The sequence below is a fragment of the Corynebacterium sp. BD556 genome (assembly GCF_038452275.1).
Lineage (GTDB): Bacteria > Actinomycetota > Actinomycetes > Mycobacteriales > Mycobacteriaceae > Corynebacterium > Corynebacterium mayonis.
In genome coordinates this window covers 285,722-343,134 of sequence record NZ_CP141643.1, presented here as the reverse complement: position 1 = coordinate 343,134, position 57,413 = coordinate 285,722, and the positions used below count along the sequence as shown (strand labels likewise).

Here is a 57,413-nt window from a genome sequence, read left to right as displayed (position 1 = left end):
CGACCTGGCCGAATTCGATGGTGCAGACCTGCATCGTGCACCTGATCCGGGCGGCGAACCGGTGGGTGTCCTATCAGGACCGAAAAGCTGTCTCCAGCGCGTTACGTGCGATCTACACGGCCGCAAACGAAGATACCGCCCGTGCCAGCTTAGATGCGTTCGAAACCTCTGAGCTTGGCCAGAAATACCCGCAGTCGGTGAAGGTGTGGCGTGATGCGTGGGAACGGTTCGTGCCGTTTTTGCAGTTCCCGCCAGCAGCGCGCAAGGTGTTATACACCACAAATTCGATCGAGTCACTTAACGCTGAGCTGCGCAAAGCTACCCGGAATCGGGGCCAGTTCCCGAACGATACAGCGGCTGTGAAGACGCTTTGGCTGATGATTTGCAACATCGAAGACAAACGCGCTGCCAAACGCGCGAAGCAAGCCAAGCGCGCCGTTGAGTGCAACGGGTATGTTGAAGGAGCAAAGGCCAATGGCTGGAAGCAAGCCATCAACCAACTAGCTGTGGCATACCCCAACCGATTCGCGGAGTACTTGTAAACCAAACCCCCGCACACAAACTATCGGACACTCTCCACGTCCGTCTTCAAAAGCCGCGAATCAAAAGCACCACCCCCTGCCTCAAAGTAGCCAGACTCATGCTGCTTATCGACGCCTCCCAGCCCGACAACCAACCCCATCTGGCACCATCAACCACACCAAAGGGATACTGGGTTTCGTCACATCGTTCCGCCGGACTTCTGGCTGCCCCACCCTTAAAACGCGGGTGTCCCACACCCGTGGAAACTGATGTCTCGCGACATTGTTCCTCCATACTGAACGAATCGAGAAACCAGCGCCGATAGTCATCATTGAAACCATGCTCGCCACCGGCATGCCCCAAGCCGAAACAGCCAAACACTGCTGCGTCACAACACGCTACGCACACGGCGGGCTGCAAACACTGACCCCCACACAAACCCACGCGCCACCAGTGCACACGTCGTCGAGCGCATACTCCAGCTACGCCGAAAACTCACCAACCACCCACACGATCCGCTGGCACTTCGAACAAGAACACAGCGATCCGCTCCCTGCGCCAGCAACAATTCACCGCATCCTCACAAACTACGGCCACGTCACCTCCCTGCCACACAAGCGTCCCCGCAGCTCATGGATCTGATTCCAAGCTGACTTACTCAACGAAACATGCCAAAAGAATTACAGCAACTGGATCATCGCCGGCCACCGACGCGGAGCCCTCCTCACTATTTTCGACGACCACTCACGCGACGTCCTGGCATGCACAGCGTTTTGCAACGCAACCGTCACCACAAAAGCCTTCAAAACCACACTGCGGGGCACCGCATCGCCCGCTACACAACGACCCCCGACAAGATCTCCTACAACCAAAAAGACAACAAACTCAACCCAACCCCGGGCAACAAAAACAAAAGAAGCCCCGAGACATAACCGGAACTACGTCTCGAGACTTCACACCGTGCCCCCAGTGGGACTCGAACCCACACTGGGTCGATTTTAAGTCGACTGCCTCTGCCGATTGGGCTATAGGGGCGTTCCCAGATAGTTTAAGGCCATCCGGGTGCTGTGAGGTAATCGGGTTGCTACTCGCTGAGGCTGAACACTTTTTTCTTTTCTTCGCCTGGTGCCACCCCGGTTACGGAAGTTTTCTCCACGTCGAACATGTCGGAAAGGAAGTCGGCGACCCATTGAAGCAGGTCGACGTCACGAAGCGTGGGCTGGTTGACACCTTTGTCCACCCGCGGGAAAGGAATTTGCACAGCCTTGGCGGCGGCGCGGAAGTTCGCCCCCGGGTAAAGGCGTTTGAGGCGGACCTGTTTGGAGTCGGGAAGCTCAACAGGCTGAAACTTGATGCGGGTTCCCTGAACCAAAATGTTCGCCACCCCGGCTTTGCGGGCCTGGTGGCGCAGGCGAGCCACCGCCATGAGGTAGTCCACTGGGGTGGGAAGCGGTCCGAAACGGTCGGTCATTTCCTCCTTGACTTTGCTGAGGGCAGCGTCGTCACGCGCCTCGGCGAGTTTGCGGTAGACCTCGAGGCGGAGACGTTCTGAGTTGATGTAGGTTTCGGGAATGTGGGCGTCGACAGGCAAATCGATGCGGATTTCCTTCGGTCCTTTGTCGGTGGCGTCGAGGGGCTGCCCTGTCATCATCGATTTGAAGGTCTCTACAGCCTCACCTACCAAGCGAACATACATGTCGAAACCGACTCCGGCGATGTGGCCGGACTGTTGTGCACCGAGCACGTTTCCGGCGCCGCGCATCTCCAGGTCTTTTTGTGCCACGGCGATGCCTGAGCCCAGCTCGTTGTTTTGGGCGATGGTGGCCAGGCGGTCGTAGGAGGTCTCGGTGAGCGTTTTGTCCTTTGGGTAGAGAAAGTACGCGTAGGCGCGTTCTCGGGAGCGTCCCACGCGGCCGCGTAGCTGGTGCAACTGACTCAAGCCCATGTTCTGGGCGTTTTCCACAATTAGGGTATTGGCGTTGGCGATATCGAGGCCAGTTTCCACGATCGTGGTGCACACCAACACGTCGTATTCACGGTTCCAGAAACCCTGTACGGTCTGTTCGAGGACCTGCTCCGACATTTGGCCGTGGGCGACCACCACCCGCGCCTCCGCCACGAGTTCGCGCAGTTGGCGAGCGGTTTTTTCGATGTCGGAGACTCTGTTGTGGATGTAGAAAATTTGGCCGTCGCGAAGCAGCTCGCGGCGAATCGCTGCCGCGATTTGTTTGTCCTCCTGCGGGCCCACGTAGGTAAGAACTGGGTGGCGGTCCTCCGGCGGGGTGGTAATTGAGGTCATCTCGCGGATACCGGTCAGTGACATCTCAAGGGTGCGCGGGATGGGAGTGGCGGTCATCGTGAGAACATCGACATGCGATTTCAACGCCTTGATGTGCTCTTTGTGCTCCACGCCGAAGCGCTGCTCCTCATCTACTACGATCAACCCGAGGTTTTTCCAATGCACACCGGTTTGCAGCAAGCGGTGGGTGCCGATGACGACGTCAACGGAGCCGTCGGCAAGCCCGGCGAAGATCTCCTTCGACTCTTTCGTGCTGCTAAAACGCGACAACTCCCGCACGGTGACTCCGAAGCCTTCCATGCGTTGGTTGAAGGTGGAGAAGTGCTGTTGGGCAAGCAGCGTAGTGGGTACGAGCACCGCCACCTGTTTGCCATCCTGTACCGCCTTGAACGCGGCGCGGACCGCCACCTCGGTTTTGCCGAAGCCCACATCGCCGACGATTACGCGGTCCATGGGCGTGGGCTTTTCCATGTCCTCCTTGACGGCCTCAATGGCTGTGAGCTGGTCTTCCGTCTCGACGAAAGGGAAAGCGTCCTCCATTTCTTGCTGCCAGGCAGTATCGGGGGCGAAAGCGTGGCCGGGCGCGGCTTGGCGTTTGGCGTAGAGCTCGATCAGCTCGCCTGCGATCTCGCGGACGGCGGCGCGCGCTTTGCTTTTCGTTTTCTTCCAGTCTGATCCGCCCATTTTGCTTAACGACGGCTGTTCCCCGCCCGAATATCTACTCAAAAGATCAAGCGACTCCATGGGCACCCACAGTTGGTCGTTCGGTTGTCCACGCTTGGCCGGCTGGTATTCCAACACGATGTATTCTCGGCGCGAGTCCTCGTCACCAGCTTTAACGGTGCGCTCCGCCATTTTCACGAACTTGCCGATGCCGTGCGTGTCATGCACCACGAAATCACCTGGTTTCAGAGCAAGTGGATCCACACGATTGCGGCGGCGCGGGGCGCGGCGTTTCGCGTTGGACAGGTCACCTACTCGGTTGCCGGTTATATCCGTCTCTGTGACCACAACCAGGTTCGGATGCGGAAAAACCACCCCCGCGTGCGACAGCGCCTGATAAAGAGTCACCGCCCCTTCAACTGGCTCCATCCCTGCGGAGGCGAGACGCGCCGAGATGCCGTGCTCGCGCAGACGCTCCGCCATGCGCTCAACGGTGCCCTTGCCTGGGGCGATAAACGCCGCCGACGCTCCGTTGGTCATAACATGGAGCTTCAACGTGGCGTAGAGCTGCTCAATCGCTTTCGTGTCGCCCTTCGGTGCCGGCGCGGCCTCAAACTCCAACGGCAAAGTCTCCGAGTCGTCAGCGCTGAACATACCTGGTGGCGCGAAAGTCCACCAAGCATTGCCTGCTTGACGGGCGGAGGCCTGCAAGGACTCGTACGAACGGTAGGAACTTGCCGAGACATCAAGTCCTTCCACCGCCACCGGGCCTGCCGCGCCCATTGCGGCGGCTTCCCATCCCGCCTCCAAAAACTCCCGGTCGGTGTTTTCCAGATCCTTGATGCGTGAGCGCACCTTTTCCGGGGAAGTCACCAGCACAATCGAACCTTTGTCAAGTAGCTCCGGCACCGCCGCGAAAGGCTGATCTGTCAGCGCTGGGATGAGCGCCTCCATCCCATCAACGTAGGTCTTTTCCGAAATGCGGGTAAGCATCTGCACCAGTGTCGGATTCGCTGGGTAATTCTCAAGCAGTTGCTTGGCTCGGGCTGCGACGGCGTCGTCGATAAGCAACTGCCGAGCCGGATACAAATCGACGCGTTCAATATCAGCGATGGTGCGCTGGTCAGCCACCGCGAACGTGCGCATGTCGGTGACCTCATCGCCCCAAAACTCGAGGCGGACAGGGTGAGCGAAAGTCGTCGGAAAGATGTCGATGATCCCGCCGCGCGTAGCGAACTCACCACGCTGCGCAACCATATCCACATGCTTGTAAGCTAAATCGACCGCGCTGCGACTCAACTCCTCAAAGTCGTACTCCCCATCAACCTTAATGCTCACCGGCTTCACCGGCGGCAACACCGGCTGGCACGCCGCACGAGCCGCAGCAACGATCACGCGCGGCATCTCCCACAAAACCTTCGCACGCTTGCCGACGACATCCGCAGCCGGCGACAACCTTTCATGCGGCAACGTCTCCAGCGAAGGCAACTGGGCCACATTCTCCGACCCAATCAGAGCCTTTAACTCCGCAGTGAGATCCTCAGCCTCATGACTGGTGGCAGTCACCAACAGCACTGACCTCTCGCGGGCAAGCGCCGCCGCAGCCCAACTGCGCACCTGGTCGATACCCGTAATGTGAAGGGATCCCTCCCCCACGTTGTTGACCAGCCCCTGCAGCTTCGGATCCTTAAGCGCAGCAGCCAAAAGACCGCTGAGCATGGGAATGGTCTCAGTCATTCATCCTCCGTTGAATTGGACTGTATGTGTTCACTATCTTCCCGCTGTTGCGTCTCCGCAAAAACATCCGGCACGTGCCACGGGTTCCCAGACGGCTCCGGACGCTCCGGATCAATCTTCGGGGCAGCCTCCATCCCGCTCAACCCGTTCCAAGCAAGGTTAGAAATGTGAGCGGCCACTGCAAACTTGTCCGGTGAACGCTCATCCAACCACCACAGTGCCGTATTGGAGGCGGTACCCACAATCGCCTGCGCATACAACGGAGCAATCGTCGGATCTAACCCACGGTGCTTAAAAGCCACGCCCAAAAAGCGAGACACTTGAGCGATCGACTTATTCAACATCGTCGAAAACGTCCGCTCCTGCCCTGGCACCTGACCGTGAACAAGGAGAATAAAACCGTCGGTGTTTTCCTCCACAAACGTCAGCACCGCAACAATAGCCCCCTCAATGCGCTCGCGCCACCGCCCATGGGCGATCGCTTCGAGGATCATCACCTCAAGCTCGGCGGTGTCCTCCTCAACAATCGCCTTGTATAGCCCATCCTTGCCCCCGAAATGCTCATAAACGACAGGTTTGGACACACCGGCCCGAGCCGCGATCTCCTCCACAGACACACCGTCAAGGCCGCGCTCAGCAAAAGCCGCGCGACCAATTTTAATTAGCTGAGCCCTGCGTTGGGCACCAGTCATACGCTGTCGAGCCATGCCTTCCACCTTACGGAAACACACGCCAGACCTGGCGATTAGGCTTTACGGGCGACTCCGCTACAATGAAACCCGTCTTTCCCCATGGTGTAATTGGCAACACTACGGTTTTTGGTACCGTCATTCTAGGTTCGAGTCCTGGTGGGGAAGCTTTTTCTTGCAGTTGGTGGGAGTTTTGGGCCTGGTAGCTGGGGGTTTCTTCGCACCCCTTTTACATAACTTCCACCTTAGTGTGAGTGCTCACCCGCGAACTTGAGGTTGACTTCGTCGCCGGGTGCAGCCACCACAAACTGCCCCATCATTCCTTGGTCTTCGTGAAAGAGCATGTGGCAGTGGTACATGTATGCCAGTGTCGGGTCAGGATACCAGCCGATGTCTACGAGGAGTTTGACTGTGGAAAGTGGTGGCACGTTGATGGTGTCGTGCCAGCCTTGGGTGAATTCAATGTTGCCGTTGTGGACTTCCATGACTTGGAAGCGGGCGTTGTGGATGTGGAAGTTGTGCGGCCAGTCGGGGTTTTCGTTGGTGATGGACCAGATTTCTGGGGAGTTTCGCTCGACGATGAAGTCAACTCGATCCATGTCCATTGTTTGCTCATTGATCTGGAAGCCGTTGAGTCGGAACTCGCGCTCGACGGCTCCCGCCGGGTCGAGATTATCAACCTCGACGAGTTTTCCTAGTTGAACTGGCTCTTTGACCTCTCCCGCTGGCCCTCGAACTTCAAGCAGGTCGAAGCGCTCACGCAAGCCGAATCCATCAGCGGTTGCGCCCTTTTCTAGTCCGCCGTTGTCGGCCACGCCGATGGAGCGCAGCGTGTAGGTTTTGTCCTTCTCCAGGTTCAGGATGATTTCGGCTCGCTCGCCTGGGCTGAGCAGGATGGCGTCTGCCTCTACGGGTTCTTCCAGTAGTCCTTGGTCGGTGGCAACCACCTGCATCGGAACACCAAAGGAGAGATGGTGAAAGCGCATGGTGGCGCCGTTGACTAGGCGGAAGCGGACTTGGCCTTCTTCTGCCTGGAAGTAAGGTTTGGTGATGCCGTTGATAAGTGGGGTGGTGCCAAGCAGTCCGTAGGTGGGGTCGATTGTTTCGTCGAGTTGGCCGCTGGTGAATTTTGCGTCGGTGATGATGACGGGGATGTCGTTGACGCCGTAGTTTTTTGGCAGCGCGGTGGCGTCGGAGGCTTCGTCGGCGACGATGATGCCTCCGGCGAGTCCCCGGTAGGCGTGGAGCGCGGAAACGCCGTGCGGATGGGGATGGTACCAACAGGTTGCCGCTGCTTGTTCCACCCTCCACGTTGGGTTCCAGCTCTGCCCGGGGTCGAATACGAGGGCGGGGCCGCCGTCGGCGGCGGCCGGCAGATGGAGGCCGTGCCAATGCACTACGGTTGGCTCGTCGAGCTCGTTGTGTACCGTCATGTCGATTTTTTCGCCGCGGCGCATGTAGAGCGTCGGACCAAGCCATGCGCCGTTAAATCCCCAGGTTTTGGTTTTCTGTCCGGGAACAATTTCGAACTGGCCGCTCTGCGCGGTCAGCTTAAAAACTCGGGTATCGCCGCGAAGCTCACCTTCGTAGAGCGGTGGGATTGGCAGTTCGCGGGGTTCTGCGTCAGCACCCGCGGGGGTTGCCTGCCCAGGGATTGGTCCGTGATTTGGTGTGCAGGCCGCCACCGCTGCCGCTGTGGCGATCAGCATCCCTTTGAAAAATGTCCGGCGCGTAAGACTCACGTTCCAACCTCCAGATCCGGCTTAGCCTTGGCTTAGCTGCGGGTACCTTCTTTCTTGACCCTACTATTTTCTCCCATGACGGACGCCAATAAACCTCCACAGCATGAGGAAGCTAACGCCCGCCGCTTTATCTGGTCCAATGGCTTGCAAGGCATCGGCGACCAGATCGTCGCCTCTAAGACGGTTTTGCCGTGGCTTTTCACCTCCGCCGGAGTGCCCCCGGCTTTTACCGCCATGCTCGTTCCTATCCGCGAATCCGGTTCCATGTTGCCGCAGGCTGCTTTGAGCCCGTGGATCAGTTCCAAACCGCAGCGCAAGAAGCTGTGGTTGATTGGTTCGCTCGGTCAGGCTGCCGCTGCGGCGGGGATTGCGGTGGCCGCGATGCTTTTCGACGGCCCCTTGCTCGGCCTCACGGTCATTGTTTTGCTCGCCGTTTTGTCTGTGTTCCGGGCTGTCTGCTCGATCACAGGAAAAGATGTGCAGGGGCGCACGGTGAGCAAAGGTAGGCGCGGGCTCATTACCGGGCGTGCCACCGCATTGTCTGGAGCGTTCACTTTGGCCATCGGCTTGGGGTTGATGGTTTTGCCGAATGATTTGCCGCGGTGGGTTGTAGTTGCCCTGCTCGCGGGCGGCGCGGCGACGTGGGTTGTGGCGGCTGCTACCTTCGCCCGTATTAAGGAGCCTGCGGGTGGCCACAAGGTGGAGGAAAAGGACACGGGTTGGTTCCGCGCCACAGTTGATTTGCTCCGGGGTGATAAACCCCTGCAGAAGTTCCTGGTTGTTCGCTCGCTCATGTTGGTGACCTCCTTGTCTACGCCTTTCATCATTGTGCTGGCACACCAGCAGGGGCAGGACTTGACGGGACTCGGCGCTTTCGTCATCGCTTCTGGCGGTGCGGCGCTTTTGGGGGGCAGAGTTTCCGGTATGTGGTCCGACAGGTCCGCAAAGACAACGATGGCTTTCAGCGCGGCAGCAGCGTCTGTTGTTTTGCTTTTGTTGGTGGTCTGTGCCCGGTGGGCGTCGTCAAGTGTGAACGCGTGGGTGATTCCGCTCGGTTTCTTCCTCGTCAACCTCGCGCATACGACTGTGCGCGTATCGCGCAAAACCTACCTCGTCGACATGGCCGAAGGCACGCGGCGCACCATGATTACGGGCGCTTCAAATACCGTCATGGGCTTGGTGCTTTTGGTCATGGGGGCGGTGACTTCGGCACTGTCTTTCTTTGGCCCCTCAGTGACCTTGGTTTTCTTGGCGGTGATGGGGCTAGTTGGTGTGTGGTGCGCGTCTGATCTTGAGGAGGTCTCCCAGCGTGGAGCCTAGGCGTTATGCTGTTTTTCATTGTCGCTTTAACCACATTGTTGTTGCGAACAGAACCCGGAAATTTATAAGGAGAATCGCCGAGTGTCTCACTGCGAATGCGCCGTAATCGTCCTCGCCGCTGGCGCGGGGACCCGCATGAAGTCGGATAAGCAAAAGACGTTGCACGAGATCGGTGGACGCAGTTTGTTGTCGCACTCTTTGCACGCTGCGGCCTCTGTTAGTCCCTCCCACTTGGTCGCCGTGGTCGGACATCAACGCGATCAGGTTTCACCCGCGGTGGAGAAGATCGCAGAGAAGATCCAAACCCCAATCCTGCAAGCGGTGCAGGAATCTCAAAACGGCACCGGCCATGCGGTTCAGGTCGGCCTTGAGGTGCTGCCGGGTTTCGACGGGACCGTGGTTGTCACCAACGGCGACGTTCCCCTTTTGACCGGTGTAACCATCCAAACCCTCATTGACGCCCACGTCTCCGCCTCCGCGGCTGTGACCGTGTTGTCCCTTGAGCTCGAAGATCCGACTGGCTACGGTCGCATTATCCGCGATGGTGCGGGCGCGGTGCAGGCCATCGTCGAGGAAAAAGACGCCACGGCTCAACAAAGGCGCATTACCGAGGTCAACTCAGGCGTGTTCGCCTTCGACGCTGCTGTACTTCGCGACGCCTTGACACGCATTGACACCAAAAACGCCCAAGGTGAGCTTTACATCACCGACGTTGTCGGAATTGCCCACAGCGACGGCAAAGTTGTTAATGCTTTTACGGCCCCGGATGCCCGTGAGCTTGCGGGTGTCAATGACCGTCTCCAACTCGCGGACGCCGGCAAGGAACTAAACCGCCGCACTGTCGAGCGTGCCATGCGCTCCGGCGCCACCGTCGTTGACCCTGCCACCACTTGGATCGGTGTGGATGTCGAGCTCGGTCGCGATGTGATCATCCACCCGAACACGCAGTTGTGGGGGCTAACAACCGTGGGCGACCGCGCCGAGATTGGCCCTGACACCACCTTGACTGACATGGAAATCCATGAAGACGCCAAGGTTGTGCGCACTCAGGGCGAGCGCTCGATCATCGGCGCCGGCGCCTCCGTCGGCCCTTTTACCTACATCCGTCCCGGCACGGAGCTCGGCGCTGGTGGCAAGCTCGGTGGCTTTGTCGAGTCGAAGAACGCAAAGATCGGCGAGGGCTCCAAAGTGCCTCACCTGACTTATATCGGGGATGCCACTGTCGGACGCGAATCCAACATTGGAGCTTCTAGTGTCTTCGCTAACTACGACGGAGTTCGGAAGCATCACACCACCATCGGCGACTATTGCCGCACCGGCTCCGACACGATGTTCGTCGCCCCGGTCAATGTCGGTGACGGCGCATATACCGGCGCGGGTACAGTAGTGACTAAGGATGTGCCGGCTGGTGCGCTCGCCATCAAGGAGGGCTACCAGCGCAACATTGAGGGCTGGGTGGAGAAGAACCGCCCTGGCACGGACGCGGCAAAGGCCGCTGAAAAAGCACGCGAAAAGTAAGGATGACCATGACCGGATACTCCACCGAAAGCCACAAAGACCTCAAGCTTTTTTCAGGCCGGGCACACCCCGAGTTGGCTGAGTCTGTTGCCAAAGAGCTCGGCATTGAGCTGGTACCCACTACAGCGCGCGACTTCGCCAACGGTGAGATCTTCGTGCGCTTTGAGGAGTCAGTCCGCGGAGCCGACTGCTTCGTTATGCAATCCCATGCCCAGCCGCTGAACAAGTGGCTGATGGAACAGCTCATCATGATCGATGCTCTCAAACGCGGCTCCGCCAAACGCATCACCGCGATCCTGCCGTTTTATCCCTACGCCCGCCAGGACAAGAAGCACCGCGGCCGTGAGCCGATCTCTGCCCGCTTGATCGCTGACCTTTTGACCACTGCCGGCGCGGATCGTATCGTTTCGGTTGATCTGCACACCGACCAGATCCAGGGTTTTTTCGACGGCCCGGTCGACCACATGCACGCCATGCCGATTCTTACGGATTACATCCGCGAGAAGTACCCGATGGACAACCTGTGTGTCGTCTCCCCTGATGCGGGACGTGTAAAGTCCGCCGAGAAGTGGGCCAATGTGCTCGGCGGCGCGCCGATGGCTTTCGTTCACAAGACCCGCGACGTGGATGTGGCGAACAAGGTCGTGTCGAATCGCGTCGTCGGTGAGGTTGAGGGCAAGGACTGCATCCTCATGGACGACATGATTGATACCGGCGGCACGATTGCTGGCGCCGTCGGAGTGCTCAAGGACGCGGGCGCCAAGTCGGTGCTTATCGCCACCACCCACGGTGTCTTTTCCGATCCGGCCCGTGAACGTCTAAATGAGTGTGGCGCGGAGGAAGTCATCACCACTAATACGCTGCCGCAGTCTACTGAGGGCTGGAGCAACCTGACGGTGCTTTCCATTGCTCCGCTGCTCGCCCGCACGATTCGCGAGATTTTCGAAAACGGTTCGGTGACCACCCTGTTCGAGGGCCACGCCTAAGCTTTTCGACGATCACAAAACCCGCACCCCCGAGAAAGGCTAGAGTTTCCCGGGGGTGCGTTTCGTGCGCCAGGCGGCTTCGGTCTAGGTGTGGTGTTCGCGCAGCTCGGCGATAACATCGCGAGCGGTGCTAATGCCTTTTTCAAGGGCGCCGTCGACGCACACTCCGCGCCAACCGAAAGCGTAGTCTGAGCCGGCGAAGTGGAGCGCGGTGTCGCGTTCGGAGAACTTGCTCCAACCTTCGGTGAATTGTCCTTTGCGCAGGGTTCCCCAGGCTTGGCCGGCCCACTTGTCTGCCACCCAGTCATGGCCCGTAGCGTCAAGCACTTCGATGTCATCTCGCCACTGGTTCATGATTTCCTGCGCGTCTTGCACCGAATTCAAGTCGACATTGGAGGCGTCGAAACCGAAGCCAACGAGGATTGTCGTGTCGTCGTCCATGAAGTATTCGGATCGCACGACGGACATTTTGTAGGGCTTCGGCGCGTAACCGAGGAACTTGTGGTGGCCCTTGACCTTAATCCAGATTTTGGCGCCTTCGGAGTTCCAGCGCGCCTTTGCGACTTTTTGCACGGCCTCCGGTAGCGGCGGATCGAAGTGAACATTCGGCAAGGCGCCCACTGGCACGGTGCAGATGACAGCGTCGGCTTGGATGGTCTCGCCGGATTCGGTGGTGACTGTCGCGCCGTCCGCGCGGTGCTCGATCTTTGTGACCGGGGTCTTGAGGCGGATCGGTCCTGTCAGATCTTGCGCAATGGAGTTGTAGAGCGACTCCATGCCGTGGACCAGCTTGTATTTGAGGGTGATGTCCTCCATGGTGCGGTAGCGGTTATCGGACAAAGATCCCCAGTGTTTAGCCATCAGGCTAGAGCCGTTGTCGGGGTCGCCGATGTAGCCCGCGCACCAAAACGCTTCGACGAGGTCGATGGTTTCCTGGCCAAATCCTTTCTCGCGCACTATGTCGACTGCGCTGCGCTGGTCATCTTTCAAAAAACGCTCTCGGATCTCCTTCGGTCCGTCGTAGTTTTCCGACATAATCCACAACGGATCCAACGGGTTGTTGAAGTACTCCTCATTGTCCTCGAAGGTCGCCTCTATCGCCGGGGTTAGTTTCGCGTCGAGCTCGTCTTCGCTGCCGCGGACGACACGCCCCTCGGTGATCCAATGGGCGTCGTTGCCAGAGGGGGAAGGTTCGATGTTCTTGCGTTGGCCGTACCGCATGATCTCGCTCCAGACGTGTGCTTGGAACCAGTGCACCCACGTTGCGCCCAGCTCAAGTTTGCGGCCCATGCGTTTTTCCGTCCAGGCGCGTCCGCCGATGCGGTCCTTCGCTTCGAGGATCTCGTAGTCGATGCCGCAGGTTTGCAACTCACGTGCGGCGACAAGGCCTGCGAATCCAGCGCCGACTACGACTACTTTGGGGGTCTTTTGCGTGGCTGTCATGGTTGTGTCCTTTCTCGGTGTGGGAGGCCGACCTAGCCGCGTCGGCGGCCCGGGGTTTGCCTGCGTTGATCGGAGATCTCGCTTTGCTCGTTCGGTCAGCGAGGAGCGTGCGGAAAATGACTCATCCGCTTGTGTTCCGTTTCACGAAATTGGCGCCGTTTTGGCGCAGATCACTTTTCGCTTGTGCGCCACATTAAACGCCTAGGTTTTTTGCTACAGGGGAAAACTCCGATGCTGCACCTAAAGTCGAAACGCTGTGCACCCATCGACAAAGCCCCACCTAAAGCATGTCTTTCGGCATTAGCCGCCCCAAATCACCGGTACGCATGAGCAGTGCTCCCCAGATCAGACCGATAACTCCAGATCCGACGATGACGGCCGGCATCACCCACACGACCACGGGGTTTTCCGAATCGACCATGAGGTTGAAGTTCACCAAGATCAGCGCTGTGACCGCGAACATCCCCACCCCTGCTAGCACCGGCGCAACGACTCGCGGAAACGCCCCCCATTCGGGATGCACTCTGCGCGCCCACCCACACACAGCGAAACTGGTCACGCCAACTAAGAAAGTTAGGCCGAGAGCGGCCGCGTTAGTAAACCAGGTAAACAGCGTCATCACCGGAAATAGCTCACCGAGCTCAGAACCACGGCCCGCCAAAGCAAAGATTGCGACTACGACCGCGGATAAAACGGATTGGCAGGCGGATCCCACTACTGGGGCTTGGGCTTTGTTGATGCGGGAAAACGCCGCCGGCAACACCCCGGCGCGTCCGGTGGAGAAGAAGTAGCGCGCGGCTGCATTGTGAAAGGCGATGAGAGCTGCGATGAGGCTTGTAATGAAAAGAAGATTGGTCACAAGAGCGAGTGCCGGGCTGTACCGACCTATCCAGTCGAAGACTAGGTCCGGGCCGAGTTGCTGGGCATTCTCAACGATCGACGAGTGCCCCACCGCTACCTGCAACGCCCATGAGCTGAAAGCGTAGAACAAAGCGACAATGCTGACCGCTATGTAGGTGGCACGAGCAACGGTGCGCTCGGGATCGCGGGTTTCTTCGGAATAGATTGCGCCGGATTCAAATCCCATGAAGGCGGCCATCGTAAATGCCAGCAGCACTCCGACCCCGGGCGTGAGAAATTCACTTGCCCGCCAACCGTGGGTGGTGATTCCCTCTGGAGCGACTATCAGACCCGCAACTGCGAAGGCTCCAACCACAAGGAATTCCAAGGCGACGATGACCCCGAGGACTTTCGCGGAGAAGTCGATGTTGTTGACGCCCAGGACGGCGACGACTACCCAGCCGATGCCTCCCATCACCCACCACGGCAGGTCTATGCCGGTGAGTTCAAGGAGGGCGATTTGCGAGGTGAACCCGAACAAGCCGTAGAGACCGATTTGCATGAGGTTGTAGGAAACCAGTGCCAGAATCGCGGCGGCTATACCTTGCCGCAAACCCAAGCCATGGGAAATATAGACGTAGAAGGCGCCGGAATTTTGGATCTCGCTGGACATGCGGGCGTACCCGACAGAGAAAAGGATGAGGACCAATCCGATTGCGACGTAGCCCAACGGAATCCCGAGTAAACCTGACACCGCGTAGCTCGTTGGTGCGCCGCCCGCAAGTACGGTCAGCGGCGCTGAAGCCGCGATGATCATAAATACCAGGCCAGCCGTGGACAGCGTTGCTCCCGGCCGGGCGACGTCAGCTTCTCCCACTGCGTGTTTGCTAAGTTTGTGCGTTGACATCAGACACCTCCAAAGTTGTGTTATTGCCACACTTGTTGAGAAAAATTGACCCAGATCACATGATCAGTGAGGGCAACACTATGTGGCTTTAGCCCCCGTCCAACACGCTTTTAGCCAAGCGGTGCACCAAATGAGCAGCAGGTTTGCACGGAAGCACAAAAGTGCCCGCATCCTCGAGGCTGGAGGATGCGGGCACAGCGCGGGCGTTTTTATTCGCTCAGGTTGCGCCCCTGGATTCCCTTCGGTACGGCGAGGACGCCGAGCAGGGAAATGAAGCAGACCACTGCGATGTAGACACCGATGTAGATGGCGTTTCCTGTGGACTCGAGAATCAACTGTGAGATCATCGGTGCGAATGCACCGCCGATGATGGAGCCGAGGGCATAGCCGATGTTGACTCCGGACAGGCGCACAGAGGCGGGGAACATCTCGGCGTAGAGGGCGGGCTGTCCGCCGTAGGTGAAGCCGAGCATGCTGCCCAGCACGATCGTGCCCATGGCGAACAGGAAGATCTGCCCGGAATCCACCAGGATCCAGGTCGGAATGGACCAGAGGATCATGGCGATGTATCCCCACATGAAGATGGTTTTCCGGCCGACCACGTCGGAGATTAAACCACCGACGAGGGTGGAGAGGAACCAAGCGCCGCTGGCGATGAGCATGATGGCCAGAACTGTTGGGCGTGCAAATCCCAGGACCTTGGAACCGTAGGAGACGAAGAAGGCGATGACCAGATAGCCTGCTGCGTTGTTTCCGGCGAAGATGAGGGCACAGAGTGCGACGAGTTTGGAATGACCGGAAAACAGGTCCTTGAGGGGTGCCGAGGAGCGCTGGCGCAGGTTTTCCATCTCAGTGAACACTGGAGATTCCTCCACTGAGCGGCGGATGAGGAAGCCGACGAAGATGAGCACGATCGAGGACAAAAATGGGATACGCCAGCCCCATGATTCGAATTGTTCGGGCGTCATCGCTGTGGTCAGTGTCAGCATCATAATTGTCGCCAGGATCATTCCCAGTGGCACGCCGAGCTGAGGGAAGGCACCGAAGTAGCCGCGGCGCAGCACCGGTGCGTGTTCGACCGCGATCAACGCGGCACCTCCCCACTCTCCGCCGGCCGACATGCCTTGGATGATGCGCAGGATCACCAGAAGGATCGGTGCGGCGATGCCCAGGGTGGCGTAGGTCGGCAGGATGCCCATGAGGAAGGTTGCCAATCCCATGCCGATCAGCGTGATCACCAGAACGGGTTTGCGTCCCATGCGGTCGCCGAGGTGTCCGGCGAGGATGGCGCCGAATGGGCGAAAGAGGAAGGAAATGCCCAATGATGCCCAGGAGATGATCTGCGCGAGGCCCGGTGACTCGTTGGAGACGGGGTTGAAGAACTGAGTGGCGAAGATGATGCCGGCGGCTTGGGCGTAGATGAAGAAGTCGAACCATTCGATGGTGGTTCCGACTAACGCCCCTCCAAGTACCCGTTTGTGCTCATTGGTGAGCCGCTCCTGCTTGGTCGGTGGCGGTGGGGTGTATGCGCTGGTTGCTTCGTGTGAGCTTGTCATGACATTTCCTTTGCTGTGGATCGGTTTCACGGGTTGTGCCCTGCGAAAAGCGGTTTCGTGCTGGTTATCAACTTGTGGGTCGGTTGTCAACAAGGCGTTTTGCCTTGCCTTCTCCGGTGTCCACCTGCGGCTTTATCACCACGTCGATGGTGATGCCGATGCGGTCCTTGACCGCTTTTTTCAGGGTGCGTTCGGAGCTTTCGATGTCGTCGCTGGTTGCGTGGGGGGCGTGCTCGACGACGAGTGTGAGGTTGTCCATGCGTCCCTTGCGCTCTAGGACGCATTGGTAGCGGGGGCGCAGGTTGGAGTCTTCGGTGATGATCTCCTCGAACTGGCTCGGGAAGCAGTTGACTCCGCGTAGGATGATCATGTCGTCGTTGCGGGCGGAGATGCGGTCGATGCGCCGCATGGAGCGGGCGGTGCCTGGCAGCAGTCGGGTGATGTCGTGGGTGCGGTAGCGGATGACGGGGAAGGCTTCCTTAGTCAGGGGGGTGACAACGAGTTCGCCGAACTTGCCGTCTTCGACCGGTTCACCGGTTTCCAGGTCGAGGATTTCTGGGTAGAAGTGGTCCTCCCAGAAAGTCAGGCCATCTTTGGTTTCTATGCATTCTTGCGCAACGCCTGGGCCCATAACTTCGGACAGGCCGTAGATGTCGGTGGCGTCGATGCCCCAGCCGTTTTCGAGTTCCTGGCGCATACCTTCGGTCCAGGGTTCGGAGCCGAAGATGCCGACACGCAAGGATGTCTCGCGGGGGTCTTGCCCTTCGGCGCGCATGCGGTCAAGGACGTTGAGCATGTACGACGGCGTGCCGAGGATGACGTCGGGCTTAAAGTCGCGCATGATTTGGAGTTGGCGCTCGGTTTGTCCGCCGGATGTGGGAATGGCGGTCGCGCCGAGCTTTTCGACGCCATAGTGGGCGCCCAGGCCGCCCGTAAACAGGCCGTACCCGAAGGTCACCTGAACTTTGTCGCCTGGGCGAACGCCGCCGGCGCGAAGTGAGCGAGCCATGAGCTCGGCCCAAGTTTCAATGTCGTTTTTGGTGTAGGCGACGACGGTGGGAAGACCGGTTGTGCCGGAGGAGGCGTGGACGCGTGCGATCTGGTGTTGCTGGACCGCGAACATGCCGAAGGGGTAATTCTTGCGTAGGTCAGACTTATCGGTCATCGGGAATTTCGATAGGTCGGACAGCTCTTTGAAGTCGTCGGGGTGCACGCCCGCCTCGGCGAAGGCCGTGCGGTAGTGGTCGACGTGGTAGTAGGCGTGGCGCAGCGTGTTTTTCAGGCGGGCCGTTTGCAAAGCTGTTAGCTCGTCCCTCGAGGCGTATTCAATGGAGGTCGACGGACCTTCATTAGTTGAGGTGATGTCGTAGTTTGCGGTCATAGGGCGAATGCACCTTTCTCACATCAAGCTCTTTCGGTGCTTGACCCGCGGGGTGGGGCCAGCACAGACTTACCGACCAATCGGTCAGTAACTTGTGACATAGGCTACATTCTTGCCATATTGTTTTGCAGGGCAATGAAAGAAAAATTTTGCAAATTTTATAAATTTGCAGGTAGGTGCCCCTTAGTTGGCGGTACCGGAAAGCCCCGTCCACACGAATTTCTGCAACATTTCCCCTACCTGGGTAAGTGAGGAAACCCCGTCGGGACGGTACCAATCCACCATCGAATTGACGGTGCCGAAAATGAGTCGCGCTGCCACACCGGGCGTTATGTCGTCGCGTAGCACCCCCGCCTGCTGGCCCTGCGCAACGAGATCAACCATGGCGACTGTGATCTCACGGCGCCGTTTCAAGGCGCGCTGCTCAACCTCGGAGTTGCCGCGCAGTCGCAGCAAGAGGGCAATTTCGGCCTGTCGCTGCCCGACCACCTCGACGGCGCCGTCGATAAGAAAACGCAACTTCTCATCGATTCCGCCTTCCATCTGCTGCGCATTGACCACAATGTCACTCAAAGCGTCAAGCGCGACCGTCGTCGCCTCCTCCAGCAACTGCTCTTTCGATGAGACATGGTGGTAGATCGCTGATTTCGAAATGCCCAAGCGGGTGGCGAGCCCACCCATCGAAGTCGCCTCGTAGCCGCGAGAGAGAAACTCATCAATCGCCGCCGCTATCACTTCTTCTCGGCTGTAGCCCGGCCTCCCCCTTCCCGAACTTGGCTGCTGTTTCCCCGCATGCGGCTTCACGGTGCGGCTCACGTCAACTCCTTAGCTTTTACAGCTTCAAAATCAGTCTCTTTGCCATTGATTATCACCTGAAGCATGACACAGGTTGGCATCGCTGGACTAGGTGAACTTCCACGCTGTGAGCAAGGTGAATATATGCTTACGCAACCAAGCAGTAATCCACGACACAAAGGAGGTTGTTCTGTGAGCGAAATCTTTGGGCCGAATGTCACTTTCACCCCAGACCTTGAAGGGGTCAAGGCCATGTACGAGCAAGACCGTTCTCTCAGACTGTTGGGCATCACGATCACGAGGGTGGAACAGGACCTTATCGAAGGCGAGATGACCGTCACCGCGGAAATGTGTAATGGTTTTAATACCGCACAGGGGGGGATTTTGTTTACTTTCGCGGATGCCTTGTTCGCCGGGGCGTGCAATGGACGCTCCGAGACTCCGACTGTGGCTTCGCAGGTAAGTATTCACTTCTTGTCTCCTGGCAAGTTGGGGGCAAAGCTGCGTGGGCTCGCGCGCCAGACCCGCACTTGGGGCCGCAACGGCATCACGGATGTAACCATTTTCGACGGCGAACGCGTCGTTGCAGAGTTCCGCGGAATGTCACGCACCACTGCCCGTCTCCCCACAGAGAAGTAGTCAGGACCTGCACCTTTAGGCGAAAGTGTTGACTGGATCACTATATTCACATAAACTTACCGACCGATCGGTTAGTTATTCCCTTCCGAGGAGGAAACCATGACCCCCGCCAATCTCTCCCCCGTCGCGGATACCCAGTCCGCGCAACACGTTGCCGCCGAGGGGCAGGCGTTTTTCGACCAACTCATCGCCGATGATTCGCGCATAGAGCCCACCGACTGGATGCCGGAGGCCTACCGCAAGACCCTGACCCGCCAGATCTCTCAGCACGCCCACTCGGAGATCATCGGCATGCAGCCGGAGGCCAATTGGATCACCCGCGCGCCCTCTTTGAAACGCAAAGCGATCCTGATGGCCAAGGTGCAAGACGAAGCCGGCCACGGCCTGTACCTGTACTCCGCCGCCGAAACCCTCGGCACTTCCCGCGACGAGATGGTCCAGCAGCTGCTCGAAGGCCGCGCGAAATACTCGTCCATCTTTAACTACCCGGCTCGTACCTGGGCCGACATCGGAGCTATCGGCTGGCTTGTCGACGGCGCCGCGATCTGCAATCAGGTCCCCTTGTGCCGCGCCTCTTACGCCCCCTACGGCCGCGCCATGGTGCGCATCTGCAAGGAGGAGTCCTTCCACCAACGCCAGGGCTGGGAAATCCTCTACGAGTTGGCCAACGGCACCCCGGAGCAAAAACAAATGGCACAGGAGGCAATCAACCGCTTCTACGGCCCAGCTTTGCAAATGTTTGGTCCGCCGGACGATGACTCCCCGAACTCGAAGCAGTCCATGGAGTGGAACATCAAACGCTTTTCCAATGACGAGCTGCGCCAGCGCTTCGTCGACATGATCGTGCCCCAAGCCGAGGCCCTCGGCCTGCACTTCGAGGACCCAGACTTGAAGTGGAACGAACAGCGCGGACACTACGACTACGGCGAGCTCGACTGGGACGAGTTCAAGTCCGTCATCAAGGGCAACGGCCCACTTAACTCCCAGCGCATGAAGCGCCGCCGCGAAGCCTTTGACAATGGTGCCTGGGTCCGCGAAGCCGCGGCGGCTTACGCCAAGCGAGAAGCCGAGACGAACCACGCGCTCGTTGTCTAGCTCATTTCCGCCACCCGCACGTATTCCAGAAAGAGGAAAATCCATGAGCACCACACCTGACCGCAACGAATGGGTCCAGTACGAGGTTTTCGTGCGCTCCAACCGGGGTTTGTCGCACGTGCACGCAGGATCGCTACACGCAGCCGACGACACCATGGCCCTTCGCAACGCGCGCGACCTTTACACGCGACGCAACGAAGGCACCTCCGTGTGGGTTGTGCCATCGACTTTCATCTCCGCCTCCGACCCCGATTCCAAGGGCGGGTTCTTCGAGTCCTCCAACGGCAAGGCTTACCGCCATGCCACCTACTTCGAGAAGTCTGAAGGGGTGCCCCACCTATGAGTTTTACTTCCCAAGATTCAGCGACCAAGCAATCGCAGGGCGACGCACTCACCCCTGAAGATGTCGTCGCCTCAGGCCAGGTCGCTGATGAGACCACCGCGCACTACGCCGTGCAGCTTGGCGACGACGCCTTGATCCTCGCCCAGCGCCTGGGCTGGTGGATCTCCCGCGCCCCTGAAATGGAAGAAGACATCGCGCTGGGCAATATCGCGCTCGATCTGGTGGGCCACGCCCGGTTCCTCTACAGCTACGCTGGCACCGCCTTCGGCAAAACCGAAGACGACCTGGCTTATTTCCGGGATGAGGAGGACTTTCGCTCCGCTGCGATCGTGGAGCAAGAAAACGGCGATTTCGGCCAGACCATCGCGCGCCAGCTAATCGTCTCCTATTACATGTACGGCCTCTACACAGCGCTGGAGCACTCCACCGACGACATGATTGCCGCGATCGCAGCGAAAGCGGTCAAGGAACTGCAATACCACGTGGACCACGCCAACCAGTGGGTTTTGCGGCTGGGCCTGGGAACTGAAGAATCCGCCCGCCGTATCACAGCCGGCTTGGAATACATGTGGCCTTACGTCGGTGAGCTGTTCGAGGATCTTCCCATCCACGAAAAGGTCGCAGCCTCCGGTGTCGGCGTTTTGCCGTCCTCGCTGCGTGAGGAGTTCGACGCCCGTATCAAGGCGGTGCTTGACCACGCAAGCCTCGGCGTACCGGACGTAGCCCAGGCGATGAGTGGGAAGCGCACCGGACGCTTCTCCGAGTACCGCAGCTACATCCTCGGCGAGATGCAGTACCTGGCACGCCAGCACCCGGGGGCCACCTGGTAGGGGCGCGCCATCGCTGCCTCCCTCTCCTCCGACCCACCCGCGATGAGCACGATAAGGAAAGACCGATGGATACCGAAGGCCGGGCGTTGCGCCCCTCCGCCGAGAAAGAGGGAAAACTGTGGGACGTTGCAGCGCAAGTCCCGGACCCTGAAATCCCTGTGATTTCCATTGCCGACCTCGGCATTTTGCGCGACGCGCACTTCGAAGGCGACACCGCAGTGGTCACCATCACCCCGACCTATTCCGGTTGTCCCGCCATGGGCCACATCACTGACGACATCGAACTAGCGCTCGTCAAGGCCGGTTACGAGGATTTCCGCATCGACACTGTGCTCAACCCCGCCTGGACCACCGACTGGATCACCGAGACTGGTCGGGAAAACCTGCGCAACTACGGCATCGCCCCGCCGCAGGGCGCAGCCGAGCGGCCAGCCGGCCCCGTCCTGCTCACCTTGGGCAAGCGAGCCAGCATTGTTTGCCCCCAGTGCGGCTCCGAGGACACTAAGGAAATCACGGCTTTCGGCTCCACGGCCTGCAAAGCCTTGTACTCCTGCAACAGATGCTTCGAACCCTTCGACTACTTCAAGGTGCACTAAATGACTTCTGCAACTGACACTTCCGCTGCCCCCGCGCGCAAAAAGGCAAAGTTCAACTCCCTCGAAGTTGTAGCCATAACAAAACTGACCGACAACGCCGTCGAAGTCAGCTTCCGCGTTCCCGATAACTTGCGAGAAGACTACAATTACGTCCCCGGCCAGTACGTCGCCCTCCGCGCCACCGTCGACGGTGAGGAGCTGCGCCGCTCCTACTCGTTGTGCTCGGCGCCCGCCGGCGGGATGATCAGCGTGGGAATCAAAAAGGATTTCGGCGGTAAGTTCTCCACCTGGGCCAACGAGCAGCTTCAACCAGGCGACCGCATTGACGTGATGAACCCGCAGGGCGCTTTTACCTCGAAGATTCGCATGACCGGACTCAATGACCCGGCCGCGGTGGAAAAGGAGCTGCGCGACATTGCCAACCCCCGCGTTGTTGCTATCGCAGCGGGCTCCGGCATCACCCCAATTATGGCGATCACGACGACGGTTTTGCGGGAAGTCCCCGACGCACACCTGGAGCTGATTTACTCCAATCGCGGCGGCGGCGACGTCATGTTCGCCGACAAGATCGGCGATTTGAAAGATAAGTACCCTGCGCGTTTCGCGGTGCACCACATCCTGACCCGCGAGCAGCGCATTAACCCGCTGTTTTCGGGCCGGATCGACGATGAGAAACTGCGCGTCCTTCTCGACCAAGTCATCAACGTCGATCGCATTGACGAGTGGTTCCTTTGCGGCCCGTTTGAGCTGGTGCAGTTGTGCCGCGACACGCTCGCCGAGCGAGGGGTCGACGCCAGCAAGATCCGCTACGAACTTTTCACCACTGGTACCCCCACCGCGGACCAGGGCAACATGGGCCGGCCGGTCAAGGCTGACCCCAAGGGTGACAACATTGACATTGAGTTCATGCTCGACGGGCTCTCCGGCCAGGTCCAGTCGCCGGTGGCCGCGCAGGAAACCATCCTCAACGCGGCGTTGCGCGTGCGCCCGGACGTGCCCTTCGCCTGCGCCGGCGGCGTGTGCGGCACCTGCCGCGCACGGGTTGTCGAAGGCGAATACGAGATGGACGAAAACTTTGCCCTTGAGCCAGATGAGGTGGCAAAGGGTTACGTGCTGACCTGCCAGACCCGCCCGACGGGTAAGTCCATCACCGTCGATTACGACGCCTGATAAGGAGCCAGTGCATGATCGACCTGACCATCCACACCGCCGGTGACGCGCTCTACGCCGAGGTGGTGCTCAACAACCCGAAGGCGATGAATTCGCTGGCGGAGGCGGACCTCGCAGAGCTCGACGCGGCCTACCGCGAAGCCGCTGACAACAACGTGCGTGCATTGTTTTTGCGCGGAGAAGGCAAGGGCTTTTGTGCCGGGCGAAACATCAAGGGGCTCGATCCGCGCGATGACGACGCCACCGACTACCTCGCAAACAAGGTCACTCCAGTGCTGCGGCGCATGAGCCAGTTTCCGGCCCCGACTTTTGCTGCTGTCCACGGTCCCTGCCTCGGCGTCGGGCTGGGTTTGGCGATCGCCACCGACATTGTCTACGTCGCGGAGGACGCGACAATCGGCTCTCCCTTCGCCAATCTCGGGGCCACCCTCGATTCCGGCGGTCACGCCTTGTTCGTCGAGCGTCTCGGGGCGCACCGCACAATGGATCTCATTGTCACTGCGGACATGATGAGCGGTGCCGAAGCTGTCCAGGCGGGGCTGTTTTCCCGCTTTGTGCCAGCTCAGGAGCTTGTCGAATTCACCCGCGCGACAGTCGAGCGCGCCGCGCAGGGCGCGACGCGGGCCTTTATGGCCAGCCGGGCGCTCGTGCACGACATTCGTGACAACGGGACGGGACTGTGGGCGTCGATAAGCGATGAAAACATCGCCCAGGGTCGCCTCTGCTCCTCCCCTGACTATTTGGAAGGCTTCCAGGCCTTTAACGAAAAGCGCGTGCCGAAGTTCACCGGCGAATAGAAAGGACCCCTGCCTGATGAATGCTCTGTTGGTGTCAGGAAAGCGCACCCCCGTTGGTCGCTACGGCGGCGCGCTGTCGTCGGTTCGCCCCGACGACATGGCGGCAACCGTGATCAAGGCCGTCATTGAAGATGCGGGCCTAGCGCCCGAAGCCGTCGACGAGGTCATCTTCGGAAATGCCAATGGCGCTGGCGAGGAAAACCGCAACGTCGCGCGCATGGCGTGGTTACTCGCGGGCTACCCGGACACGGTGCCGGGCATCACCGTTAACCGCCTGTGCGCCTCCGGCATGTCCGCAATTGGGCTGGCTAGCGCCATGGTTGAGTCTGGGCAGGCCGATGTAGTGGTGGCCGGCGGAGTGGAATCGATGTCGCGCGCGCCCTGGGTGATGGCCAAGCCGGACAAAGCCTTCGCCAAACCCGGAGAGGTTTTTGACACCTCGATCGGCTGGCGTTTTGTCAACCCTGTTTTCGCCGCCCACGAGAAAACAACGTTTTCGATGCCGGAAACCGCCGAAGAAGTCGCGCGCGTCGAAGGTGTGAGCAGGCAAGAAGCCGACGAGTTCGCCGTGCGCTCCCAAACCCTAGCCGCCGCGGCAGTCGCGGCTGGCCGTTTCACCAACGAAATCGTCGCCGTTGAAATCACGGACCGCAAGGGCAACGTCACCGTTGTCGATACGGACGAAGGCCCGCGTTCGGGCACCACGATTGAAGTGTTGTCCAAGCTGCGCCCAGTTGTGGCTGGCGGCAGCGTGGTCACCGCAGGCAACGCATCTTCGCTTAACGACGGTGCCTCCGCCGTCATCGTGGTCAGCGAACGCGCCGCCGAAAAATACGGCCTACAACCTCGCGCTTGGGTGCGCGGTTGCGCGTCGGCTGGCTTGGCCCCGGAGATTATGGGGATGGGCCCAGTCCCCGCAAGCCGCAAGGTCTTGGAAGCAATCGGCTGGGACATCGAGGAAGTCGACGCCTGGGAAATCAACGAGGCCTTTGCCACCCAGTCGGTCGCTTCGGCGCGCAAGCTGGGCCTCGACATGGCCAAAGTCAACCGCTGGGGCGGGGCAATCGCACTTGGCCATCCGCTCGGTTCATCCGGCTCGCGCATCACCATCACGTTGCTCAACCGCCTTGAGCAGGAAGGTGGCCACCGGGGGATCGCCACCATGTGCGTCGGGGTGGGGCAGGGAACTGCCCTCGCGATTGAGAGGATCTAGGACTTTAGATGGCAACAAGTTTCAACCATTTCACCGCGCTTGAGACCGAACAGCGCGAGGATCTCTTTGTCATCCGGCTGTCTCGACCTGAGGTAAAAAACGCCATCGATCAGACGATGGTCGATGAGCTCCACGAGGTGTGCTCGCATTTGGAAAACAACCCGCAGGTGGCGCTCATTGTGGGCACGGAGGGCATTTTCGCTTCCGGGGCAGACATTGCCCAACTGCGTCAGCGGCGCCGCGCCGATGCTCTGCGTGGGATCAACAACACGATCTTCCACCGCATCTCCCAGTTACCGATGCCGGTTATCGCCGCGGTTGACGGCTACGCGCTGGGCGGCGGCCTTGAGTTGGCCTTGGCCGCAGACTTCCGCGTCGCCACGGCGCGGGCGAAGTTCGGGCAGCCGGAAACTGGCCTGGGCATCATGGCCGCTGCCGGCGGAACGTGGAGGTTGCGCGCCGCCGTTGGGGAGCCGCTTGCCCGTGAGATTCTTTTGGCTGGCCGCATTTTAAGCGGCGCAGAAGCCTTGGCTTATCAACTTGTCACCGCTGTTGCTGAGCCTGCGGCACTCGAGGATGAAGCACTGGCTTTGGCGGCGCGCATCGCTAAACAAGACCCGCTGGCGGTGCGTATCACCAAGTCGGTGTTGGCCATGCCGGAGGGAGCTCACCCGCAGGTGGATAACTTGGCGCAGGCGATCCTGTTCGAGTCGGAGGCGAAGTTCGACCGCATGCAGGCCTTCCTTGACCGCAAGAAGAAGTAGACGCAAAAGATTTTTCAACTATTTAAGGAGACTCACTGCCATGAGCGTGCCAGCCAACGTCGGAGTTCTTGGGGGCGGTCGCATGGGCGGCGGCATCGCCCATGCTTTCCTGCTTGCGGGTGCGAAAGTCCACGTCGTTGATGTCCATGATGAGGCTGTCAACGCTGCCCGCGAGCGCATCCACAAAGACATTGAGGTCTCAGTTGCCCGCGGTGCGGAGGGGCGTTTCGCGGACTACGCTGGGCGCCTGAGCTTGTCGACGTCACCTGCTGACTTTGCCGGCTGCGAGGTCGTCGTCGAGGCTGTACCGGAGTCCCTTGAGCTCAAGCGAGCTTCGTTTGCGTCGATTAGTCAGCACGCGCCGCAGGCCGTCATCGCCACGAACACCTCCTCGCTGTCGGTTTCGGAGCTGGCGAGAAGCGTGGACAATGACGTCATCGGCCTGCATTTTTTCAACCCGGTACCGGCCTCTAAGCTGGTGGAGATCGTCGTGGCGGACTCCACGCCCGCCCCGCTTGTCCACGCCGCGCGCACCTGGGTTGAAGGCTTGGGCAAAACACCTATCGTGGTCGCAGACGCACCCGGGTTCGCCTCCTCACGTTTGGGAGTAGCGATCGCTTTGGAAGCCATCCGCATGGTCGAAGATGCCGTGGCCTCCCCGGAAGATATCGACAACGCGATGGTGCTGGGCTATAAGTTCCCCATCGGCCCTCTGGCGCTAACAGATATTGTGGGGCTCGATGTGCGCCTCGGCATCGCCGAGTACTTGGAGTCCACCTTGGGGCCGCGCTTTGCTCCCCCGCAACTGATGCGGGACATGGTCGCCCGAGGTGAGCTGGGGCGCAAAACGGGCAAGGGCTTTTATAGCTACGAGGAGAAATAGTTAAGTCTTGTCCACAACCGCGTTGGTGATGCGCGCGGTGCAAAGCCTTTTGCCGCTGTCGTCCTCGATGACAACTTCGTGGCTGGTCAGCGTGCGCCCAAGGCGAATGGCTTGGGCTGTTGCGGTGACGTAGCCTTCGCGCCCGGAGGCGTGGTGTGTGGCGTTGATGTCTACCCCCACTGCGGCTTTGCCCATGGTGGAGGCGTGGATGACGGCCGCCCAGCTTCCGACGGCCTCGGCAAGCGCGACCATGGCGCCGCCGTGCAGGAGTCCGAGTGATTGCCGGTTGCCGTTGATAGGCATTCGCGCGACCACCCGTTGGGCAGATTCTTCGAGCACTTCAACGCCCATTTTCTTGTCTAGTTCACCCAGTGTGATTGTCCAGATTTCCTTCATCTCATCCTCCCCGCCCGAATCTAATCTTCGTTATACTTTCCATGAATTACCGACTGATCGGTCGGTAGGTTACCAGTGTAAGCCGAAAGGACCGCTCATGACCGTTGTTTCCAGCTACCTCCGCGATGAATGGGTCGCCCCCACCAACCCCACCGACGCCCGAGAGGTGCGCGACGCCTCTACCGGAGAGGTGGTAGCCGAGGTTTCCACCCAAGGCCTCGACCTGCTCGGCGCCCTCGACTACGCCCGCACCACGGGACAGCGCAGCTTGCAGGATCTCACCTTCCACGAGCGCGCCTTAAAGCTCAAGGAGCTCGCCCTGTACCTTCACGAGCACAAAGATGAGCTCTACAACGAGGCGCACAAGGCAGGCGCGACCTCACGCGACAACTTCGTTGACGTTGACGGCGGCATCTCCACCTTGTTTACCTTCTCCTCCAAGGGACGGCGCGAGATGCCCAACGCCAATGTGATCGTCGACGGCCCGGCCGAAATTTTTGCCAAGGACTTCTCCTTCCAGGGCCGACACATCTACACCCCGCTGACCGGAGTGGCAGTCCAAATCAACGCCTTTAACTTCCCTGTTTGGGGCATGTTAGAAAAGTTCGCCCCAGCGTTTATCGCCGGCGTGCCAACCATTGTCAAACCCGCCACCGCCTCCGGCTACGTCACCGCCGCCTGCGTGCGCCTCATGGCCGAGTCCGGCGTTTTGCCGGCGGGGAGCCTGCAGCTGATCTCCGGTTCGCTCGGTGAGCTGCTCGACCACCTCGACTACAACGATCATGTCGCTTTCACAGGCTCCGCCGCCACCGCCCACACCCTGCGCAGCCGCCCGTCGGTACAAGAAAGCGGCGTGCGTTTTACCGCGGAGGCCGATTCCTTAAACGCTGCGGTGCTCGGCCCGGACGCCACCCCGGGCACACCCGAGTTTGATGCCTATATCAAGATGCTCTTTGCGGAGCTAACGGCGAAGGCCGGCCAGAAATGCACCGCCATCCGCCGCGCGATTGTGCCGCACAACCTTGTCGACGATGTCGCCGGGGCTCTCCAGGCGCGCGTTGAAGACAAAATTGTTGTGGGCGATCCGCGTGAACAAGGCACCACGATGGGCCCGCTAGTGTCCACGGATCAAGCCGCTGACGTTGCCGAAGCTGTCCGCACGCTGATCGACGCCGGCGGCACCCTCGTCACCGGAGGCCCCGACACTGTCGACGGCGCTTTCATCCAACCAACGATCATCACTTTCGCTAACTCCCGCGCGCAGCGCGTCCACGACACGGAAGCTTTCGGCCCGGTCGTGTCCATCCTCGGTTACTCCGACATTGATGACGCCATCGAGCTCACCGCCCGAGGCAAAGGCTCCCTGGTCGCATCGGCGGTCACCCACGATTCGGAGACTGCCCGCCGCTTGGCCGCTGGCATCGCCGCCCACCACGGCCGCCTGCACTTCCTCGACCGCGAGGACGCAAAGACTTCGACCGGCCACGGCTCTCCCCTGCCGCACTTGATCCACGGTGGCCCCGGGCGCGCCGGCGGCGGCGAGGAGCTCGGCGGGGTGCGCGCGGTCAAGCACTACATGCAACGCACCGCCGTGCAGGGCACGCCGAACCACCTGACCGCAATCACCGGCGAGTGGCACCGTGGCGCCGAGGTAAATCGTGTCACCCGCGCCGATGTGGAGCGCGGCGCGCTCCACCCTTTCCGCAAGGACCTGGCCACCTTAAAGGTCGGCGACCAGTTCGCCTCGGAGCTGCGCGAGGTCACTTTGGAAGAAATCCTCGCTTTCGCCGAAGAAACTGGGGATACCTTCTACGCCCACGTGGATGAAGATGCAGCCACCGCCAACCCCTTCTTCCCGCGCCGTGTCGCACACGGCTACCTGCTTGTCTCCTGGGCCGCAGGCTTGTTCGTCGAGCCGCAACCCGGCCCCGTGCTGGCTAACTACGGCCTCGAAAACTTGCGCTTCATTGAGCCTGTGACCTACGGCGATTCTGTGCGTGTGGAGTTGACCGCCAAGCGCATCAACCCGCGCGTGACCGACGACTACGGCGAGGTCGCCTGGGATACCGTCCTATACAACCAAAACGACGAGATCGTCGCCCAGTACGACGTGCTCACCCTCGTCGAAAAGGTCGACACCACCTACGCGGAGTGGAAGAACTAGCTTTCGCCCTAAGCCTTGCCTTGCAGTGCCGCGTGGAGTTTGAGCGCGGCGTGGAGAGCGGCAGTTTCCCAACCGTCTTGGAGCGGGGCTTGGCCGATAATGTCGCGCGCCTTGTCGAGCCTGTAGTGCAAGGTGGCGCGGTGGATGAAGCACGCGTTGGCTGCCGCGCTGACGTTGCGCCCAACGTCGAGATAGACCAACAGGGTTTCCCAGTAGGAGTTTGCGGGGGCGTCGAGAAGCTGCGCTGCGTGCGGGCTGATGGCACGCACGGTCTGAGCGTTGAGCTCCCAGCCGAACAGCAACCGCCACGCCCCACTGTTGGCCCACTCCAGCGCGGGCTGCGAAGTCAAGGAAGCCACCTGTGCTACGAAGCGAGCCCGCGCTGCCGCTGAGGCCACACTGACGTCCCCCACCGCTTCCGCCGCACCGCAGGCGCGCACCTTGACGTCGCAGGCCTGCGCCGCCTGGGAAACGTGGGCCGATACCGCCGCGGCGTCCGCGGGGTCACGCGGCGACTCGACTACCGTTACTGTGCTGGACTCCGCGCGCACCAGATACGGCCGGTGCAGTATGGGCCGCGCCAGTTCGCGCCCGAAATTTCTCACCTGCCCAGGAGGCGCATCCACCAAAATTTTGCGCACCGTCAAACGCCCATCACCCGGCAGCAGGTCGCGCTGCTTCGCCTCGGCGAGAGCCGGTTCGTCACCGCTGAGGATAAGCCGCAATAATTCGCTGTTTTCGGCGGCGATCTCGGACAAAACGCCGTCTTTGCGAAAGACCAGCTCAGCAATTTTCACCGCGGCGCGGGCGGCTGTGTCGATGCAGGATTGCTCGAGCGGGGGTTCGTCGATAAGCCACAAGTGCCCCACCAGCACCCCGAGGTGCCACAGGGGGATACACACCCGCCCGAGCATGCGGTAGTTATCGTTCGGCGGAATACGCACCGGCTCCTTCGACTGCTGGATACCAAACCCGAGCAACCACGGCAGCGGCTCTAAGGGTGGGGTGCGCTCGAGGATGGAGCGGATGCGGAACTCGTCGATACCTCCGTCGAGGGCCTGGGCGGAGGCGCAGATGATGTGCAGGTTAGGCGAATCAACTTCGACGGCGCGTTGGATCGCGGCGGCAAGTTCGTCCGCCGCCTGCTGAATGAGGCGTATTTGCGACATTTGTCGGAAAAACTTCCTAGATTTGTTCGATGACAGGCACAAGTGTGATGAGCATAATACTTTCCTAACACTAACCTATGTCGCACATCACACTGGAGGGTCTTTATGAGCCAGGTCAACTACGCACCACCCGGACAGGTGCCCGCCTACGACGAAGGGCTCAAGCGACGGGTGAAAAACCGCCACCTCCAAATGATCGCCTTCGGCTCCGCCATCGGCACCGGCCTCTTCCTCGGCTCTGCTGCCTCCATCGCCTACGCCGGGCCCGCAGTTGTGTTGGCCTACGCCCTGGTGGGCTTCATCATCTACTTCCTCATGCGCATGCTGGGCGAAATGGCCGTCGAGCACCCAGTCTCCGGCACCTTCGCAGCCTACTCCCGCGAGTACCTAGGCAGACGCGCCGGGTTCATCACCGGCTGGAACTGGTGGTTTACCTCGGTTGTCGTCGGCATGCTCGAGCTAACCGCAATGGGCACCTTCCTTGACTTCTGGTACCCAACAATCCCCCATTGGTTAACGGCCCTCGTCTCCCTGGTAGCGGTAATCGCCATCAACATGCTTCACGTCGGCGTCTTCGCCGAAGCCGAATACTGGCTATCTTTCATCAAAGTCGCAGCCCTCATCCTCATGATCCTCGGCGGCCTAGCATTAGTCTTTGGTTTGACACCAGAGCCCGCCGTGGGCTTTTCCAATCTGTGGGAACACGGCGGCTTCATGCCCAACGGCGTATCCGGGATCTTATTCTCGCTCGTGGCCGTAGTCTTTACCTTCGGCGGCATCATGTCACTTGGCAGCGCCGCTGGCGAAACAGCAGACCCAGAAAAAGCTATCCCCAAAGCGATTAACTCCGTCATCTGGCGCATCCTGGTGTTCTACATCGGCGGCATCGGCGTCATCGTCATGCTGACCCCATGGAATCAACTGGAAACCAACGAAAGCCCCTTCGTGCGCGTACTTGCCACCGTAGGTATCCAGGCGGGCGCTACCGCCCTCAACGTGGTGATCATGGTGGCTGTGGCCTCCGTCCTCAACACGATGACCTACTCCGGCAGCCGCATGCTGCGCGACCTTGCTGACAACGGCCAGGCACCACCGTTTTTCGCCGCCACCACCTCCAACGGCCTGCCACTGCGCGCCCTGCTTTTCAACGGCGCCCTCATGGGCATAGTGGTTATTCTCAACTACTTCTTCGAGGGAAAAATCTTCATCGTCCTTCTAGCCATCATCACCGGAGCAGAATTAATCACCTGGACTGGTGTGGCCCTGTCTCACCTAAAATTCCGCCAGCGATTCGACAAAGCCGGCACGACCACCCGCTTCAGGGCACCTCTGTACCCCATCGCCAACTACGCGTGCATTGCCTGCTTCGCCGTGGTCATCACCTTGATGGCCTTATTGCCCGAGTTTCGCACGGGCCTCATCGCGTTGATCTGCTGGATTTTCACCCTCGGCCTTATCTGGCAGGGCAAACTCGCCCACGACGCGCGCCGCGCTTCGCACACAACCACCGCCGGAGACGCAACGTAACACCGCGGCAAAAACCTACATAACTAACTGAAGGAGAAAATTATGGCAACCATGACCATCGGCGAGTTCCTCATCAGCCGCCTCAAAGCCCTCGGCATCACGGAAATCCTCGGTGTCCCCGGCGATTTCAACCTGAGCTTTCTCGAGCAGATCAGTGAAGCAGAAAACTTCCGCTTCGTGGGCACCTGCAACGAACTCAACGCCGCTTACGCCGCCGACGGTTATGCCCGACTCCACGGGATCGGGGCTCTTTTGACCACCTACGGAGTCGGTGAATTATCCGCCCTCAACGGCATCGCCGGTGCCCGAGCGGAGCATGTCCCCGTCATCTCCCTTGCCGGCGCCCCGCCGCAATACGCCACCGAGTACCGCTGGAACCTGCACCACTCGCTTGCCGACGGCAACTACGACAACATGCTCGACGCCTTCCGCCCCTTTACCGAAGTAGCCATCCGCGTCTCCCCCATGAACGTCGTCGAAGAAGTCGACCGCGCCCTGCGTAGCTGCGTGCGCGAGAAGCGACCCGTACACATCCAAATCCCCTCTGACATCACCCACCTTGAAGTGGAGGTTCCCGACGAGCCTTTCACGGTAACTTTGCCCAGCAGCGACGGGGAGCGCCGCAAAGCTGCCGTCGAATCTTTCCTCCACGCCTTCGACAAGGCAAAAAAGCCGGTGCTTCTTTTGGACCAAGACACCAACCGCCACGGTTTTACTGAACTGTTTCGCCGCATCATCGACCGGGCCCAGATCCCTTTCGCGCACATGTCCTCGGGCAAGGCGCAGCTCAACGAGCGCCACCCGCTGTGCATTGGCACCTACAACGGCGCAGCCTCCGCCCCGGGGGTCCAAGACGTGGTGGAAGGCTCTGATTTCCTCATCACCACCAACCCGCGCTTTATCGAGGTCAACTCCGGCAACTTCACACACTCCCTGCCCGAAGCCAACGTCATCAACTTCGGTGACCAGCACATGAAAATGGGCGAAGATTTCTACGTGGGCATCAACTCGCTGGAGGTCCTCGAGGACATCGCCGCTTCTCTCCCGGAAAAGAAAGCCACCGACGCACCTGCGCATCCAGCGCCGGAATACAGCGTCACTGCCTCCGCACCTTTAACCCAGGCCCGGCTGTGGCCGCGCATGGCCAACTTCATCCGCGAAGACGACGTGGTCGTTGCAGAAGCGGGCACCTCAAACATCGGGTTGGGTCCCCAGCGCATGCCAAACGGCGTCACCTACATCAACTCCCCCATCTGGGGCTCAATCGGTTTCACCCTGCCAGCACTGATGGGAGCCATGTTCGCCGCACCGCAGCGGCGCCACCTGTTGTTCATCGGCGATGGTTCTTTCCAACTCACCGCCCAGGAACTATCGACGATCCTGCGTGAAGACCTCGCACCGATCATCTTTTTGATCAACAACCGCGGCTACACCATCGAAAGGTTTATCCTAGGCATGGAGCAGGAGTACAACGATATCCAAAACTGGCAATTCGGTGCGCTGCCGCGAGTATTCAAGTCCGACACGTCCATGAAGTCCTACCACGCACGCACCGAAGGCGAACTGGAGGAAGTTCTGGCCGAGCTGGAGGAAGCCGATCACGGCGCTTTCGTCGAGCTGCACCTCGACCCCTTCGACGCGCCGAAAGCGCTCCAGGCCTTCGGTCCCGCCACCGCCACCTTCGACTTCGGCCCGCGCGGCCCCCGCAACCCCGAGAATTAATAAGGAGATAACACCTCACCATGATCCGCCCCGATCTGGACCATCTGCCCGCCTATGTCCCGGGCGCACGCAATGAAACAGCCGTGAAGCTGTCCTCCAATGAAATCGCCGAGGGCCCCTTACCCAGCGTCAAAGAAGCGATGGTGGCCTCGTTGGAAACTGTTAACCGCTACCCCGATATGGGAGCGGTTAAGGTGCGCACCGCCCTCGCCGCACACCTGGGAGTCAATGTGGAGCAGGTTGCCGTTGGAACGGGTTCTTCCGCGCTGTGCCAGCAACTGGTGAGCATCACCTCCCTCCCCGGCGACGACGTTATCTTCCCGTGGCGCTCATTCGAGGCCTACCCTGTTTTTGTGCGCATCGCGGGCGCGAACCCGGTGCCGGTGCCCCTGACTGCGGATCACCGCGTCGACCTACCAGCACTGGCCGGTGCCATCACCGAGAACACGAAGCTAATCTTCGTGTGCAACCCGAACAATCCCACCGCCACCACGATCACCCGCACCGAGTGGAACGAGTTCATGGAGGCTGTGCCGGACAGAGTGCTCGTCGCCCTCGACGAGGCATATTTTGAATACAACCTTGCGGGCACCTCACCGGTGGCCACGGAGGAAATCACCAAATACCCGAATGTGGTGGGGCTTCGCACCTTCTCCAAAGCCTACGGCCTCGCGGGGGCACGCATCGGCTACGCCTTCGGGCCTGAAAGGATCATCGCCGCACTGAACAAGGTCGCCGTTCCCTTCGGCGTAACCTCGCTGGCGCAGGCCGCCGCGCTAGCTTCGCTACCGCTTCACGACGAACTCCACGCCCGCATCCACACCACCGCCGAACAGCGTCAGCGACTGCACAAAGTGCTGGAAGAATTGGGCTGCCCCGAGTCGCAAACCAACTTCCTTTGGCTGCCCGCAGACTCCCTTGGTGCGGACCCAGTTGAGTTCGCAGCAACCCTGGCCCACCACAACGTTTTGGTGCGTGCCTTCCCCGAAGGCCTGCGCGTGACCGTGACCAACGCAGCCGAAACCGATGCTTTCCTGACAGCCTGGGAAGCGGCACGTAGCTAGCCTCACCTGGCTGGACTAGCGACAAGGGGCGCCGGCAGATCTGCCGGCGCCCCTTGTCGCAGGTGTTTAACCGCTAATTACGTGCGGCTGGCCGAGGCCCTTCAGGCCGTCAACGCCGAACTCGACGCCGTAACCGGAGTGACCCGCACCACCGAAGGGGATACGCGGATCAACGGCACCATGGTTATTGATCCACGTGGTTCCCGCCTTGAGACGCTCAGCCACCTGCAGGGCACGCTCGCGGTTAGAAGACCACACCGACGAACCAAGTCCCACGTCCAAAGAATTCGCCATCTCCACTGCCTCATCGATCGTGGAGTAACGCACGATCGGCAAAGCCGGGCCGAACTGTTCCTCGACAACAAGTGCATTGTCCGGGTCGATGTCTGCGACCAGTGTCGTGGGGTAGAAAAAGCCCTTCTGCTCCTGGTCCGGCTCGCCACCGAGAACGACCCGCGCCCCCGCGGCTTTGGCCTTTTCCACCAAGTCGGCAACGATGTCGTATTGTGCCTTGTTCTGCAATGGGCCGAGAACATTGTTTTCATCGAGGCCCTCGCCCATAGGCACGTTCTTCGCAAACTCCGCAAGCGCGTCAACTACCTCATCGTAGATCGAGTCCGGCACGTAAAGGCGCTTCAGCGCAGCACAGGTCTGGCCCGTGTTGATGAAAGCACCCCAGAAAAGTCCTTCGGCGATGGCGGCCGGGTCGACGTCGTCAAGCACGATGCCTGCGTCGTTGCCGCCGAGTTCGAGCGTCAGGCGCTTGTAGGTCGGCGCCGAAGCCTCGATGATCTTCTGGCCGGTGGCAGTGGAACCTGTGAACATGATCTTGTCCACGTCCTCGTGCTCGGACAGCGCCGCACCAATCTCACGATCGCCCGAGACGTAGGTGAGCACGCCTTCCGGCAAAGCGGAGTTAATCACATGCACCAGCGCCTTGACCGACAACGGCGTGTACTCACTGGGCTTGACCACCACAGTGTTGCCCATCCGCAACGCCGGCGCAATCTGCCATACGGTGATCATCATCGGCCAGTTCCACGGCCCGATCGCACCGACGACGCCAAGCGGACGGTAAGTAAGCGTGGAGTAAGTCTGCCCGTCGTCCACCACTACCTCCGGCTCAAGCTCGAAGGAGGCGGTAGCGCGCAGCCACGCGGAGCACGCGCCCACCTCAAAACGGGCGTTCGGGCCATTGAGCGGCTTGCCCTGCTCGCGGGACAAAAGCTCCGCCAAAGGCTCGGCGTTGGCGTCGACGGCATCGGCCGCGGCCATCAGCATGGCGCAGCGCTGTTCATGAGTGGTGGTGCTGAAAGACTCGAAGGCAGCGCGCGCGGTCTCTACCGCCGCGTTTAGGTCAGCGACCGTGTCGGTGTCTGCAAAACCGACACGTTGGCCCGTGGCGGGGTTGAGGATCTCGCGGCCACCCTCACCTGCGTCGACCGCCTGCAGCAGTTCCGCAAACGAAGCGTAGGTGGGGAAAGTGGGGGTGCTCATTAGTGGACTCCTTCTCGTGGATTGATTCGGACCCCCCTATCCTCCCATGAGTTCTTGAACACATATTTCAACCTGGTGTAGTCTACTTCACAATTAGCGCATTAAAAGTATCCTGCGGAAGAAGCACAAAACAGGGAGCCCAGCATGACGGTGAGCACTGGCACCGCATTAAACCTCGCCGCTTGGCAAGACGCCACCTCCGCGTTCGGGGAACTTCGCTTCCGTGTCCCCAACCCCGTCGGTTTCCGTGCCTCCATCCGGCGCATGGACATCGACGAGGTCAGCCTGTTCTACTTGGATACCCCCGCCCACACGGTTTCCCTCGACGAAAACCGCTGCGTTATGGCGCCCGCCTGGTGCAAACTCAGCCTCCAGCTCGCGGGAGAGGTGCGCGTCAGCCAAGACGGCAGGACCGCCCAACTTGGACCCGGCGACCTCGCGCTCTACGTCACCAACCGGCCCTACAGACTCGACTACGTCGGCCCGCAACGCAGCTTAGTCATGCTCTTTCCCGCCAAGCTGGTGCAGCTATCGGAGGCAAGTATTCGCACCATCACCGCCCGCACCGTCTCCTCCTCGCAAGGGTTAGGGACCGTCATCGTTCCCCTGTTGCGGCAGCTTGCCAACAATTTTTCGCTTCTCGACGGCCCCCACGGCAGCGCCTTAATCCATTCCGCCCTCGACATGTTGGTGGCAGTACTCGCCGCCGAGCTAGATCCCGACCACGGCACCAACCGTGCGGACACTTTCATCCGTCGGGCCCACTGCTTCATCGACGCTCATCTCGCCGACCCCCAGCTCAGCCCCCGCCACATTGCTGACGGCCTTTACATCTCGGTGCGACACCTCCACGGATTGTTCTCCGGCACCAATACGACGGTAGCTGCCGTCATCCGCAGCAAGCGGCTGCGGGCCCTGCGCGCCAAACTCGCCGACCCGGCGCGAGCCGATGAATCCATCGTCACTCTCGGCACGGAAGTTGGCCTTCCCGACCCTTCCCACCTGTCGCGGCTATTTAAGGCCGAATACGACATCAGCCCCTCGGCCTACCGGAAGCAGGCACTCGGGGCTGACACTTAAACGCAGTTCACACTAGCGCGCGTAGGGGTCGCGCACACCGATATGTTGGACCTCGGTGTATTCAAACATGCCTTCCTGGGCACCTTCTCGGCCGAGGCCGGAAGCCTTCACCCCGCCGAAGGGAATGGAAGCGTCGGATACAACGCCCGCGTTGAAGCCGACGATGCCGAACTCCAGGTTGTCGGAGGCACGGAACATAACATCAGGGTTTTCGGAGAACACGTAGGAAGCCAAACCGTACTCGGTGTCGTTGGCCATCTCCCACGCCTCCTCCTCATTGGCGAAGGTGAAGATCGGGGCGATGGGGCCGAAGATTTCCTCACGGAACACCTTCGCTTCGCGCGAGGCACCAACAATTACGGTCGGCTCGAAGAAGAAGCCCTTCCCCTCGATACGTTTGCCGCCGTAGATGACGCGGCCACCGTTTTCAACGGCGTCCTCAACAAGCTCCTCCATGCGCTCGACGGCCTTCTTTTCCACCAACGGGCCAAGCTCGACGCCCTCATCCATACCGTTGCCGATCTTCATGGCCTTGACGGCCTTGACAAACTTCTCGGTGAATTCCTCAGCCACCGACTCGTGGACAAGAATGCGGTTGGCGGCGGTGCAAGCCTCACCAATGTTGCGCAGTTTCGCGGCCTTAACCTGCTCCACCGCGGTATCCATGTCCGCATCAGCGAAAACGATCGCCGGGGCGTTTCCACCAAGCTCGAGCGAGACTTTGATGATGTTCTTCGCCGCTAGCTCCATCAAAGAGGAACCGACCGGGGTGGAGCCGGTAAACGACATCTTGCGCAGCCGCGGATCCTCCATGATCGGCTCGGAAACATCCGCAGCCGACTTGGAGGAGACAATGTTGATCACCCCAGCGGGCACACCTGCCTCAATCATCGTCTGCACAAAGTATTGCATGGTCAAAGGCGTCAGCTTGGCCGGTTTAATAATCACGGTGTTGCCCGCCGCCAAGGCCGGGGCAATCTTGCGCGTGGCCATCGACAGCGGAAAGTTCCACGGAGTGATCAACAGGCACGGGCCGACAGGCTTGCGCACCGTGACCATCCGCAGGCCCTTCGCCGGGTATTTATTTGTGTGCCCGTAAAAGTGGTTGGCCTCCTCGGAAAACCACAGCAGGTAATCGGCGCCGTAAGCGACCTCCCCCTTAGCCTCGGTGAAGGATTTGCCCATCTCGAGGGTCATGATGGCGGCGAACTCATCGGCGCGCTCCATGATGAGGTCGTAGCCCCGGCGCAGAATCTCGGCACGGGTGCGAGGGGCAGTGCGCTCCCACTGTTGGCGCGCAGCGTGGGCGGCATCGAGGGCCGCGATGGAGTCCTCACGGGTGCCGGACGCCATCGTGGCGATGACCTCCTCCGTCGCCGGGTTGACAACATCGAAGGTTTCTCCCGACGATCCCTCACGCCACTCACCGTTGATGTAAAGGCGCTTTTCCACTTTGTCCAGCAACTGTGTGATGTTTAGCATCCAACGTCTCCTTTCATCTACTCTCAACCTCAATCAGTCGCCCACGAAATCGGCGGCTAAACTACGCGCCGAGTTGGCAAGCATTTGCACGTCAGCTCCGACAAGTACAAACGCCGCACCCTGATCCAGATACGTGCGCGCCTGATTCAGATCAAATGCGTTGACACCAACTGGTTTACCAGCATCCCGGGCGGCGCGGAAGGTTCGGGCAACAGCCTCCAACACCTCTGGGTGGGTCTGCTTGCCGAGCAATCCCATCGACGCCGCCAGGTCAGAAGGCCCCACAAAGACCTGATCCACACCATCAACTGCAAAGATGGCCTCAGCATTTTCCACGGCCTCCACCGACTCGATCTGCACGGTTAGGCTCACCGTCTCACTGGCTCGATTGAGGTAATCCTCCACGCCATTCCAACGCGAGGACCGAGCCAGTGCGCTTCCGACGCCGCGCACACCGCGCGGCGGATAGTGCATCGCGGCAACTGCCTCCTGCGCTTGCTCAGCGGTGTTGACCATCGGAACCATGAGGTTTTGCGCCCCCAAATCCAGATACTGCTTCATCAAAGCGGTATCTAACTTGGGCAAACGCACGACCGGGGTGGCCGGCGAGGCGGCGATCGCCCGCAAAAGCTCGAGGATCGTTTCCAAACCGTAGGGTGAGTGTTCGGCGTCGATAAGCACCCAGCTAAAACCAGCATTGGAGATGATCTCCGCGTTGGTAGGCGAACCGGAAGTCACCCACGCGCCCACCAGCGGAGACTGCGCCCGCGCGAGCCGCGCGCCGAAAGTTTCCGGGAGTTCTAAACGAAACGACATGTAATCGCCCCCAATTCTGCGTAATCTGCGTGGACCGTGTCGCCCTTTTCTACCCACATGGGTTTGGTGAAGGAGCCAGCGAGAATGATGTCGCCGGCGTTGAGCTTGTCGCCGTGGCCGTGCAGCCGGTTGGCTAACCACGCCACACCCATCGCAGGGTGGTTGAGCACCGCCGCCGCCACACCCGTATCCTCGATCGACTCATTGCGGTACAAAAGCGCGGAAACCCAGCGCAAATCGACCGCGTCCGGGGCAACCGGGTTGCCGCCGTAGACCATCGCGCCCATCGCTGCGTTGTCTGAGATGGTGTCCACAATGGTGCGGCCCTTCATCTCGATGCGACTCGAAAGGATCTCAAGCGCCGGCACAACGTATTTCGTGGCATCTATGACATCGAAGATGCTAGCGTTCGGCCCCGATAAGTCCTTTTCCAGCACGAAAGCCAACTCAACTTCGATGCGCACATTGGAAAACTGGCCGTGCTCGATGACCGCACCATTTTCGAAGACCATGTCGTCGAAGATGGCACCGTAATCGGGCTCAGTGATGCCGGTGGCTTCCTGCATCACCTTCGAGGTCAATCCAATTTTGCGGCCCACTAGCCGACGGCCAGCCTCTTGTCCACGACGCACCCACTCGGCTTGGACCGCGTAGGAATCCTCCACCTTCATCTCCGGGTAGCGCTTGGTCAGAAGCGGGATCATCGTGCGGTTTTTCTCCGCCTCCGCCAACTCGTCGGCGATCGAGGCGAGGATGTCCTTATCCAGCATTGTTCACTCCTGCCCTAGAGGCTGTGCCCCAGCTTGTACTCGCCCTGCTTCCATTCCGGCAACTTTTCGTCGGAGTCCTCACGGGTGTAAGAAAAGCCATCGGCGCCGATCGTCTTTTCCATCTCGGAGGAGTCGGTGCGGCTGACCAAGTCAACAAGATTGCCGTCGAGATCCAAGACGCGGGAGCCGTCACGATACCAGGAAGGCACAACCGGGGTGCCCCACCAGTCGCGGCGCTGATTGTCATGGACATCCCAGGTCACGACCGGATTATCGGGATCGCCTGTGTAGTAGTCCTGAGTGTAGATCTCCACCCGGTGACCATCCGGATCGCGCAGGTACAAGTAGTAGGCGTTGGAAACGCCGTGACGTCCCGGACCACGCTCAATGCGGTCAGACTCGCGCAAAGCGCCAAGCTTGTCGCAGATGGCGATGATGTTGTGCTTTTCGTGCGTGGCGAAGGCGATGTGGTGCATGCGCGGGCCGTCACCGCCGGTCATCGCGGTGTCATGCACGGTCGGCTTGCGGCGCATCCACGCCGCGTAGACGGTGCCCTCCTTATCGCGAATATCCTCTGTGATGCGAAATCCCAGCTCCTCCATGTACTCGACGGCTCGCGGCACGTCCGGGGTGATTTGGTTGAAATGGTCGAGGCGAACCAAAGCGCCGGGAATATGTACGTCATACGCCCAGGCGAGGCGCTCGACATGCTCAACGTCGTAGAAGAACTCGTAGGGAAAGCCCAGCGGATCCTCCACGCGCACCGAGTCGCCGATGCCCTTGACAAAACCCTCCTTGCGGCGCTGAACGCGGCAGCCGCGCTCCTCGTAGAAGGCGACGGCCTTGTCTAGGTCCTCCGGGGAACGCACCCGGTAGGAAAATGCGGCAACAGCCGGAGTCTCACCCTTGCGCAGAACTAAGTTGTGGTGGATGAACTCCTCGAAAGTGCGCAGATAGATCGCATTATCGTCCTCGGCCGTGACAACAAGGCCGAGGGTGTCAACGTAGAAGCGGCGAGACTCAGCGAGATCGGTCACGACGATCTCCATGTAGGCGCAGCGCAAAATATCTGGTGCTTGAGCAGTCATGGTTTTCTCCTTGTGCGAGGGATAGGCAAAGGCTTTACTTGCCTTGTTTGCCGAAGACGGGGTTGTGGACCTCACCGAGGTTGATGTGGACGGCCTGCTGATCGGTGTAGAAGTCGATCGAACGGTAGCCACCCTCATGGCCGAGGCCAGAAGCCTTCACACCACCGAAGGGGGTGCGTAAGTCGCGGACGTTATTGGAGTTGAGCCAAACCATCCCTGAATCGACGTTTTGGGCGAAGTTGTGGGCGCGCTTCAAATCGGCGGTCCAGATGTAGGCGGCCAGGCCGTAGGCGGTGTTGTTGGCCAATTCCAGCGCTTCTTCCTCAGTGTCGAACGGGGTGATCGCGACTACCGGGCCGAAGATCTCCTCCTGGAAAATGCGCGCCTCAGGTGCAACGTCTGCAAACACGGTGGGTTGGACGAAGTTGCCCTCCTCGAAGCCTTCCGGGCGGCCACCGCCAGCGACGAGGCGGCCCTCAGTTTTGCCGATCTCGACGTAGCTCATGACCTTTTCGTAGTGCTCCGGGTGCACCAGCGCACCGACCTCCGTGGTCGGATCTGCGGGCAGGCCAACCTTCACGTTGGCTGCCTGCGCCGCGTAGCGCTCGACGAACTCGTCGTAGATCGAGCGCTGAACCAAGATGCGCGAGCCGGCCGTGCAGCGCTCACCATTTAGGGAGAACACGCCGAAGATGGTGGCGTCGATAGCCGCCTCAAGATCCGCATCAGAAAAGACGACGGCTGGGGACTTGCCACCGAGCTCCATCGACAGGCCTTTGAGGTAGGGCGCGGCGTTGCCGAAGATGATTTGGCCGGTGCGGGACTCGCCGGTGAAAGAAATCAACGCAACATCCGGGTGCTTGACCAAAGGATCCCCGGCGAAGCCTTCCTCACCGAAGCCATTGACAAGATTGAACACGCCCTTCGGCAGCCCAGCCTCCTCAAAGATGCCGCCCCACAGGGTCGCCGACAGCGGGGTGAACTCAGCCGGCTTGAGCACAACTGAGTTGCCGGTGGCGATCGCCGGGGCCAGCTTCCAAGACTCCAACATGAAAGGTGTGTTCCACGGGGTGATCAGGCCAGCTACGCCGATCGGCTTGCGGTTGACGTAGTTGATTTGGCGGCCGGGAACTTTAAAGGCGTCGTCGGTCTGGGCGACGATCAAGTCCGCGAAGAAACGGAAGTTCTCCGCCGCGCGATGGGCCTGACCTTTAGCCTGGGTTATCGGCAGGCCGGAATCGAAAGACTCCCAGGCGGCGAGCGTCTCGGCGCGGGACTCGACGATGTCCGCGATTTTGTGCAGGACACGGGAACGCTCGCGCGGCAACGCCTTCGCCCACGGGCCGTTGTCAAAGGCATCCTTTGCCGAAGCAACGGCGCGGTCAATGTCTTCCGGTTTGCCGGAGGCGGCCTTGATATAGGGTTTGTTGGTCACTGGGTCGATCACGTCGAACTCGTCGCCGTCGATCGACTCGACGTACTCGCCGTTGATGTAGTGCAGGATTTTCTCGGGCAGGTTGTCGGGCTTTGCTGCGCTGTTGTCGTAGCTCATCTCTGGTTTCTCCTTGTAGGGTAGGGGGCCGTGTGAGGAATTAGGGTCAGGGGTGGTTTAGGTCGTTTCGGTGGCCGGAGTTTCCGCGAGGTGATCGAGGTAGGTTTTCAGGGTGGCCAGGCGGTGTCGCCGGGCCACCGACTCGATGTAGTCCGGCGACGCTTCCGCCCGAATCAGGTCGATGATCTGGGTGTGCTCGCGCACAGACTCCGCGGCGCGGCCGGGTACGTAGCGGAAGGTGGACACACGGTAGCGGTCTAGTTCCTCCCATTCGCGCTGCACCAGCGCCACCAGGCGCTGGTTCGGGCACGCCCTGAAAATGCACGTGTGGAACTGTTGGTTGAGCGCGGTGAAGGCCACCGCGTCGAAGCTGCCTTCCGTGTTGGTCAAATACTCCATCTCCGCGTTGATCGACGCGGCCTCGTCTAAGTCCTCCTGCGTGACGAAGGGCACGGCCAAAGCCGTGGCAGAAGCCTCCAGCACAGCGACTGTTTCCATGATCTGTGCGTACTCCTGCCGGTTGAGGGTGGACACCTTCGCACCGACGTTGTGCTCGTAGGTAACCATGCCCTCGGCTTCCAAAATGCGGATCGCCTCTCGCACGGGAACGACACTGACATCGAGTTCCTCCGCGATGGTGGAGAGCACTAGCCGGTGCCCGGGTTCGTATTCGCGGGTGCGGATCCGCTCCCGGATCCAGTCGTAGGCCCTGGCCGATTTCGATTGCTGCTTGATGCCTACTGCGGTTTCAGCCACTTCTTACACACCTCCTTTGCGGTAGTTAGCGCTGGGGCTACTGCTTGCCGTGCTCCGCGGCGTACTTTTCATAGGCTTGTCTCATCTCGCCTGTGGGTGGGAACATGCCATCAAGTTTGTGGCCGTTTTTGACTTGCTCGGCGACCCACTCGTCCTCGCGTTCCTTGGCCAGTGCCGCATCGACTACTTCTTCTGCCATCTCGCGAGGGATAACCACCACGCCGTCGTCGTCGCCGACGATGATGTCGCCCGGGACAATAGCGACGTTGCCGCAGGCGATGGCGAGGTCGAAGTCCCACGGGACGTGGCGGCGCCCCAGCACTGCCGGGTGGGCGCCCTGGGTGAAAACAGGAAGCCCGATCTCCTTGACGGCGGCGTAATCCCGCACTTTTCCGTCGGTGACCACACCCGCGGCGCCGCGGTTGAGCGCGCGCAGAGCCAAAATATCGCCTAATGTTCCGGACTCGGACTGCTGGCGCGCCTCGATGACGATCACCTCGCCTTCTTCCACAGCGTCGAAGGTCCGTTTCTGGGCGTTGAAGCCGCCACCGTGGGTTGCGAAAAGGTCTTCGCGCTCCGGGAGGAAGCGTAAGGTACGTGCGGGCCCGACCATTTTGGTGCCTGGAGTCTGCGGGTACACGCCCTCGATGACTACTTGGTTGAGCCCCCGCGAGCGCAGCTCGGCGGACAGCCCGGCGGTGGGAGCTTCCATGAGCTTGGCACGCAATTGCGCAGAGATGGCGTAGGGGCTGGCGGGAAGGCCGGCTTGATTGCGGGAGCCATAAGCGTCTTCCCGGAGGGTATCGTTTGTGGTTGGCAGTAGACCTAAGGAGGCGTCGAAGTTCCCGGGCCCCTCGACGACGCGGGTAGTTAGCTTGCCGGAGGTCGCGCCGGTGGCTGGATGGTCCACTTCCACCTCGACGACGTCTCCATCTGTGACCACGGTTGAACCCTGCGGGGTGCCGCTTAGAATAATGTCGCCGGGTTCAAGAGTCATGTGTTGGGAAAGGTCCGCGACGAACTGGGCAAGCGGGAAAATCATGTTCTCGGGGGAGGACGTGTCTTCTTGGGCGATCTCCCCGTTGACCCAGGTGCGCAGGCGCAGGCCGGCGGGGTCGATTTGGGCGGCTTCGATGTAGTTCGGGCCGATCGGGGTGTAGCCGTCGCGGGACTTCGAGCGCGTGTTGGAACCTTTGTCTTGTGGTTTGTAGTCGTAGATGCCGAAATCGTTGGAGGCGGTGACCCAGCCGACGTAAGACCAGGCGTCCTCCAGCGTGACCCGGCGGGCCTTGCGGCCGATGATGAGGGCGATTTCGCCTTCGAAAGCTAGCAGGTCGCACCCAGCGGGCCTTTCAATGTCGCCGGAGGGGGCGAGGGAACTGGCCGCTTTAAGGAAGTAGGACGGCGCCTTGGGGCGGCGGCCGCGTTGGGCCGCACGAGATTCAAAGGCCACGTGGACGGCGATGACTTTGCCGGGTTCAACGGGAAGTTGTGCGGGGTTGGTCATAACAAGGTTCTCCAGATCTTTAGGGGCGTCTTCCGTGTTTTCCGTGTTTTCCGGCCGCTCATCTGGCCGGAAATCCTTAGCTACGGGGAACTTTTGGCAATGCCTTGCGTTTGACCGTGAATCGTATATGATTTCCTCCACACCCGCAAGTGCTTCACGTCACAGTTGAAGCACTGTAGAGACACTCCACACAACTAGACGAGGGTTCGAGATGAGCACTACACAGATGACTAAGGAGCGAGGCAGAGTCGTCGCCGCCACGACCATCGGCACCGCGATCGAGTGGTACGACTACTTCCTCTACGCCGCGACGGCTGGGCTCGTGTTCAACCAACTAATGTTCGCTGGCCTCGGCACGAGCACCGCGACGATCGTCAGCTTTCTCACCGTGGGGCTGTCTTTTCTCTTTCGCCCCTTAGGTGCGTTTCTCGCCGGGCACTATGCGGACAAACTGGGCCGACGCATCGTTTTGATGGTCACGCTTTTCGCCATGGGCGGCGCCACCACCCTCATCGGCCTGCTACCCACCTACGCGACCATCGGCATCTGGTCACCCATCCTGCTGATCGTTTTGCGCATCATCCAGGGTATTTCCGCCGGCGGCGAGTGGGGCTCCGCGGTCCTGCTCACTGTCGAGCACGCTCCCGACAACAAACGCGGCCTCTTTGGCGCCGGACCCCAAGTCGGAGTGCCAGCAGGCCTTTTGCTCTCCTCCGGTGCCTTGGCCGCCGTCAACGCCGTTGCCCCAGGTGACGCCTTCCTCGACTGGGGTTGGCGCATCCCCTTTATCTTCTCCGCAGCCTTGGTGGTCATCGGCTTGTTTATTCGCATGGGCGTCGACGAATCCCCCGTCTTTGACGAGATGGCCGAAATCAAACAGGTGGAGGTGACAAACCCGATTGGCACCCTGCTGCGCAAATTCTTCCCGCTCGTTTTCATGGGCTCACTACTTTTCGCGGCGAACGGCACCGTCGGATACATGACCACCGGCGGCTATATCCAGAACTACACCACCAAAACCCTCGGCATGGATCGCGGCGAAATTCTCCTCGCCGTGACAGTCTCCGGCTTTAGCTGGATGATCTTCACGGCCTTCGCCGGCTTCATCTCCGACCGCATCGGCCGACGCACCACCTTCATCGTGGGATTTATCATCCAGGCAGTCGGCGCCTTCTTCCTTTTCCCGCTGGTCAATTCCGGCGACCTCGGCCGCGTTTACATGGCACTGATCTTCCTCACCATTGGGCTTGGCCTTACCTACGGGCAGACCGGCGCAACCTACGCGGAGTTCTTCCCGGCGTCTGTGCGCGCCTCCGGCGCGTCTATCACATACGCACTCGGATCCATTTTGGGTGGTGCCTTCGCCCCGACAATCGCCGCGGCCCTCTACGCAGGTACGGGTTCAACCTGGGCAATTACCGGCTACCTTGTCACCGCCTCCCTCGTTGGCCTGGCCGCCGCAGTCTGCCTCCGCGAACGCAACGGCATCCCACTCGGCCACGACTATGAGCCGGTGCAGTCCTCGGGCCACTTCATCTGGCAGGAGCCGTGGCAAGAGCACTTGCAGCGCTTCAACGTCACCTCCCAGGGCATCGGAGTCCAGGAGGTTCCTGCACCCACCCCTGATTCGACACACACCTAAATCGTATATCTTCTCGCCACTTCCCCCTCCCCGCGTGAAAGGACAAGGATCATGCACTTCCACAACAGCGGCTACGTCTCGCGCAATCCGCTCATCCACGACCCGAAGGGCACGGGCATCGACCGGCCTGCGCACCTGCCCGACACGATGGATGTGCTGATTGTCGGCAGCGGCCCCGCCGGCGCCATCGCCGCCGCGCAACTATCAATGTTTCCCCATGTTCACACCCGCATTGTCGAACGCCGCGACGGCCGCCTTGAACTCGGCCAGGCTGATGGCATCCAAGCGCGCTCCGTCGAAACTTTCCAGGCCTTCCGCTTTGCCAACGAGATCACGGAGGAAGCCTACCGAATCACCGAAATGAGCTTCTGGGGCCCAGACAAGAACAACCCAGACAACATTGTCCGCGGCGCACGCCCAATCGACGACGAGGGGGGAATCTCGGAGTTTCCGCACCTGATTGTCAACCAGGCCCGGGTGCTCGACTACTTCCTGCGTTTTGCCAAGCGCGGCCCGGCGCGCATCGAACCCGACTACGGCTTTGAGGTCACGGGCCTGCGAATTGAACAGGGGCAGGAGTATCCAGTCGTTGCTCAGCTTGTGCACTCCGACGGAACCCAGCGCGAGGTCCGCGCGAAGTACGTTATCGGCTGCGATGGTGCGCGTTCGACGGTACGCAAATCTATCGGTCGCAGCCTCAAGGGCGATCAGGCTAACCAGGCGTGGGGCGTGATGGACGTGGTGGTGGACACCGACTTCCCGGACTGGCGCACGAAGTGTTCCATCCACTCGAAAAATGGCTCCATCCTTCACATTCCGCGCGAAGGGGGTTTCCTCGCTCGCGTCTACGTCGATCTCGGAATCGTCTCCGCTGATGACAACCGCAAGATCCGCGAGACTCCAGTTGAGAAGGTCATTGAGAAAGCCAACGCGATCCTTCACCCTTATTCCATCGACGTTAAGGACGTGGCGTGGAGCTCGATCTATGAGGTCGGCCACAGGCTTGTCGACGGCTTCGACGAGTGCGACCACGACGACGAAGATGCCCAGCCGCGCGTTTTCCTCACCGGTGATGCCTGCCATACCCACTCCGCGAAGGCTGGTCAGGGCATGAACGTCTCCATGCAAGACGGTTTCAACATTGCGTGGAAGCTCGGCCAGGTTCTCTCCGGCACTGCCCCGGCCAGGTTGCTGCGCACGTATCACAACGAGAGGCAACCGGCGGCGGCGAACCTAATCAAGTTCGACAAGGAATGGTCTACCCTCATGGCCACCCCAGTTGAGGAGTTGGAAAACCCGACGGCTGTTGAGGATTACTACGTCGCAGCCGAGGAATTCGCCGCGGGCTTTCTCACAGAGTACGAGGAAAACCTCATCACCGGCGACGCCACCCACCAAGCATTGGCGGCGGGCTTTCCCGTCGGCCGTCGCTTCAAGTCCTACCCAGCGATGCGCCGCGCGGACGCGAATCTGCGCCACCTTGGCCACGCGCACTTGGCCGACGGCCGCTACCGCATCTACGTTTTTGCCGACCGCGCGCACCCCGCCGACGCGGACTCGAAGGTGGCGAAGCTCGCCGAGCACATGCATAAGGAGGATTCCTTCTTCAAAAAGTACACCCCCGCCGACGGCCCGGGCGACGCCACCTTTGCCATCCAGGTCATTTACCAGCAGTACTACCGCGACTTTGAAATCACCGACGTCTCCCCCGTCTTCCGGCCCCGCACCGGCTCGCTGATGGTGGAACTGTGGGACAATGTTTGGGCAGCTCACCAGGACGGCGGCCAGGACATTTTCGACGCCCGCAACATCAGCCGCGATGGCGTGGTCGTGGTGGTTCGCCCTGATCAGTACGTCGGTGCGGTTGTGCCCCTCGAAAATCCGGAGGCCTTGGATGCGTACTTCTCGCAGGCCCTTCTGCCGCAGCGCTAGAAAGTTTTGCCGCGAGACGCTCGCCCCGCTAAGATAGTCCTGTCTCGGCGAGGGCTCGTGTACGAGCCGTTATCGACGCGATATGAATGCAGACTTTTTGCTGGGCCTGCGATCACTCGACGAGATGTCACGATAAGTGGTCGCAGGTTTTTTCTGTGGCCCGGATTTTCCACACACGTCTTGCAAGGAGTACAACATGGCTATTGAACCGCAAAGCATCCCGGCGAAAAAGCGCGAGGAGTTCGGCAAGGGCGCGTCCCGTCGTTTGCGCCGCGCAGGCCGGATCCCGGGTGTCCTCTACGAGTCCGGCGTTGAGAACTACCACTTCTCCGTCGACCGCATCGAGTTCACCGCGTTGGTGCGCAGCGAGGGCACCAACGCTGTTCTCGAGCTAGACCTTGAGGGCGAGAAGCTGCTGTGCATGGTCAAGCATGTCGACCAGAACATGCTGACCCTCGACATCGACCACGTTGACCTGCTGGGCATCAAGCGCGGCGAGAAGGTCGTCGTTGAGGTCCCGGTCGTCACTGAGGGCGAAGCCCACCCGGACGCTGTCGTCTTGCAGGAAGCGGACGTCATCGAAATCGAGGTGGATGCTCTGGCGATCCCGGACGAGCTCACCGTGTCCATCGAAGGCAAGCAGATCGGCGACCAGATCCTGGCCAGCGACATCGTACTGCCGGCCGGGGCAGAGCTCACCGCCGATCCGGAGTCGCTCATCGTCAACATAACCTACTTCGAGGAAGACGCCGAGCTTGAGGCCGCCGCCGCTGAAAATGAGGAGGGTGGCGCCGAGGGAGGGGCGACGCCGGATAGCGCTGAGTCCGATCAGAAGGACGACTCCGCGGAGTAACTTTTCTTCCCCAGGCGCTGACCCTACATCCCGTCTCACCCTGCTCATGCAGGGAGACGGGATTTCGTAGTATTGGGGAGTGTCTGATTCTCCCGTGTTGATTGTTGGGCTGGGAAATCCCGGCCCCCGGTATGCCGCTACCCGCCACAACGCCGGCGTTTTTGTGCTGGATGAGCTGCTTGAGCTTGCCACCCCGACGGCGGCGACACTGTCAGCCCACAAGCGAACCAACACTGAGATCGCTGAGCTGGCGGCTGGGCGCCTGCACCCTTCTCGCCGCATCGTTTTGGCACGCACCCGCTCCTACATGAATGTTTCGGGCGGTGCTGTCAAAGCTTTGGCCGATTATTTCGCTGTGACGCTGGGTGATATATACGCCGTCTACGACGACATGGATCTCAACTTAGGTGAGGTCAAGCTGCGCGTCGGCGGTGGCGACCACGGACACAACGGACTGCGCTCAGTGAGTAAGTCCTTGGGGTCGAAGGAGTACAACAAAATGGCCGTCGGCATCGGCCGACCGCCGGGGCGCATGAACCCCGCAGATTATGTGCTCAAGCCTTTCAGCAAGAAAGAGACGCAGGAGTTGCCCATCGTCGCCGCCGACGCCGCGGAGGAATTGCTGCGCGCGATCTCCGGGTAATTTATTGCTCATGCGACTGATTACTCTGCGTCATCATCTTTCCACCGTTGCGGCGCGCGTTGTCACCGACACCACCGCTGTCGTCATCCCTGGGGCCGCCGATGTCGGTGAGCTTCTCGCCGACCCGAACTGGCGGCAGCGCGCGGCAGCTCCAGGGGCGGAGGTCGCCTTTTCCCACGCGGATTTAGCCCCGCTTATTCCTGCGCCCCGCAAAATTATTTGTGTGGGGCTTAACTATGCGAAGCACATCGAAGAAATGGGACATGATAAGCCCGAGGTTCCCACGCTGTTCATTAAGTTCGCAGAAGCCCTCATCGGCGCCCGGGACGACGTGGAGGTGCCGCGTTTTAACGCCCACACCCTCGACTATGAAGGTGAGTTGGCTGTCATTATTGGCGCGCCTGCGCGTCATGTGCCACGCGCCGAAGCGCATCGCTTCATCGCGGGCTACAGCATCATCAACGATTACACGCAGCGCACTTTCCAAAAGCGCACACAACAGTGGCACCAGGGCAAGTCGCTGGAAAAAACGGCCGGGTTCGGCCCGTGGTTAGACACCCAGTGGCAGCCAGGCCCGCAGCTTTCGACTTACCTCAATGGCAAGCTGGTGCAGCAGGCTCCGACCGATGACCTTGTTTTCGACCCAGCGGCGCTCATCGAGTTTATTTCGCACCTCTATCCGCTTGCCCCAGGCGATGTCATCGCCACTGGAACGCCCGATGGGGTGGGCCACGCGCGCAATCCCCAGCGCTACATCCTCAGCGGCGACACAGTGCGCGTCGAGATTGAAGGTTTGGGCCACATCGAAAACACCACACGGGTCTACTAAGGGGTCAAAGCCCGCTCAATGTCGCTGGCGGGCCCTTCTGCAAGTCCGGAAAAGTCCGCCCCTACCAGGCAGTACGGGGTGTCAGGCAGCATGGGTTTAAGGTAGGGGTAGATCGGCGGGATGTCGGGGTGTTCGCGGACAAACGGCGTTTCCAACCCGCGGGCAAAACGGCCCGAGAAGGCGCGCGAGCTCACGGAGATGCCGCCCTTTTTCAACAGTTGACGGTTTTGTTCACTGGTGCCCGCCTCGTCTGCCAGCAGGAACGCTGAACCACACGCGACGCTTGACGCCCCGCGGGCAAGCAGCCTGTCGACACCGCCCGCATCTCTTACTCCCCCAGCCGCGATCAGCGGAAGATCCACCTTACGCACGATGGCAGTGATCAGGTCCCCGAGCTCGCGCTCATCCGGGGTGTCGCGCTGGTCCCATGTGCCACGATGCCCGCCAGCGAGCGGGCCTTGCACTATAAGTCCATCCGCGCCGCGGCGGGCGGCCTCACGCGCTTCGAACTCGTTGGTCACGGTGACCCAAGCTTCGCTGCCGCAGGCGTGCAGGCGCGAAATCTCTTGTTGCGTGAAGCACCCGAAGGTGGTGGAAACCACCGCCGGGGCGGCGTCGAGGACTAGCGCGAATTTTGCGGCGAAGCCGCTAGTTACGTCGACTTGGGGGACGTCGGCGTGGAAACGGGCGGCGGTGCGCCGGACGTCGCCAAGCGAAGGCTCGGGCTGTGGATAAAAAAGGTTCACGCCGAAAGGAGCCTGCGCCGCGGCGAGTTGCGCGCGAGCAGCCTCGGCGGTGCATGTTCCAAGCGCGAGGAAACCGAAGGTAACGGCGTTGACCAACTCCGGGGTACTGGGCCCACCAGCCATGGGTGCAGCGACGACGTCAGGAAAATCCATGGCGCTATGCTACAGGCGTGTTTAGCTTTCTTTCACAACTCATCCCTCTGCGCGGTCGTTCGCCGCGGGCACAGCGAGAAAAGCAGCAGCCGCTCAGCGCCCAGTGGCTCGTAGTCGGCCTGGGCAACCCAGGGCCCACATACGAGTCAACCCGGCACAACGTGGGCTACATGGCGCTCGATGAACTCAGCACATCCCCTTTCAAACCCGTGCCCGGGATGAAGGCCGAGGTGAGCGTGCACGGCGACGTCGCTTTTGCCCGCTCCACCACCTACATGAACTCCTCCGGCGAGGCGGTCGCCCCGCTCGCTCGCGCACTCGGAGTCAACTCAGGCAACATCATCGTTTTGCACGACGAGCTTGACCTGCCGCCCGGCAGGGTGCGTCTGCGCCGCGGCGGCAGCGAAAATGGGCACAACGGGCTGAAGTCCATCTCCGAGCACTTAGGCACCCGCGACTATCTGCGGGTGCGCATCGGCATTGGGCGCCCACCGAAGGACATCTCGGTGCTGGCCTGGGTCCTTGGCCCCGTCGAGGGCGATATCGGTCAACAGATCTCGCTAGCGGCCGAAGCCGCGAGGATGATCACAGTTCGGGGCTTAGAGAAGGCCCAAAACGAGATCCACTCGAAGTCTTAGGCTAGCTGAGCTTCCACATCTTCGAGCACACGCTCAAGGCTGGCTACCTTAACCTCGCGCGGGGAGAGTACACCGTTGTCGAAATCGTCGAAAAGGCTCAAGGAGACTTGGTTGCGCACGCCGAACATGGAGAAGTTCGCGATGATTTGGCGCCAGTGTTCCACTGCACGCGAGGCTCCCTCAGAGCCGTAGCCGACGAAACCGACGGTCTTGCCGTTCCACTCGGGGGAAAGTGAATCGACGGCGTTTTTAAACCCGCCTGGCACAGAGTGGTTGTACTCCGCCGTGACGAAGATGTAGCCGTCGCAACTGTCGATGGCGCGTGACCAGGCGGTCACAGCCTCATCATCGTATTGTTTGTTAGCTACACCAGGCATGGTGGCGGAGGTGAGCAGCGGCACGTTGAACTCGGCAAGGTCGATGAGCTCGTAGTCGACGCCCGAACGCTTACGTGCGGTTTCCATCACCCACTTCGCGACCTGTTCGCCATTGCGTCCGTCGCGGATTGAGCCGAGAATAACACCAATTTTCATAGCTACATGACACCTTTCGTTGACCTGTCTACAATGTCGCCGGTAAGTATACGCTTCCGATTCAGAAGTGCTGAACAAGGCGACTACACTGCACGTCCATGAGCACCTTGACCGAAGCCGCACGTCGCCGCACCTTCGCCGTCATCGCCCACCCGGACGCCGGCAAATCCACACTGACCGAGGCTTTGGCGCTGCATGCGCACGTCATTTCCGAAGCGGGCGCGGTCCACGGCAAGGGCAGCCGCAAAGCCACCGTCTCCGACTGGATGGACATGGAAAAAGACCGCGGCATCTCCATCGCCTCCTCGGCGCTGCAGTTTGAGTACCTGCCCGCAGGCTCCAGCGCCACAGAACCCTACGTGATCAACTTGGTCGACACCCCCGGCCACGCTGATTTCTCCGAAGACACCTACCGCGTGCTTTCGGCTGTCGACGCCGCCGTCATGCTCATTGACGCCGCTAAGGGCCTTGAGCCACAGACGTTGAAGCTGTTTCGCGTGTGCAAAGCGCGCGGCCTGCCGATCGTCACCGTGATCAACAAGTGGGACCGCGTCGGCCGCGAACCACTCGCGTTAGTCGACGAAATCGTCCACGAGATTGACCTTCAACCCACACCTTTGTACTGGCCGGTCGGCGAGGCCGGCGACTTCCGGGGACTCGCCCACATCAACGAAGACGGAGAGGCCGACAACTACATCCACTTCATCCGCACCGCCGGCGGATCCACCATCGCCCCAGAAGAACACTTCCGCCCAGAAGATGCAGCCGCGCGCGAGGGTGAGGCGTGGGAGACTGCCGTTGAGGAGGCTGAGCTACTCGCCGCCGACGGCGCGGTCCACAACCAGGAGCTATTCGAGCAGTGCATCACCTCGCCGGTTATCTTCGCCTCAGCAATGCTGAATTTCGGTGTGCACCAAATCTTAGACACCCTGTGCGCCATCGCCCCTGCACCCGAAGGCCGCGCGTCAGATCCGGCGGCCGTGGAGGCGTCGACAAGCGCGATGGATGCTCAACGCAAGCTTGACGACGCCTTCTCCGGCGTCGTCTTCAAAGTGCAAGCCGGCATGGACAAAAACCACCGCGACACCCTCGCTTTCATGCGGGTCGTCTCGGGCGAATTCGACCGCGGTATGCAAGTCACCCACGCCCAATCTGGGCGCAGCTTCTCCACCAAATACGCCCTCACAGTATTCGGCCGCAGCCGCGACACCGTCGAGACAGCCTTCCCCGGAGACATCATCGGCCTGGTCAACGCCGGCGCCCTCGCCCCAGGCGACACAATCTACGCGGGACGCAAAGTGCAATACCCTCCCATGCCGCAGTTCGCCCCCGAGCACTTCCGCACCCTGCGCGCCAAATCTTTGGGCAAGTACAAACAATTCCGCAAAGCGCTCGACCAGCTCGACGCCGAGGGCGTCGTCCAAATCCTGCGCAATGACCTACGCGGCGACGCCGCCCCAGTCATGGCGGCCGTCGGCCCCATGCAGTTCGAGGTCATGCAAGCCCGGATGGAAAACGAATACAACGTAGAAACCGTCACCGAACCGATCCCCTACACAGTTGCACGCCGCACGGACGCCGCATCCGCACCCGAGTTAGCCCGGCAGCGCGGGGTGGAAATCTTCACCCGCTCCGACGGCGAATTAATCGCCCTGTTTGGAGACAAATGGAAGCTCGCGTTTATCCAAAAGGAGCTGCCGAATCTGACCATGGAGCCGCTAGTCGCGGACTAGCCTAGCCTGTTATGGACGCCGCCATGGACCCTGGTTTGCACCCCGCCGAGCAACACTCCTCTGCGCGCGAACGCATCCTCGAGTGCTCCCGCCAGCTATTTAGCGAACGCGGCTACGCGCAAGTCTCGCTCAAAGATATCGCAACCTCAGCAGGGGTGTCGGTGGCGTTGGTGGTCAAACACTTCGCAAATAAAGACGGGCTGTTCGAAGCCACCGTGGACTTCACAGCCTCGTCCCGGGCGCTATTCGCCGGGCCGTTTTCCACCCTCGGTCGCACCGCCGTGGTTGAAACACTCACCGCCCCGCACACCGCTTCCTACTCCATGGCCCGAACCATCTCCGTGGCAAACGGCGACGAAGAAGTCCTCGGTACAATCGGCGCGCGCATCAGAAGCGACCTCCTGGATGTGTTGGCGCAACGCATCCGCAAAGAAGCCCCGCACGACAACCCCTCGCCGGAGCTGCGCGCCCAATCAGCCCTGTCGCTTCTCATGGGATTGTCGTTTATGAGACGCTTCGGAGATTCGGAATTTAAAAGATTCCGCACCGAAGCACTCATTAATTACTACGCGCCACTTCTCCAGTCCATTTTGGACGGAGAATAACTACGCGGCACCTACTTCTTTTCCTTCTTCGCGCGCACATCGTTGATGATGGCGGAGAAATCCAGCCCACCGTGGCCCTCATCGACGAAGGCGGCGTACTGCTCAGCGGCAATGGCGCCCAGCACCGTTGCAGTGGAGGTGTCCTCGGCCGCCTGCATCGCCAACCGCAGATCTTTCAGCATCAGTGCGGCGGCAAAGCCAGGGGCGAAATCTCTATTCGCCGGGGAGTTTTCCACCAAGCCGGGCACGGGCGCATTGACGGACAGCGCCCAGGAGTTACCGGTGGCGTTGGAAACAACGTCGAAAAACGCCTGCGGTTGCAGCCCGAGGCGCTCGCCGAGCACCATCGCCTCCGCCAAAACGATCTGGTGGACCGCAAGGATCATGTTGTTGCAGGCCTTGACTGCCTGGCCGTTGCCGTGGTCACCGCAGTGAGTGATTGACTTGCCCAGCACCTCCAAAAGCGGACGAGCTTTCGCCACATCTTCCGCCTCCCCGCCCACCATAAAAGCAAGCGTGCCAGCAGCCGCCCCGGCGATGCCGCCGGAGACTGGGGCGTCGAGAAAGCCCGAACCGGCCTGATTAACCTTCGTTGCAAGCTCACGAGCCTCAGCCACCGAAATGGTGGACAGGTCGATGTAGAGCCGCGGTTCTGGATGGGCGCTGAGGATGGCATCGAGCACCTGGGTCACCAACGCCCCGTTGGGCAGGCTGGTAAAGACGAATTCGGCACCGGCCACCGCATCTTCTGCGGTCGCAGCGATCTCAACCCCGCTCGCTGCGGCTTTGTCCTGCGCCTCTTTCACAACGTCGAAGCCGCGGACGGTGTGCCCCGCCTCAACCAAGTTCGCCGCCATGGGCCCACCCATGTTGCCCAGTCCGATAAATGCGATCTCGCTCATTGTCCTTCTTCTCCTTTCGCTTGGGTCCGTGGGCGTTAGTTCATCACCGGCATGCTGAACTCCGGGCCGGTGGATCCGGCTTCGGGCCAGCGAGTCGTCACAGTCTTCGTCTTGGTGTAGAAGCGGAAAGCATCCGGTCCGTGCTGGTTCAAGTCACCGAAGCCTGACGCCTTCCAACCGCCGAAAGTGTAGTAGGCGATCGGCACCGGGATCGGCACGTTGATGCCGACCATGCCGACGTTGACACTTGTGAAGAAGTCGCGGGCCGCGCCGCCACTTTGGGTGAAAATGGCCACGCCGTTGCCGTAGACGTGCTCGCTAGGCAGCGCGGTGGCTTCCTCCAGTGTTTGCGCCCGAACCATGCACAGCACCGGGCCGAAAATTTCCTCAGTGTAGATGCTCATTGAGGTGTCCACGTTGTCGAACAGGCTCGGGCCAACGAAGAACCCTTCCGCCAGATCGTCTCCTTCAAAGGACTGAGAGGACATATCGAGGTCGCGGCCGTCGACGAGCAGGTCCGCCCCAGCCTCAACGCCTTCACCGATGAGGCGGCGGACACGGTCGCGGGCGTCGGCGGTGACCAAAGGACCGTAGTCGGCCTCGGGGTCGAGACTGTGGCCCACCTTGAGCGAAGGGATGCGTTCAACGAGCGCGTCGCGCAGGCGATCGGCGGTTTCCTTGCCTACCGGCACCACCACGGACAGGGCCATGCAGCGCTCACCGGCTGAGCCATAGGCCGCGCCGACGAGGGTGTCGGCGGTGGCTTCAATATCGGCGTCCGGAAGAACGATGGCGTGGTTTTTTGCGCCGCCGAAGCATTGGGCGCGCTTGCCAGTGGCGGCGCAACGCTCGTAGATGTACTGCGCGATCGGGGTGGAGCCGACAA

Annotated in this window: 48 protein-coding genes, 1 tRNA gene and 2 pseudogenes (2 of these 51 running past the window's edge); 28 read left to right on the top strand and 23 right to left on the bottom strand. The window is 60.5% G+C overall.

Features of this window, described 5'->3' with window-relative positions; all coding sequences use genetic code 11:
- Together VLL26_RS01635 and VLL26_RS01630 are read left to right on the top strand one after the other, a co-directional pair.
- Positions 1-542, top strand: a pseudogene (locus VLL26_RS01635) (IS256 family transposase) (it extends 807 nt beyond the left edge of the window).
- A 283-nt stretch (positions 543-825) separates the two neighbouring features.
- Positions 826-1,415, top strand: a pseudogene (locus tag VLL26_RS01630) (IS481 family transposase); the annotation flags it as partial.
- A gap of 68 nt (positions 1,416-1,483) precedes the next feature.
- Here the strand turns inward: VLL26_RS01630 and VLL26_RS01625 are convergent.
- From VLL26_RS01625 to VLL26_RS01610, 4 genes are all read right to left on the bottom strand, one after another.
- Positions 1,484-1,557, bottom strand: a tRNA-Leu gene (locus tag VLL26_RS01625).
- Positions 1,558-1,606: 49 nt separating this feature from the next.
- Positions 1,607-5,221: a transcription-repair coupling factor gene (gene mfd / locus VLL26_RS01620; protein ID WP_342319402.1), complete on the bottom strand. Its 3,615-nt coding sequence runs from the start codon at positions 5,219-5,221 to the stop codon at positions 1,607-1,609.
- The gene (locus VLL26_RS01615) at positions 5,218-5,928 is read right to left on the bottom strand and encodes a TetR/AcrR family transcriptional regulator (RefSeq protein ID WP_342319401.1); all 711 of its coding nucleotides are present in this window, start codon (positions 5,926-5,928) and stop codon (positions 5,218-5,220) included. Before VLL26_RS01615 ends, mfd begins: the two co-directional genes overlap by 4 nt.
- 227 nt (positions 5,929-6,155) lie before the next feature.
- Positions 6,156-7,652, bottom strand: coding sequence for a multicopper oxidase family protein (locus VLL26_RS01610; RefSeq protein ID WP_342319400.1), 1,497 nt, complete (start codon positions 7,650-7,652; stop codon positions 6,156-6,158).
- Positions 7,653-7,727: 75 nt separating this feature from the next.
- On the opposite strand from VLL26_RS01610, the gene VLL26_RS01605 reads away from it, so the two are divergent.
- From VLL26_RS01605 to VLL26_RS01595, 3 genes are all read left to right on the top strand, one after another.
- On the top strand, positions 7,728-8,972 hold the full coding sequence (locus VLL26_RS01605) for an MFS transporter (protein ID WP_342319399.1): 1,245 nt from the start codon (positions 7,728-7,730) through the stop codon (positions 8,970-8,972).
- 81 nt (positions 8,973-9,053) lie between these two features.
- Positions 9,054-10,490: a bifunctional UDP-N-acetylglucosamine diphosphorylase/glucosamine-1-phosphate N-acetyltransferase GlmU gene (glmU, locus tag VLL26_RS01600; protein ID WP_342319398.1), complete on the top strand. Its 1,437-nt coding sequence runs from the start codon at positions 9,054-9,056 to the stop codon at positions 10,488-10,490.
- 8 nt (positions 10,491-10,498) lie between these two features.
- Entirely contained in the window at positions 10,499-11,476 is a 978-nt protein-coding gene (locus VLL26_RS01595; RefSeq protein WP_342319397.1) for a ribose-phosphate diphosphokinase, read from the top strand.
- 84 nt (positions 11,477-11,560) lie between these two features.
- Here VLL26_RS01595 and VLL26_RS01590 read toward each other — a convergent pair whose 3' ends face one another.
- From VLL26_RS01590 to VLL26_RS01570, 5 genes are all read right to left on the bottom strand, one after another.
- Positions 11,561-12,919, bottom strand: coding sequence for a flavin monoamine oxidase family protein (locus tag VLL26_RS01590; protein WP_342319396.1), 1,359 nt, complete (start codon positions 12,917-12,919; stop codon positions 11,561-11,563).
- 280 nt (positions 12,920-13,199) lie between these two features.
- Positions 13,200-14,666: an APC family permease gene (locus VLL26_RS01585; RefSeq protein ID WP_342319395.1), complete on the bottom strand. Its 1,467-nt coding sequence runs from the start codon at positions 14,664-14,666 to the stop codon at positions 13,200-13,202.
- A gap of 209 nt (positions 14,667-14,875) precedes the next feature.
- Positions 14,876-16,222 carry an MFS transporter gene (locus VLL26_RS01580; RefSeq protein ID WP_342319394.1) on the bottom strand — a complete coding sequence of 449 codons (1,347 nt, stop codon included), beginning with the start codon at positions 16,220-16,222 and terminating at the stop codon, positions 14,876-14,878.
- Positions 16,223-16,289: 67 nt separating this feature from the next.
- Positions 16,290-17,603, bottom strand: a complete 1,314-nt coding sequence (locus VLL26_RS01575; protein ID WP_342319393.1) for a phenylacetate--CoA ligase family protein — start codon at positions 17,601-17,603, stop codon at positions 16,290-16,292.
- 183 nt (positions 17,604-17,786) lie between these two features.
- Positions 17,787-18,419 (bottom strand): TetR/AcrR family transcriptional regulator, encoded by a 633-nt coding sequence (locus VLL26_RS01570; RefSeq protein ID WP_342319392.1) that lies wholly within the window; start codon positions 18,417-18,419, stop codon positions 17,787-17,789.
- Between the two features lie 171 nt (positions 18,420-18,590).
- Here VLL26_RS01570 and paaI point away from each other — a divergent pair, with 171 nt between their 5' ends.
- The 10 genes from paaI to VLL26_RS01520 all read left to right on the top strand — a co-directional run bounded on the left by paaI (position 18,591) and on the right by VLL26_RS01520 (position 26,728).
- On the top strand, positions 18,591-19,037 hold the full coding sequence (paaI, locus tag VLL26_RS01565; RefSeq protein ID WP_342319391.1) for a hydroxyphenylacetyl-CoA thioesterase PaaI: 447 nt from the start codon (positions 18,591-18,593) through the stop codon (positions 19,035-19,037).
- Between the two features lie 99 nt (positions 19,038-19,136).
- A complete protein-coding gene (paaA, locus tag VLL26_RS01560) occupies positions 19,137-20,132 on the top strand; it encodes a 1,2-phenylacetyl-CoA epoxidase subunit PaaA (RefSeq protein ID WP_342319390.1) in 996 nt (331 codons plus the stop codon).
- Positions 20,133-20,175: 43 nt separating this feature from the next.
- Positions 20,176-20,475 carry a 1,2-phenylacetyl-CoA epoxidase subunit PaaB gene (gene paaB / locus VLL26_RS01555; RefSeq protein ID WP_342319389.1) on the top strand — a complete coding sequence of 100 codons (300 nt, stop codon included), beginning with the start codon at positions 20,176-20,178 and terminating at the stop codon, positions 20,473-20,475.
- A complete protein-coding gene (gene paaC / locus VLL26_RS01550; protein ID WP_342319388.1) occupies positions 20,472-21,305 on the top strand; it encodes a 1,2-phenylacetyl-CoA epoxidase subunit PaaC in 834 nt (277 codons plus the stop codon). Before paaB ends, paaC begins: the two co-directional genes overlap by 4 nt.
- Before the next feature lie 65 nt (positions 21,306-21,370).
- Positions 21,371-21,901 (top strand): 1,2-phenylacetyl-CoA epoxidase subunit PaaD, encoded by a 531-nt coding sequence (paaD, locus tag VLL26_RS01545; protein WP_342319387.1) that lies wholly within the window; start codon positions 21,371-21,373, stop codon positions 21,899-21,901.
- Positions 21,902-23,071, top strand: a complete 1,170-nt coding sequence (gene paaE, locus VLL26_RS01540; RefSeq protein WP_342319386.1) for a 1,2-phenylacetyl-CoA epoxidase subunit PaaE — start codon at positions 21,902-21,904, stop codon at positions 23,069-23,071. It abuts the gene before it with no gap.
- Positions 23,072-23,085: 14 nt separating this feature from the next.
- Positions 23,086-23,868, top strand: coding sequence for an enoyl-CoA hydratase/isomerase family protein (locus tag VLL26_RS01535; protein ID WP_342319385.1), 783 nt, complete (start codon positions 23,086-23,088; stop codon positions 23,866-23,868).
- 16 nt (positions 23,869-23,884) lie between these two features.
- Complete coding sequence (locus tag VLL26_RS01530) at positions 23,885-25,081, top strand: thiolase family protein (protein WP_342319384.1); 1,197 nt, start codon at positions 23,885-23,887, stop codon at positions 25,079-25,081.
- A gap of 8 nt (positions 25,082-25,089) precedes the next feature.
- The gene (locus VLL26_RS01525) at positions 25,090-25,845 is read left to right on the top strand and encodes an enoyl-CoA hydratase/isomerase family protein (RefSeq protein WP_342319383.1); all 756 of its coding nucleotides are present in this window, start codon (positions 25,090-25,092) and stop codon (positions 25,843-25,845) included.
- Between the two features lie 40 nt (positions 25,846-25,885).
- Entirely contained in the window at positions 25,886-26,728 is an 843-nt protein-coding gene (locus tag VLL26_RS01520) for a 3-hydroxyacyl-CoA dehydrogenase family protein (protein WP_342319382.1), read from the top strand.
- Here VLL26_RS01520 and VLL26_RS01515 read toward each other — a convergent pair whose 3' ends face one another.
- Positions 26,729-27,124 carry a PaaI family thioesterase gene (locus tag VLL26_RS01515; RefSeq protein ID WP_342319381.1) on the bottom strand — a complete coding sequence of 132 codons (396 nt, stop codon included), beginning with the start codon at positions 27,122-27,124 and terminating at the stop codon, positions 26,729-26,731.
- A 97-nt stretch (positions 27,125-27,221) separates the two neighbouring features.
- On the opposite strand from VLL26_RS01515, the gene paaZ reads away from it, so the two are divergent.
- On the top strand, positions 27,222-29,288 hold the full coding sequence (gene paaZ / locus VLL26_RS01510) for a phenylacetic acid degradation bifunctional protein PaaZ (protein WP_342319380.1): 2,067 nt from the start codon (positions 27,222-27,224) through the stop codon (positions 29,286-29,288).
- Positions 29,289-29,296: 8 nt separating this feature from the next.
- Here paaZ and VLL26_RS01505 read toward each other — a convergent pair whose 3' ends face one another.
- A complete protein-coding gene (locus tag VLL26_RS01505; protein WP_342319379.1) occupies positions 29,297-30,457 on the bottom strand; it encodes a helix-turn-helix domain-containing protein in 1,161 nt (386 codons plus the stop codon).
- Positions 30,458-30,562: 105 nt separating this feature from the next.
- Between VLL26_RS01505 and VLL26_RS01500 the strand changes: the two genes are divergently transcribed.
- Genes VLL26_RS01500 through VLL26_RS01490 form a run of 3 tightly spaced genes read left to right on the top strand, consistent with a single transcriptional unit; the run spans position 30,563 to position 34,770 of the window.
- Positions 30,563-31,984 carry an amino acid permease gene (locus tag VLL26_RS01500; RefSeq protein WP_342319378.1) on the top strand — a complete coding sequence of 474 codons (1,422 nt, stop codon included), beginning with the start codon at positions 30,563-30,565 and terminating at the stop codon, positions 31,982-31,984.
- Between the two features lie 42 nt (positions 31,985-32,026).
- A complete protein-coding gene (locus VLL26_RS01495) occupies positions 32,027-33,706 on the top strand; it encodes an alpha-keto acid decarboxylase family protein (RefSeq protein ID WP_342319377.1) in 1,680 nt (559 codons plus the stop codon).
- A 20-nt stretch (positions 33,707-33,726) separates the two neighbouring features.
- The gene (locus VLL26_RS01490; RefSeq protein ID WP_342319376.1) at positions 33,727-34,770 is read left to right on the top strand and encodes a histidinol-phosphate transaminase; all 1,044 of its coding nucleotides are present in this window, start codon (positions 33,727-33,729) and stop codon (positions 34,768-34,770) included.
- Positions 34,771-34,836: 66 nt separating this feature from the next.
- Here VLL26_RS01490 and VLL26_RS01485 read toward each other — a convergent pair whose 3' ends face one another.
- On the bottom strand, positions 34,837-36,267 hold the full coding sequence (locus VLL26_RS01485; RefSeq protein ID WP_342319375.1) for an aldehyde dehydrogenase family protein: 1,431 nt from the start codon (positions 36,265-36,267) through the stop codon (positions 34,837-34,839).
- A gap of 144 nt (positions 36,268-36,411) precedes the next feature.
- On the opposite strand from VLL26_RS01485, the gene VLL26_RS01480 reads away from it, so the two are divergent.
- Positions 36,412-37,347, top strand: coding sequence for a helix-turn-helix domain-containing protein (locus VLL26_RS01480; RefSeq protein ID WP_342319374.1), 936 nt, complete (start codon positions 36,412-36,414; stop codon positions 37,345-37,347).
- 12 nt (positions 37,348-37,359) lie between these two features.
- Here VLL26_RS01480 and VLL26_RS01475 read toward each other — a convergent pair whose 3' ends face one another.
- From VLL26_RS01475 to VLL26_RS01445, 7 genes are read right to left on the bottom strand one after another with little or no spacing between them, the layout of a single operon-like run.
- Entirely contained in the window at positions 37,360-38,829 is a 1,470-nt protein-coding gene (locus VLL26_RS01475; RefSeq protein WP_342319373.1) for an NAD-dependent succinate-semialdehyde dehydrogenase, read from the bottom strand.
- A gap of 33 nt (positions 38,830-38,862) precedes the next feature.
- Positions 38,863-39,645: an HpcH/HpaI aldolase family protein gene (locus tag VLL26_RS01470; RefSeq protein WP_342319372.1), complete on the bottom strand. Its 783-nt coding sequence runs from the start codon at positions 39,643-39,645 to the stop codon at positions 38,863-38,865.
- Positions 39,630-40,415 (bottom strand): 2-oxo-hept-4-ene-1,7-dioate hydratase, encoded by a 786-nt coding sequence (gene hpaH / locus VLL26_RS01465; RefSeq protein WP_342319371.1) that lies wholly within the window; start codon positions 40,413-40,415, stop codon positions 39,630-39,632. Before hpaH ends, VLL26_RS01470 begins: the two co-directional genes overlap by 16 nt.
- Before the next feature lie 14 nt (positions 40,416-40,429).
- Positions 40,430-41,503 (bottom strand): 3,4-dihydroxyphenylacetate 2,3-dioxygenase, encoded by a 1,074-nt coding sequence (gene hpaD / locus VLL26_RS01460; protein WP_342319370.1) that lies wholly within the window; start codon positions 41,501-41,503, stop codon positions 40,430-40,432.
- Between the two features lie 34 nt (positions 41,504-41,537).
- Positions 41,538-43,055, bottom strand: coding sequence for a 5-carboxymethyl-2-hydroxymuconate semialdehyde dehydrogenase (hpaE, locus tag VLL26_RS01455; protein WP_342319369.1), 1,518 nt, complete (start codon positions 43,053-43,055; stop codon positions 41,538-41,540).
- A gap of 57 nt (positions 43,056-43,112) precedes the next feature.
- The gene (locus tag VLL26_RS01450) at positions 43,113-43,811 is read right to left on the bottom strand and encodes a GntR family transcriptional regulator (protein ID WP_342319368.1); all 699 of its coding nucleotides are present in this window, start codon (positions 43,809-43,811) and stop codon (positions 43,113-43,115) included.
- Positions 43,812-43,848: 37 nt separating this feature from the next.
- Complete coding sequence (locus VLL26_RS01445; protein WP_342319367.1) at positions 43,849-45,318, bottom strand: fumarylacetoacetate hydrolase family protein; 1,470 nt, start codon at positions 45,316-45,318, stop codon at positions 43,849-43,851.
- Positions 45,319-45,529: 211 nt separating this feature from the next.
- Between VLL26_RS01445 and VLL26_RS01440 the strand changes: the two genes are divergently transcribed.
- From VLL26_RS01440 to VLL26_RS01420, 5 genes are all read left to right on the top strand, one after another.
- Positions 45,530-46,960, top strand: a complete 1,431-nt coding sequence (locus VLL26_RS01440; protein WP_342319366.1) for an MFS transporter — start codon at positions 45,530-45,532, stop codon at positions 46,958-46,960.
- 51 nt (positions 46,961-47,011) lie between these two features.
- Positions 47,012-48,892, top strand: a complete 1,881-nt coding sequence (locus VLL26_RS01435) for an FAD-dependent monooxygenase (protein ID WP_342319365.1) — start codon at positions 47,012-47,014, stop codon at positions 48,890-48,892.
- Between the two features lie 196 nt (positions 48,893-49,088).
- A complete protein-coding gene (locus tag VLL26_RS01430; RefSeq protein WP_342319364.1) occupies positions 49,089-49,745 on the top strand; it encodes a 50S ribosomal protein L25/general stress protein Ctc in 657 nt (218 codons plus the stop codon).
- A gap of 79 nt (positions 49,746-49,824) precedes the next feature.
- Entirely contained in the window at positions 49,825-50,388 is a 564-nt protein-coding gene (gene pth / locus VLL26_RS01425) for an aminoacyl-tRNA hydrolase (RefSeq protein ID WP_342319363.1), read from the top strand.
- A gap of 10 nt (positions 50,389-50,398) precedes the next feature.
- Positions 50,399-51,217, top strand: a complete 819-nt coding sequence (locus tag VLL26_RS01420; protein ID WP_342319362.1) for a fumarylacetoacetate hydrolase family protein — start codon at positions 50,399-50,401, stop codon at positions 51,215-51,217.
- On the opposite strand, the gene VLL26_RS01415 is transcribed toward VLL26_RS01420, so the two are convergent.
- Positions 51,214-52,116 (bottom strand): nitronate monooxygenase, encoded by a 903-nt coding sequence (locus tag VLL26_RS01415; protein WP_342319361.1) that lies wholly within the window; start codon positions 52,114-52,116, stop codon positions 51,214-51,216. The two genes, VLL26_RS01420 and VLL26_RS01415, sit on opposite strands and share 4 nt — an antisense overlap.
- 17 nt (positions 52,117-52,133) lie before the next feature.
- Here VLL26_RS01415 and pth (VLL26_RS01410) point away from each other — a divergent pair, with 17 nt between their 5' ends.
- Positions 52,134-52,754: an aminoacyl-tRNA hydrolase gene (pth, locus tag VLL26_RS01410; protein ID WP_425292278.1), complete on the top strand. Its 621-nt coding sequence runs from the start codon at positions 52,134-52,136 to the stop codon at positions 52,752-52,754.
- Here pth (VLL26_RS01410) and VLL26_RS01405 read toward each other — a convergent pair.
- Complete coding sequence (locus VLL26_RS01405) at positions 52,751-53,287, bottom strand: NADPH-dependent FMN reductase (protein WP_342319359.1); 537 nt, start codon at positions 53,285-53,287, stop codon at positions 52,751-52,753. The two genes, pth (VLL26_RS01410) and VLL26_RS01405, sit on opposite strands and share 4 nt — an antisense overlap.
- 98 nt (positions 53,288-53,385) lie before the next feature.
- On the opposite strand from VLL26_RS01405, the gene VLL26_RS01400 reads away from it, so the two are divergent.
- Both VLL26_RS01400 and VLL26_RS01395 read left to right on the top strand, forming a co-directional pair.
- On the top strand, positions 53,386-55,020 hold the full coding sequence (locus VLL26_RS01400) for a peptide chain release factor 3 (protein WP_342319358.1): 1,635 nt from the start codon (positions 53,386-53,388) through the stop codon (positions 55,018-55,020).
- A gap of 11 nt (positions 55,021-55,031) precedes the next feature.
- On the top strand, positions 55,032-55,625 hold the full coding sequence (locus VLL26_RS01395; protein ID WP_342319357.1) for a TetR/AcrR family transcriptional regulator: 594 nt from the start codon (positions 55,032-55,034) through the stop codon (positions 55,623-55,625).
- An 11-nt stretch (positions 55,626-55,636) separates the two neighbouring features.
- Here VLL26_RS01395 and mmsB read toward each other — a convergent pair whose 3' ends face one another.
- Together mmsB and VLL26_RS01385 are read right to left on the bottom strand one after the other, a co-directional pair.
- Positions 55,637-56,527, bottom strand: coding sequence for a 3-hydroxyisobutyrate dehydrogenase (gene mmsB, locus VLL26_RS01390; RefSeq protein WP_342319356.1), 891 nt, complete (start codon positions 56,525-56,527; stop codon positions 55,637-55,639).
- A gap of 35 nt (positions 56,528-56,562) precedes the next feature.
- Positions 56,563-57,413 carry the 3' portion of a CoA-acylating methylmalonate-semialdehyde dehydrogenase gene (locus VLL26_RS01385; RefSeq protein WP_342319355.1) on the bottom strand. 667 nt of this gene lie beyond the right edge of the window, so 851 of the gene's 1,518 nt are visible here — the last part of the coding sequence; the start codon falls outside the window, past its right edge; its stop codon occupies positions 56,563-56,565.

What these genes read in the sequence shown, in the direction of transcription:
- mfd (WP_342319402.1), bottom strand. Translation starts at nt 5,221, where the DNA reads ATGACTGAGACCATTCCCATGCTCAGCGGTCTTTTGGCTGCTGCGCTT.
- VLL26_RS01615 (WP_342319401.1), bottom strand. Translation starts at nt 5,928, where the DNA reads ATGGCTCGACAGCGTATGACTGGTGCCCAACGCAGGGCTCAGCTAATT.
- VLL26_RS01605 (WP_342319399.1), top strand. Translation starts at nt 7,728, where the DNA reads ATGACGGACGCCAATAAACCTCCACAGCATGAGGAAGCTAACGCCCGC.
- VLL26_RS01595 (WP_342319397.1), top strand. Translation starts at nt 10,499, where the DNA reads ATGACCGGATACTCCACCGAAAGCCACAAAGACCTCAAGCTTTTTTCA.
- VLL26_RS01590 (WP_342319396.1), bottom strand. Translation starts at nt 12,919, where the DNA reads ATGACAGCCACGCAAAAGACCCCCAAAGTAGTCGTAGTCGGCGCTGGA.
- VLL26_RS01585 (WP_342319395.1), bottom strand. Translation starts at nt 14,666, where the DNA reads ATGTCAACGCACAAACTTAGCAAACACGCAGTGGGAGAAGCTGACGTC.
- VLL26_RS01580 (WP_342319394.1), bottom strand. Translation starts at nt 16,222, where the DNA reads ATGACAAGCTCACACGAAGCAACCAGCGCATACACCCCACCGCCACCG.
- VLL26_RS01575 (WP_342319393.1), bottom strand. Translation starts at nt 17,603, where the DNA reads ATGACCGCAAACTACGACATCACCTCAACTAATGAAGGTCCGTCGACC.
- paaA (WP_342319390.1), top strand. Translation starts at nt 19,137, where the DNA reads ATGACCCCCGCCAATCTCTCCCCCGTCGCGGATACCCAGTCCGCGCAA.
- paaB (WP_342319389.1), top strand. Translation starts at nt 20,176, where the DNA reads ATGAGCACCACACCTGACCGCAACGAATGGGTCCAGTACGAGGTTTTC.
- paaC (WP_342319388.1), top strand. Translation starts at nt 20,472, where the DNA reads ATGAGTTTTACTTCCCAAGATTCAGCGACCAAGCAATCGCAGGGCGAC.
- paaD (WP_342319387.1), top strand. Translation starts at nt 21,371, where the DNA reads ATGGATACCGAAGGCCGGGCGTTGCGCCCCTCCGCCGAGAAAGAGGGA.
- paaE (WP_342319386.1), top strand. Translation starts at nt 21,902, where the DNA reads ATGACTTCTGCAACTGACACTTCCGCTGCCCCCGCGCGCAAAAAGGCA.
- VLL26_RS01535 (WP_342319385.1), top strand. Translation starts at nt 23,086, where the DNA reads ATGATCGACCTGACCATCCACACCGCCGGTGACGCGCTCTACGCCGAG.
- VLL26_RS01530 (WP_342319384.1), top strand. Translation starts at nt 23,885, where the DNA reads ATGAATGCTCTGTTGGTGTCAGGAAAGCGCACCCCCGTTGGTCGCTAC.
- VLL26_RS01525 (WP_342319383.1), top strand. Translation starts at nt 25,090, where the DNA reads ATGGCAACAAGTTTCAACCATTTCACCGCGCTTGAGACCGAACAGCGC.
- VLL26_RS01520 (WP_342319382.1), top strand. Translation starts at nt 25,886, where the DNA reads ATGAGCGTGCCAGCCAACGTCGGAGTTCTTGGGGGCGGTCGCATGGGC.
- VLL26_RS01515 (WP_342319381.1), bottom strand. Translation starts at nt 27,124, where the DNA reads ATGAAGGAAATCTGGACAATCACACTGGGTGAACTAGACAAGAAAATG.
- paaZ (WP_342319380.1), top strand. Translation starts at nt 27,222, where the DNA reads ATGACCGTTGTTTCCAGCTACCTCCGCGATGAATGGGTCGCCCCCACC.
- VLL26_RS01505 (WP_342319379.1), bottom strand. Translation starts at nt 30,457, where the DNA reads ATGTCGCAAATACGCCTCATTCAGCAGGCGGCGGACGAACTTGCCGCC.
- VLL26_RS01500 (WP_342319378.1), top strand. Translation starts at nt 30,563, where the DNA reads ATGAGCCAGGTCAACTACGCACCACCCGGACAGGTGCCCGCCTACGAC.
- VLL26_RS01495 (WP_342319377.1), top strand. Translation starts at nt 32,027, where the DNA reads ATGGCAACCATGACCATCGGCGAGTTCCTCATCAGCCGCCTCAAAGCC.
- VLL26_RS01490 (WP_342319376.1), top strand. Translation starts at nt 33,727, where the DNA reads ATGATCCGCCCCGATCTGGACCATCTGCCCGCCTATGTCCCGGGCGCA.
- VLL26_RS01485 (WP_342319375.1), bottom strand. Translation starts at nt 36,267, where the DNA reads ATGAGCACCCCCACTTTCCCCACCTACGCTTCGTTTGCGGAACTGCTG.
- VLL26_RS01480 (WP_342319374.1), top strand. Translation starts at nt 36,412, where the DNA reads ATGACGGTGAGCACTGGCACCGCATTAAACCTCGCCGCTTGGCAAGAC.
- VLL26_RS01475 (WP_342319373.1), bottom strand. Translation starts at nt 38,829, where the DNA reads ATGCTAAACATCACACAGTTGCTGGACAAAGTGGAAAAGCGCCTTTAC.
- VLL26_RS01470 (WP_342319372.1), bottom strand. Translation starts at nt 39,645, where the DNA reads ATGTCGTTTCGTTTAGAACTCCCGGAAACTTTCGGCGCGCGGCTCGCG.
- hpaH (WP_342319371.1), bottom strand. Translation starts at nt 40,415, where the DNA reads ATGCTGGATAAGGACATCCTCGCCTCGATCGCCGACGAGTTGGCGGAG.
- hpaD (WP_342319370.1), bottom strand. Translation starts at nt 41,503, where the DNA reads ATGACTGCTCAAGCACCAGATATTTTGCGCTGCGCCTACATGGAGATC.
- hpaE (WP_342319369.1), bottom strand. Translation starts at nt 43,055, where the DNA reads ATGAGCTACGACAACAGCGCAGCAAAGCCCGACAACCTGCCCGAGAAA.
- VLL26_RS01445 (WP_342319367.1), bottom strand. Translation starts at nt 45,318, where the DNA reads ATGACCAACCCCGCACAACTTCCCGTTGAACCCGGCAAAGTCATCGCC.
- VLL26_RS01440 (WP_342319366.1), top strand. Translation starts at nt 45,530, where the DNA reads ATGAGCACTACACAGATGACTAAGGAGCGAGGCAGAGTCGTCGCCGCC.
- VLL26_RS01435 (WP_342319365.1), top strand. Translation starts at nt 47,012, where the DNA reads ATGCACTTCCACAACAGCGGCTACGTCTCGCGCAATCCGCTCATCCAC.
- VLL26_RS01430 (WP_342319364.1), top strand. Translation starts at nt 49,089, where the DNA reads ATGGCTATTGAACCGCAAAGCATCCCGGCGAAAAAGCGCGAGGAGTTC.
- VLL26_RS01420 (WP_342319362.1), top strand. Translation starts at nt 50,399, where the DNA reads ATGCGACTGATTACTCTGCGTCATCATCTTTCCACCGTTGCGGCGCGC.
- VLL26_RS01415 (WP_342319361.1), bottom strand. Translation starts at nt 52,116, where the DNA reads ATGGATTTTCCTGACGTCGTCGCTGCACCCATGGCTGGTGGGCCCAGT.
- VLL26_RS01405 (WP_342319359.1), bottom strand. Translation starts at nt 53,287, where the DNA reads ATGAAAATTGGTGTTATTCTCGGCTCAATCCGCGACGGACGCAATGGC.
- VLL26_RS01400 (WP_342319358.1), top strand. Translation starts at nt 53,386, where the DNA reads ATGAGCACCTTGACCGAAGCCGCACGTCGCCGCACCTTCGCCGTCATC.
- VLL26_RS01395 (WP_342319357.1), top strand. Translation starts at nt 55,032, where the DNA reads ATGGACGCCGCCATGGACCCTGGTTTGCACCCCGCCGAGCAACACTCC.
- mmsB (WP_342319356.1), bottom strand. Translation starts at nt 56,527, where the DNA reads ATGAGCGAGATCGCATTTATCGGACTGGGCAACATGGGTGGGCCCATG.